The organism is Arthrobacter sp. R4 (assembly GCF_051365025.1).
Classification (GTDB): domain Bacteria; phylum Actinomycetota; class Actinomycetes; order Actinomycetales; family Micrococcaceae; genus Arthrobacter.
Genome location: NZ_JBLWIJ010000031.1, coordinates 112,912 through 153,614 on the forward strand (window position 1 = coordinate 112,912; position 40,703 = coordinate 153,614).

Here is a 40,703-nt window from a genome sequence, read left to right on the forward strand (position 1 = left end):
TACGAGCAACTCGTGATCGGCCGACGGGTCAATGACCAGAACTCCGCGCTCGTCCGGCAGGGCCGCATGGCCGTGTACCCGTCCAGCCATGGACAGGAAGCATGCCAGGTAGCGGCCGCACTGTGCCTCTCCGAGGGCGACTGGATGTTCCCTACCTACCGCGACTCCGTCGCCGTGATGGCCCGTGGAGTTGATCCCGTGCAGACCATGACGCTGTTCCGCGGCGACTGGCACAGCGGCTACAACCCGGCCAAACACAAGGTGGGCATCCAATGCACTCCGCTGACGACGCAGCTACTCCATGCCGTCGGTGTTGCACACGCGGCCAAGCTCCGCGGTGAAGACACTGTAGTCCTGGCGATGTGCGGGGACGGTGCCACCAGCGAAGGTGACTTCCACGAAGCCCTGAATTTCGCCGCCGTCTTCCACCTGCCGGTGGTTTTCTTCGTCCAGAACAACAAGTACGCGATCTCCGTTCCGCTGGCGCACCAGTCCGTCGCACCGTCGCTGGCGCACAAAGCAGTTGGGTACGGCATGGCCGGCGAACGCGTTGACGGCAACGACGTCGTGGCGCTCCTCGCGGTACTGGACCGTGCCGTGAAGCTTGCCCGGGAAGGTTCCGGCCCGCTCCTTGTGGAAGCCCATACCTATCGGATGCAGGCGCATACCAACGCCGACGACGCGACCCGTTACCGCCAGGACAGCGAGGTGGCCGAGTGGATGGCCAAGGACCCCGTCAGCCGGATGAAGACCTACTTGACCGACCGGGGACTCCTGAACGGAGACACAGAGGCGAAAATTGCCGCGAAGGCCGAAGCCGTTGCCACCCAGCTCCGCGAGGGCTTGAGCGAAGAGGTGCCGGTGGACCCACAGGACCTCTTCCGCCACGTCTTCTCCGCCCCCACGCCCCAGCTGAAGGAACAGTCCGCCATGCTCGCCGATGAACTGGCCCGTGAAGCAACGTCAGAGGAGGACGCAAAGTGAGCCCTACAGTTACCACTTCCTCGGAGGCCAACGGCAACGTCAGCGCCGCAACCGCCCGCGCCGCAGCCTCTGCAGCCGCCACGGCCGAGGCCACCGGACCGCAATCCCTCACCATGGCCAAGGCACTTAATACGGCCATGGCCGATGCCATGCACGCCGATCCGTCCGTCTTGGTCTTCGGTGAGGATGTGGGCATGCTCGGCGGGGTCTTCCGCATTACCGACGGCCTCACCAAGACTTTTGGTGAACAGCGCTGCTTTGACACGCCGCTGGCGGAGTCCGGCATCGTTGGAATGGCGGTGGGGATGGCAATGAACGGTATGCGTCCCGTGATCGAAATGCAGTTCGACGCGTTCGCCTACCCGGCGTTCGAGCAGATCGTCAGCCACGTCGCGAAGATGCACAACCGCACCAAGGGCGCCCTGAAGTTGCCACTGGTGATTCGAGTTCCCTACGCCGGCGGCATCGGGGGAGTGGAGCACCACTGCGACTCCTCCGAGTCCTACTATGCCCACACGGCTGGATTGAAAGTGTTCACTCCCGCCACCGTCCCTGATGCCTACCGCATGCTCCGCGAAGCCATCGATTCCAACGATCCCGTCATGTTCATGGAGCCCAAAAAGCTGTACTGGTCCAAGGAAATGGTGGACTTGGACGATCTCCGGGGGCAGCACCTTGCGAACGCGGAAGCCGGCAGAACCTCAGAGGGCCGTGCCGCCGTCGCCCGTCAGGGGACCGAAGCCACACTCATTGCCTACGGCCCTTCGGTCCCCACCGCACTGGCCGCTGCCGCAGCAGCTGCGGAGGAGGGGCGCTCGCTGGAAGTCATTGACGTCCGCACCATCGTCCCGTTCGACGACGAAACAGTGGCCGCGTCCGTCCGCAAGACCGGCCGCGCCGTGGTGATCGCAGAAGCCCATGGTTTCGCGTCCGTTTCCTCTGAAATCGTGGCGCGGGTACAGGAACGCTGCTTCCACTACCTCGCCGCCCCCATCCGCAGGGTCACTGGCTTCGATGTCCCGTACCCGGCGCCGAAGCTGGAGCACTATTACCTGCCCAGCGTGGACCGCATCCTCGACGCAGTCGACGACCTCCAATGGGAGAACTGACTATGAGTGAAACGAAAGTATTCCTGCTACCGGACCTGGGCGAAGGTCTGACCGAAGCCGAACTGGTTAACTGGCTCGTTTCGGTAGGGGACGAAATCCGCGTAGACCAGCCAATCGCCGAGGTGGAGACAGCAAAGTCGATGGTGGAGGTTCCTTCTCCGTACGCGGGGACTGTAACCGCGCTCCACGGGGAACCAGGGCAGACGCTGGATGTCGGTAAACCGCTGATTTCGGTTACGCCCATTGGGAGACCGGATGCGGTGGCTGAGCCGAGTGAGACGAAGGTCTCGGACGCTGGGCCTGTAGAAACAGAGGCCGCCGACACCTATCGCGAGGAGGAGAAAGCTGGATCAGGGAATGTACTGATCGGTTATGGGACCCCCGGCGGGCACGGCGTGGCCCGCCGCACCAGGGCACGGAGGGCTTCAATCACCTCTATGGCTAAGCCCGTCGCTTCCGTGGGGTCCCCTACGGTGATTGAGCCAGCCGGAATCCCCGGCGCGGACCTCTCTGACCTCCGCACGCGCGTCCCAGGCAAACTGGGTGCAGTGATTTCACCCCTGGTTCGGCGCATGGCGCGTGAACATGGCGTCGATTTGGATGAGGTCCGCGGTTCCGGGGACAGCGGCCTGATCATGCGGCGGGACGTTGAAGCTGCCATCAAAGCACCGGAGCGTCAGATTGCTCAGCGAAACGGGAGTCCGGCACCTGAACCTGATGAGTCCCCAAGCGGCGTTGACTCACGGAGCCGTTTGGCCATCGCGTCCCGGACTCCTGTCAGGGGCGTGCGCAAGGCTGTGGCTGCGAATATGACCCGGAGCCGATCGGAGATCCCGGAGGCCACTGTGTGGGTGGACGTTGACGCGACCGCCCTGGTGGAGCTTCGTGCCGGGCTTAAGAAGGGAGGAACACATGCCCCTGGCCTGCTGGCCTTCATTGCCCGCTTCGTCACGGCCGGCCTGAAGAAGTATCCCGAGTTGAACACACGCATCGAAACTGCTCCCGATGGGTCCCAAGAGATTATTGCGTTTGAGGGAATCAATTTGGGCTTTGCAGCGCAGACTGACCGGGGCCTGATGGTGCCGTCAATTCGATCGGCAGAAAAGTTGAGTGCACGTGAACTGGATGCAGAGATCCGACGGCTCACAGACGTGGTTCGCCAAGGGAAAGCCACTCCGAACGAACTTGGCAGCGGCACCTTCACGCTTAACAACTATGGCGTTTTTGGTGTGGACGGGTCCGCAGCAATTATCAACTATCCCGAGGTAGCCATCCTTGGGGTTGGGCGGATCATAGATAAACCGTGGGTTGTCAACGGTGAGTTGGCGGTTCGTAAAGTGACAGAGTTGACGTTGACGTTTGATCACAGGGTCTGTGATGGAGGAACAGCGGGCGGGTTCTTGCGGTTTGTTGCCGATGCGATTGAGAATCCGGCATCCATGGTGGCCAGCATGTAAAGCTCCGAAAGGCTGTCCGCATTTCAAGCATCCAATGATATAGATATGGGGTGAAGATTTCGTTGCCTCGTGGGGAAGGCGATGGTCCGCTGGACTGTCCCCACCAGTTCGTGGGTACGTGTACATCGTGCCAAGGCTTGGACACTCGTAATCTACCCTGCTCGCCAAGGCTATTACCGGCAAATTGGCAGGCTGCATCGGATAAGTCGACTCCTGTCGCGTCGTAATGTGTCCTGAAATTCGGCCTCGGCCAACAAGAGGGTAACGTTTCGCCCATGTGCGGAATCGTTGGATATGTTGGCCTCTCTGATGGCCGTGGGAATGCCGGTCACAACGCCCTGGATGTAGTCCTTGAGGGATTACGCCGGCTGGAGTACCGGGGCTATGACTCCGCGGGTGTGGCGGTTGTTTCTGAAGGGTCCATCGAATCCCGTAAGAAATCCGGAAAGCTGAGCAATCTCCTGGCGGAGTTGCAGGAGCATCCGCTGCCTGAAACGCTGACGGGTATCGGCCACACGCGCTGGGCCACTCATGGCGGCCCGACGGACCAGAATGCCCACCCGCACTTGTCCGACGGTGGCAAGCTGGCCCTGATCCATAACGGCATCATCGAAAACTTCGCCGAGCTCAAGCTGGAGCTGCTGGCTAAGGGCGTCACCTTCGCTTCCGAGACGGACACCGAAGTGGCCGCTGCGCTGTTGGGCGACATCTTCCGCACCCAGGTTGATGGCCTGGTGGCCGACGGCGGCCTGACGAAGGCCATGCAGCTCGCCTGCCAGCGCCTCGAGGGTGCCTTCACGCTCCTTGCTGTCCACGCCGACCAGCCGGACGTTGTGGTTGCCGCCCGCCGCAACTCGCCGCTGGTGGTTGGACTGGGCGACGGCGAGAATTTCCTTGGTTCCGACGTCTCCGGCTTCATCGATTACACCCGCCGCGCGGTGGAGCTGGGCCAGGACCAGATTGTCACCATCACCGCTGACTCGGTGGAGATCACGGACTTCTTTGGTGCCCCGGCCGAGGGCAAGGAATACCACGTTGACTGGGATCCGGAATCGGCGGAAAAGGGCGGTTTCCCGTCCTTTATGGAGAAGGAAATCCATGACCAGCCCGATGCGGTGCTGCAGACCCTTCTGGGCCGCTCCGATGTCAACGGCAAACTGACCCTTGATGAGCTCCGGATTGACCCGGAACTGCTGAAGGACGTCAACAAGATCATTGTGCTGGCCTGCGGCACGTCCGCCTACGCCGGACAGGTGGCCAAGTACGCCATCGAGAACTGGTGCCGGATCCCGACGGAAGTGGAGCTTGCCCACGAGTTCCGCTACCGTGACCCAATCGTGGACGCCAACACCCTTGTCGTGTCGATCTCCCAGTCCGGGGAAACCATGGACACCCTGATGGCCGTCCGTTATGCAAAGGAGCAGGGCGCCAGGACGGTTTCCATCTGCAACACCAACGGTTCTACCATCCCGCGTGAATCCGACGCCGTCCTCTACACCCACGCCGGTCCGGAAATCGCGGTAGCCTCCACGAAGGCGTTCTTGGCGCAGATCACGGCTGCCTACCTGTTGGGCCTGTACCTGGCGCAGCTCCGCGGGAACAAGTTCGAGGGCGAGATCAAGGACATCCTGGTTGACCTGAACAGGATCCCCGCCAAGATTCAACGGATCTTGGACAACGAGAGCCAGATCAAGGAACTCGGCCAGTCCATGGCTGACGCGAAGTCTGTGCTGTTCCTGGGACGCCACGTCGGCTTCCCGGTGGCCATGGAAGGTGCGCTGAAGCTCAAGGAACTCGCGTACATCCATGCCGAAGGCTTCGCTGCAGGTGAGCTTAAGCACGGCCCTATCGCGCTGATCGAGGAAGGCCAGCCCGTTTTCGTGGTGGTCCCGTCCCGGCGCGGACGTGACTCGCTGCACGCCAAGGTGGTTTCCAACATCCAGGAAGTCCGGGCACGCGGAGCCAAGACGATCGTGATCGCCGAAGAGGGCGACGAAGCCGTGAAGGCCTACGCCGAGCATGTCTTCTATATTCCGGAGACGCCCACGCTGCTCGCCCCGCTGCTGGCTACCGTGCCGCTGCAGATATTCGCCCTTGCCCTTGCCGCGGCCAAGGGCTACGACGTGGACCAGCCGCGCAACCTGGCCAAGAGCGTCACCGTAGAATAAGCCGCCACAACGTTCGGTGTGCCTGCCTGACCGCTAGTGATGCGGCCGGGCGGACGAATTCCTACCCTGCGAACTGGGACGTGGGTCAACCACCGCAGCGTAGGCGTGCGGCTGTCCAGAACGAGGGGAAGGTTCCTTCCGATCACACCGCCGGGACCGGGGAGGCTGCCCACCCTCGACGTGTTGGTCCAAAGTCCGAAGTTGGGGCTGCCTGGGGGTTGTCATTCGGCGCAGCAACGGCCAGATGACGTCGGAACCCGCCTGCGTCCCCTGACCGTGTGTTAGAGCCTTACTAGGCCGCGTCCACCATGCTCACGCGGTCGGTCAGGTCCTGCCACAGCTCTGATTCGTCCTCCATGCCGCCGGGGCAGGCCAACGCCAGTTCCATGAGCCCGTCGCTGCTGGTGGTGGCACGCACAGTGGTCAGCGGCGCACGTCCGAGTGCTCAAAGCACTGGACAGTGGCAATCAGCGGTCCGCCGTCGTCGGCCTTCTGATGGAAGGCCACGTGTTTGGTGGACTTGCCGCAAGCGGCGCAAAAAGTCTTGTGCTATTAGTCGTCATGGGGGAGGTGATACGCAGTAACAGGCCAGGCCAGGCCAGGGCTTGGTCTTGTGGTCCGGAAACTACCAGCGCGATCCACGAGCTTCTTCGGCAGCAAGCCGCGCTTGGGACCGCGGGCTGCGGATGCACCCGGAGCTGAACAGCAGGATCGAACCGCCCCCGACGGCTCCCAGAAGATCGTTGCCCTTGAAGGGATCAACCTGGGATTCGCTGCCCAGACTGACCGCGGCCTGATGGTGCCCTCCATCCGGGCGGCGGAGAAGCTGAGCGCCCCGGAACTGAACGCGCAGATCCGCCGGCTCGCCGTCGATAACAGGGGATGCCTGAACTCTCCCGCGATTGAGCGGACATGAGATGAGCCCGAAATCCGCCGCCGAAGGAGGAAACTGGAGGTACTCGCGGCTCGTAGAAGTGGAAAGCTCGACGCCGCCCGCCGTTAGCGCCATCTGGCGCGGGTGCAAGAAGTTATTGTACGAGCAACTGCCAGACCACCCTGGAGGAGGCCAGACAACTGAACATCGCCCTGGAATCTTCCATCGGCATTGCACAGTGGAGTCAGTCGGTCCGCTTGTGTCGGCGCGCGAAGGAGAGGCGCAGCGCGCCCACGAACTCCTTCAGTCTGCCTCCCTGAGCCGCCAGGCTCCAGTCCTGGTCAGCGGAATCGCAGCAACTCCCCGCGGGATCCTAGTCTCCCTGTATGCGGAGTCGGCCAAGGACTGGCCATAGGACAGGACAATTACGAGTTCAGGAGCGTTGGTGAAGGCAAGGGCCCATGTGACTGGACTCAAGTGATCGGCGTTTCCAGCGGCTCTCGGAGCCAATGCCAGGTTGAAAGGTGCTGCCTTCAGTACCGGAATAATGCCAGCAGCAGTCCATTCCCGTTGTGGTTATCGCGAGACAGCGACTTCGCGGGCACGCTCGAGCGCCTGCAGGGTGACTCCGGCGAGGCGCATGCGCCCTATGGTCCGGTAGAGGTCGTGAGCCCACTCAAATTCGGCTGCAGCCTCTCTGTAGCGGGCTTCGTCGAAGAGCCTCCGGCCAATCTGGTGACGGTCGAGCGCTTCTCTGGCGGGGGTGTGCGCCAGGCGCAGGGCCTCTTCGTGCAGTCTGGCCGCTTCATGCCATTGGTAGTTTCGCCGATGGGCCTGCGCGAGTACGAGCAGCGGACGGAACCGGCTCGCGGACGCTGCAAGCAAAGCCTGGCCCTCTTCGATCGCCTTCCGGGTCCGTCCAAGCAACGACAGGATCCACACGCGTTCCAGGGCCGGACAAGCCGGGCCTCCATGGCTTCAGCGTCCAAAACCACTTCACCAGCGTTACAGGATTTGTGGTCCAAACGTCGTCAGCGGTGCTCACCTGCTTTGAATCCCCTCTTCCCTGCTGCCGCGACGACGCATGCCGCCCTGGTGCCACCAGACCGGTTCCAGAGTTTTCCCGTTAGGCCCTCGGTGCTGTATCCATAGTAAACAGGGGAGCGCCCCCGCAGCTTTCTGCGAAGACTTGCGCAGGTCCGCCGCGCCTCGTGAGGGTTTGCCTAGGTTATGCACAGATCAGCTCTAGCAGGCTATCCGCCGTGCTCCCATGGTTAAAACACCCGCCATTACCAGCATTTAGGCGGCGTCTACGGGGAGATTCCATTGGCTAAACATCTGGCGCGGGCTGCTGTGCGGCGCACACAACAACAGCATCGGCTCAATGCCGCCCGGCTGGCTATGAGCGCAGGCACCGCTGCGCTTGCTGTGTTGGCTGTCGGACTCCAGGCCAACGGCTCAGTTACTTCTTCCGGGCACGCGCCGACCCACATGCGGGAGAGCATCACCTCCGGATCTGACTCCGGCTACGTCGCCGTTGCCACCGCGCAGGAGTCCGCTCCAGTGACAAGGGCGGTTTCGGCGTCGGCTGACGCACTGCTGTCCTACAGCCGTTCCGTGGTCCTAACTGGAACGAAGGAAGCGGCCGGGAAACTCAGTCTGGCCTCGGACGAGCGGCGACGCCCCGCCGTCGGAACCCTGATGGCACCGCTGGAAGGACTGGCGCCCAGCTCACAGTACGGGGTTCGAACGAATCCGATCACCGGGGCGGCCGGAGAGTTTCACTGGGGTCTGGACTTCGCCGCAGCCTGCGGAACGCACGTCCACTCGGCCGATGCCGGTGTGGTGCGCGCAGTGGGGTGGCATCAAGGGGGTGGTGGAAACAGGGTGGAACTCGATCACGGCAACGGCCTGATCACCACCTACAACCACCTTGAGGGCATCGCGGTCCGGAAGGGCCAGCCAGTGCAGGCCGGTGACGTTATCGCCAAGGTCGGGACCACCGGTGCGTCAACAGGATGCCACCTGCATTTCGAAACGATCTTGAACGGTAGCCACACCGACCCTGCGAAATGGACGCTGCAGCCGCTGCACCGCTCGGAGAGGACTGGCGGCATAACGATGACTGACTACCGCACGGCGGGCACAACTACGGACGCGCCCGCTTGGGCTGTTTCCGCTGCTCAGATCCATCACCATCAAACCGACGGCGGGCATGAAGCGCCGGAGAGCAAGGCGAAGGTGCCTTCTTCTCCTGTCAGTGCCCCCGTTGCTGCACCGGCGCCTTCCCGTGCCCCTGACCCTTCAACGTCGCCGGTGCCAGCCCCGACGGCCGCACCAGCCCTAGCGCCTGCGCCGGCCTCTTCGCCCACCGCCGCAGCGGGAACCGCGCCTGCTCCGGCCCCCGTCCAGAAAGTCACGCAGGAGCCGGCAAAGGAAGCAGACGTGGAACCAACGGAAGTGCCGCTTGCGACTGAGACTGTTATACCGCCTGCACCCTGATAGTGCTTAGCCTCCGGGAAGTCTACTAACCCGACGCCGGCACGGACATTAGAGGCGCGTTCTGGCTGATGGATTACAGCTGCACGTAGCTGAGCTGGGCGAACTGGCTGTCGTCGTAGCCCCGGACAGGCCGAGGACTGAACTCCTTTCGGGCTCACCCAGGGGACCGCCCAGGTGCGGATGCGATCGGTTTATGTTCATTGGCAGAGTCGCTGGCTGGAAACGAAGCTATGACTGCAAAGGTGCGTGCACTCACCAGCCGAGATCCGTTGCCAGGGCCGCCCAGCGTGAATACCCGAAACGGCAGATGTGCGCGGACGCCCAGCCCCATCTGCGTTGCATACTCGTAGGTGCCTGCGTAGGCCACCTGACGGAACGTCTGGAAGCTCACAACAATCACCGCTGCGTCCCGGTTCACCGGCGTGTAGGTCGGGTTGTAGTTATGGTCGTCGGCCGGTGCCCTGACTCTCACGTCGTGAACGCGCCGCCCCGCAGCGGAAGGGTAAAACCGGACCCGTCCTGCGTCACGGCCCTGACGTAGCGCACCGTGTATCTGGGGGCCTCGCCGTTGACGTCCACCATCAGGCGGTCGAAGCAGTCGTGGCGCCCGGAACGGATATTGGTGATCGGATCCTGTCCGGGGAGATCTGCACCCCCAAGCGTTCCGCGTCCCGGAAACTCCAAGGCCCCGTGGGTAGAATCGAGGCCAAGACGAACGTAACTGCTTGCCGGAGGTATGGAGAAACAATGTCAGAATGGCTCGAAGTCGGCGCGGACAACTATGTGCTGGTCACCGAAGGTTCGCTGCTGAACACCGGCCTGATTGTTGGATCCGAGCGGGCCATGGTGATCGACACCGGCTGCGGCCCGCGGCAGGGAAGTGAGATCCTGGCCGCCGTGCGGGAGAAAACCCAACTGCCGCTCGTCGTGGTCAACACGCACGCCCACTACGACCACTTCTTCGGCAACGCCGTGTTCGCCGAGGACGGTGCCACCGAGTTCTGGGCGCACGAAAACTGCGCCGCTGAAATTGAGGAGCGCGGAGACCTGCAGCGCCGCTTCGTTGGCACGCTGGAACCTGAGATGTCCACAGGCGAAGGCGAGAACGTCGAATTGGTGGTGCCGAACGCCATCGTCAAGGACCAGCCTGTGCTGGTGGACCTCGGCGGGCTGACCGCCACCCTCTTCTACCTGGGCCGCGGACATACCGACGGCGACCTCCTGGTGGGTACGCCCACCACCCTGTACGTGGGGGACCTCGTGGAGCAGGGCGCGCATCCGTCCTTCGAGGATTCCTTCCCGGAGGAATGGGCCGATTCGCTGCGCCACATCTCCGCGCTGCGCCACCGTTACGAATTCCTGATCCCCGGCCACGGCCAGCCCTGCAGCGACCAATTCGTCAAGACGATGGCCAACACCATGACCACGGCCGTCCGCCAGGCTCGCCAGTCAATCCGCGATACCCCCTCTGACGCCACCAAGGCCATCCCCGTCCTCCCGTACGGGCCGGAACAGTCGCGCTGGTTCATCAAGCGCCTGCAGGAGACGAGACCCCAGCACTAGGGCAGCGGCGTCGCCAGGGCCTGGGGGCAGCAGAGGCCACGTCTTCTCAAGTGACCGTCACCCGTCTGTTCTACGAATGCCCGGTTGTTGTGCTTTTCCTATTGATTTGGACGAAACATTGAGTTGGTAGGTTTGCCCTCATGGGGTATGAAGCAGAACGCTATGCGCGAGAGCAGCAAAAAGAGAAACGTCGGAAGCTCATGGGGAATATCGCTTTGGCTGTAGGGATTTCCGCGGCAGCGGCCGTAGTTCTGTGGGTGTTCGTACTCGGCTGAAAATCCCCGGAGTCCTCGCGGCGCCTGTCTATCAATCCGCGGTTTTGACCCCCAGCACTTAGACTGGCTGTTTGTACCAGACAGAAAGTGCCGCAGAACCTTTTGCCGAACGTCCTGGGGGGACAGACATGCCCGATCCGGCGGATAAGAACGCACGCGCCAATGCACAGGATGCAGGGCTGCCGCAGCCACGCCGACGCCGTGACCTCCGTCGCGCCGACGGCGAACTGACGGATGCCCGGACAGGAACCATGCCAGCTGTAACACCCAACCCTTCCAGCCCGGCGGACGCCGGCCAGCCGCCCGCCCGCCGTACCTCCTGGGCCGAGGCCGCAGCCGCGGCCGATGCAGCGAATCCCATCACGCACGTCCCGGCCCCCACACGCCGCCCGGCCAAGGCGCCGGCCACGCCCCAGCCCCAGACCGGCCAGCAGGACGCGCCGGAGTCCCGCGCCGGCACACAGGCGCGTCCCGTCGTCGAACCTTCCCTGCCCCCGGCCCCCGAAGCGGCCCCCGCCTTCCGCCGGGTCCGCCCAACCGCTGCCGACGTCATCGCCGACACTCCCATGCCGGACTTCATCAGCTCCCCGGGGCTGTTCGTCAAGGAGCAGAAGCCCCGCCCGGTGGGCGGATTTCGCGGCGCCATCTACTCCCTGACCGGCGGAGCCTGGAACATGGGCCCGGGCCCGAAGCAGCGTCAGGAAGACGAACTGGGCCGGCGCATCTCCCGCCAGCTGCAGGGTAGCTACAACACCGCCATCCTCAGCCTGAAGGGCGGTATCGGCAAGACCTCCACCACCGTCGGCGTTGGCCTGACCCTCGCCGAATTCCGTGGCGACGCGCCTTGCGCCATCGACGCCAACCCAGACTCCGGCGACCTCGTGGAACGCGCGCTGGGGGAGGGCATCTACCAGCAGGCCAGCCCCCGCACCATCACCGACCTGCTCCGGAACATTGACACAGTCGACTCCCTGACTGCCCTGGCCCGGTACATGCACCACGCCGGCCGGCTGCACCTGATCGCCGGTGAGCAGGACCCGGAGGTCTCGGACTCGCTCACAGCCGCCGAGTACCTGCAGATCCGCAAGCTCATCTCCAGTTACTACTCCGTGGCACTGACCGATTGCGGCACGGGGGTCACGCACAACGCCATGAGCGGAATCCTGCAGTCAGCGGATAACCTGGTCATCGCCGCCGGCTACGCGGTGAGCGGCGCCAAACGCGCCCGGAGCACCCTGCACTGGCTGGCCAGCCACGGCTACGAGGACCTTGCCCGGAACGCCATTGTGGTGATCACGGACAAGGACGAGGTCTCGTCCCGCGTGGACAAGGACGCCATCGAGGAACACCTCTCCGGCATCTGCCGCCAGCTGATCGCCGTGCCCCACGATCGCGGTGTGGCCGACGGCGACCTGGTCACCTTGGATGTGCTGAAGCCTGAGACCCGCCGTGCCTATAAGGAAATCGCCGCGGCGATCGTGGATGGGTACCAGTAGGCGGTTTGGTAGGCCGCTGACGCGGATTGATACTTGGGCTAGGTAGCGTCCACCATGGCCACCCTGTCGGTCAGATCCTGCCACAGGCCCAATTCGGTGGGCAGGTTGCTTGGACATGCCATGGCCAGTTCCATGAGTCCGTTGCTGCTGTCCGTTGCCCGCACGGCCATCCTGTGGATGACATCCGCGTCGCGGTCGTCCTTGTAGCGGAGTGCCACCTCCTGCATCTGGATCTTCCTGCTGCCATCGCGGAAAGCCACGTAGTTGAAGGTTTCGTCCACGACCTCGACTGGCTTGCCTACGGCCTGTTTGACAGCCTCGATTTCAGACACCATGGCCGCAGCGGTCGCCGCCTCGTCACCGACCTGCCCTGTAGCTGGCAAGGCCCCCTGATAGACAGTGAATGTGCACTGGAGCCGGGAGCTTTTATACTTCACCATCCCCTCTTTGACGTGTTCCGTGCTCCAGCCCTGCGGTTCCTTGACTGACCAAACAGGCGCGCTGGTGAAGTCGGTTTCATAATCGAGGTACACCCACGTATCCGCAAGCTCCGGGGCGGTCGGCTCGGATAATTTTTCCAGTGCCGTCGTTTCGCTGGCGCCGGGGTCGGGCAAGGCCTCCGGATCCTTGCTGCCGCCGGAAAGTCCGTTGAACACCAACAGGCCGGCGACGGCGGCGACCGCCACGACGCCCGCGCCACCCGCTATCCAGCCCCACAGTGGTATGCCGGTTATGCGGTTTGCCTGCGGAGTCAGCGACGCCTGACCGTCTTGCTGGCCCGGCTCCCCGTTCGGCTGCTGCGACCACCCGGGCTGCTGGTCGTTGCTCACTGGATCCCCCAATAGTTGACGCGAAAAAGTGCAGACACCATCATGTCCCATCCGCAGAGCAGCCGCGATGGGGACCACGGCCCATTAAAGTATCAGCGTCGGGTCGGCTACCGAATTTTGACCAAGTACGCAACCCTCCACTAATGGTCGGTGATTACAGCATTGTCCGTTTGTCGATTTTCGGGTATCCGGAACCTACTGCCGAGAACTTCCAATTGGCTGAACGTCCGGATTATCCAGGTCTGACCGCGCCTCGAGCAGCAGCTCAGGACCCGCAGCCATCAGTGCCGTAACAATGCCGCGGAGGATCTGCGCGGTTTCGGCTGCTTCCTCGAACCTTTCGCAGCGGATCAGGAACTCGATATGCCGGCAACAGGACTCTGCTTCCACTGCGCCGGTCATGGCCGAGGTGATTTTCAGGCTGAGGGTTGCGTCCATGGCGCGCTTGGCATCACGTTCGGCGAGGGTGTCGAGGATCCGGGTGATCCGCCCTGGCAGCATGGACAGGAAGTCTCCGAGGAAGTTCAACGCGGCAGTGGGGTTCTCAATGTCCTCGGCCAGGTGCCGTATCCGCTTGCGTTCCAGCCGGGCCGGGCCGCACTCAGGCAAGGAGATCCGCCAGGATGGTGGAAGCCCCGGCGCCGCGGCGGGGGGTGCCTCGGCGCCGGGACGGAATGTCCGCGGCGGCGGTCTCGGCCGCCGCGGAAGTTTCAGTTGGTGCGCTCATATCTCCTGCCCTGCGAAGCGTCCGGAAGTAGGTCAGGAGGTCTGCTTGGCGGTGCTGGCTTCATAACACCGCCAAGCGCTTGAGACCGTCGGTAATTCCCCCGACGAAAGCCCCTTGCACCACGGGCCGACCCCAGTCTTACCCCGTTGATACAGCGCTTCGGGCCTCACGAAAACTACTGTGCCTGGCCGGGATCAAGGAGCGCTGCAGGTAACGGTCAAGAATCACGAAAGAGTTCCCCAAGACCAGAAATTTCCGTCAGGTGTCCCCGTTCGGCGGCCGGGGGCCGCGGGATGCGACATCCGCGCCCTTGGTGATTGACGCCGTGGGGCTCGCCTATAGGGTGGGCCCGCCGCTATGCGGCCAATGACTTGATTAAAGTGCCCTCGTCTTGGGTAGGTTGGAACTATGCCGGATTTCCGCACCGGCGCTGGGCGGGTGCGGCGAGTTAGGCGGCACAGGGGGAACTATGAGCGATTTGGGCGTAGCCGTAGTTATTGAAGATGACACCGACATGCGGAACCTCCTTGAGGGGGTGCTTGTTCAATCGGGTTTTCACGTCCACGTTGCCAGCAGCGGGCGCGAGGGTGTGGAGCTCGTCCGCGACAAGGCGCCGGAGGTTGTCACCCTGGATGTGGGGTTACCGGACATCGACGGCTTCGAGGTTCTGCGGCGCATACGTGGATTCAGTGACACCTACGTGGTGATGCTGACCGGCCGGACCGAGGAGCCCGATCTGCTGACGGCGCTTCACTCCGGAGCGGATGACTACATCACCAAACCCTTCAGGCCGCGGGAGATGAGGGCGAGGATCTTGGCGATGCTGCGAAGGCCCCGCCAACAGCCCACCGGCGGATTGCCACCGGCACCCCGGCCGGAGCCAGCTTCGCCTGAAGTTCCACGCCAAGACACTGTCCTTCGGCACAACGGGTTGGCCCTCGACTATCGGATGCGGACCGTCGCAGTGAGTGGTGTGGGGCTGGAGCTGACACGAAGCGAATTCGACCTTCTGCACGAGTTGCTTCGCGGCGGCGGGGCGGTCCTTTCGAGGACTCAGCTGGTGTGGACCCTCCGCGGCGAATACTCGGGCGGAGGCACCTATGTAAGCGAAGCCGACGAACGCGCTGTAGAGGTCCACATCGGCAATCTCCGCCGTAAGCTCAGGGACGATCCGGTACGTCCACGCTGGCTGCAGACTGTCCGCGGTGTGGGCTACTGCTTGGCCAAGGAGAGCCAAAAACGATCCGATTGACGACGCACGGCGGCGCAGGAGCTGGGCGCCGCAGGCCTATTCGTCGACTCCCGCGTATCGGAAGCGAAGCTCTCCCACAGTTGCACGGCAGGTTTCTGCCACCGAGGCCATGACCCGTTCCCTGTCATGAAGGACGCCAGCCCGGATGGCGGCTTCCAGTGTCTCCGCGAGCCGTGCCAAGCGCAGGCCGCCTACCATCGCGGATGAAACTTTCAGGCTGATTGCCGCATCAAGAGCCGCTGCCCTGTCCTGATATCCCACTGCGGCAGAGAGTCGATCAAGGCGCTGCTCCCACATCGAGGCGTAATCCACAGCGAAATTGCGGGCGAGGCCAGTGTGGGCGAGCTCTGCCTCAAGATCATCCAGGACTTTGCCATCCAACACCGGCAGTTCCAGCCCGTCGAGGCCCAGCACCGTCCCCGAACGAACCTGTGCGCCTGCGTGGCTTCGGCGTGAGCCGTTGGGGCGGGGAAAGAAGCTCGACATCTGTTAAGGCTAGGCTACTGAACCATCGAAAAGGGCTTTCTTTGCTGATCTTGCGCAAACCTAAAGACATCCTTGAGCGGAGGCACGCGAAGCCCCTACGGGCAGGAGATGTCGCCTTCTGCCAGTGCCACTCTCGTGGCAACGATGCCGTTCTGGACTACGGGCCCGGCTTGCCACGTGCCGTAGTTTGCGGTGACCGTGACGGCGTACGTGTACGAATAGACGAGGTTCGCCAGGCCGCCCGGGGCTGTGATCGTCTCAGACGTCACGTTGGGCAGGTAGGTAGTTGACTTCTGGGTGCTTCCGTTCCGGGCGACGGTGACGTCGTAGCTGGTGACCCCGGACCGTTGAGGGGTCCAGGTGACCACAACCGAGGGCTGATTGGGTACTTCCGCACAGTGAATCGTCGGGGAGGGCAACGTCTCCGCCTTCACCTGCATGGTCAGGGTGGAGCGCTGGTTCCACAGCGCCAGGGCGTAGCCCCCTCCCGTACCCATCAGTACCGTCAGGCAGAACCCAAGAACGACGGCGAAGTGCGGCTTCCCGCGCAATGTGGTTCCTGGTGCGGCTGCACCGCGTCGCGTGGCCGCGGATGCCACAGGATCAGCCTTCGTCATTGCGCACCGCCTTGTTGCGCTTCATGAAAGCCATAATGCCACTTCCTGTCCCAAGGGCCGCCAGCGCGGCTGCAATCCATGGGAAGGGATCCGGCGTGCCCGTATCGGCGAGCCAACCGTAGGGAGCTGATTCATGTGGATGGGAGGAGCCGGGTAACCCTTCGATGAGGATTCCACTAGAGGACGATGCACATGCCCCCCGGCGTGTAGAACCGTCCTGGTCCTCGAGCAGGAAACGGAAAGCGAGCTCGGTACTCTTCAGGCGTGTGCCATTGGGGGCGTCCTTGTCCAGGTCCAGGTCCACGGTGAGCCTGACGCTTTCGCCGGCAGCAACAGCCCAGCCCACCGCGAGGTCGGAACAGGAACCAGGGCCTGACAAGGGAGCGCGGGCGGTGGATCCCAAGCTTGACTCGATCCGGAGTCCCAGATTCGTAGCCATTTCGGCATCGGATTCCATGACGAGCGCGGCCACAGAGAGGAAGGCACTGTCGCTGGCGGTGTTACGCACCCAGATGTCCGCGGATGAAGCGGACCCGGGAACGTAACCGGTGATAGGGCCCAAAACCGGTCCGGAGATCGACCGTCCGTAGTTCACACCATCGGAACTGAGCTGCAGATTCGACTCGATGGCCTGGGCCGCGGCCGGTGCGGCGAAAAACACCGGAGCCAAGGCGGCGCCGCTCAAGGCATACGCGCCGAACCGTAACAAGTCTCCGGTCATGGCCTGCGTGCCGGCACCGGGGCCGCGTCCATCTCATCCACGGCCGGATGGCTCGCAGAAGGGCTGCGTTTTCTGCTGGCGGCCCAGCCGCGGAAGATTGTGATCACTCCGTATCCCACTAGTCCGATGGCGATGTAACGCAGCACGTCATCGCGGCCGCTCTGGGCCGCGGCAGTAGCGAGGAAGCCAACATAGGGGACGGCGTAGGACAGTTTGCCCCTGACCTGCACTTCAAGCACGGGTTTGTGGTCCTCAAGGGAGTTGTTGTCGCCTTTGGTGATGAAGGTCCGTTCGCCTTTCTGCGTTGAGCTGACGGCAACGATGCGGTGCGTGATCACCTCAGGACGGCCGGATTCCATCTGGTACGTGATGACATCACCCACCCGCAGCGAGTCGAAAGGGGCCGGCCTGACTACCAGAAATGTTCCCGGTGAGTAGGCAGGCGCCATAGAGCTGGTGAGCACGGTGTAGGTGTAGGAACCGCTCACCCGGGGAACGACGATGAGGACCAACGCGGCAAGAACCGCCAACGACAGCCCAACCAGCCCAAGTGCCTCAGTGGAGCGCGTGAGCCAGGGGCGGCTGTTTATCCCCGGGTTCCTGTGCCTGGCCATCGGACTCCTAGAGAATCTGTTCAACGAACAACGGAACGGAAACGGACGCAGACTGGCCCTGGAGTGTAGATGGAGCCTGCGGTGCAAGTTGGATGCGGAAACAGATCACAGCGGAGGTACCCTTCGGGATCTGCACTCCGGGAAAGCCACCCTGGTAATCGCCGGATGGAACCGAGGCACACTGTGCCAGATCCGTTGCCGTGGCTGCCTGAACTGACAGGTAGCCGGAGATGCCAGTACCTGGTCCTGCGTCCGTGATGATCGCCGGGTCCGGGAGCGTAGCCAAGACGGTGAACGCGGATCCGGCCGCCGTGGCATTTCCTACCGACACTCCCGCATAAACGGGGACGCCGGGGAAAAGCTGGCCCAGTGGCGCTGCGGAGCTCGTGAGCGCAATCGTCGCCGGGGTGCCATCTGCCAGGACCATGTCATGCGTTCCGGAGCTATTCGACCCCGTCAGGGTGACGAGGAAGTCTGCGGACCGGACCGTTCCGGCGCCGGCTGGCACCAACTTGTTCCACAACGCATACGAGCCTCCCACGGTCGCGAGGCCCAGGATCACCCCGGCGGCTACGAGTCCGGTGACCTTTGCTGTCCGTACTAGCCCCATCCGTGCCGTCCTTCCGTGTTATCCCCGCGCCTGTGCCCGCGGAGTCTGAGAACTCCGCGGGCGCTGGCCTCACTGTGGCGGCCGTGTGACCTCTTACGGCTCCACCGGATCTGCCGGAGCGATCTGCACGAGCTTGAACGCCACAGCGCTGAAGTCGTACGTCGCATCGACGCTGTCCCGGCCGTCCGTCGCGGGCAGGAAATCGAACGTTACGGAAGCAACCGCATCAGTGACGTCGTCATTCGCCGAAAGCGGGTTCTCTACGGGCTCGCCGTCCTTTGTCAGGGCAACGGCGGACGTGGTGAACGTGCCGTTGTCGAAATCGGTGTTGACTCCACCTGCGTTCTCAATCGACAACGTAGCTGAGATGTTGTCACCGTCGAGGGTGATGTCCACGTTCTGGGTGTAAGTGAGCGTGTCACCGGGAACAATCCGGTACTCGTTGATGTCTGGGATGGTGACGGGACCATTTACGCCCGCGACCGTCCACACACCAGCCTCGGCAACGAGGTTGAGATCACCTGATGCCACCGTCCCGGCTTGGGCGTTCTGCTCGACATTCCATACGGCCAGAGTGCCGCCGCCACCGATCAGAAGCATTACGCCTGCAGCGGTGACGATGGCGCCTTTAGTCATTTTTTTCAAAATTCTTTTCCCCTCAAAAGCAACGGAATTTCCGGATAGACAAAATGATCCGGCCTGTTCCACAGGTTTCCCGGCGGTATTCGCGAAGGCTATCCATAGGAAAACCCAAGGAAAATGTGGTCAATCCTGCGTGGGATTCCAGGTGGGCGGCCGATGCCGGCTGTTGTCATTGGACCTCAGTAACGGTCGCAGCGGCGTTCCCGGTTGTAGTCTTCTCACAGGTTTGGGCCGCGCAATCTTGGGGTACCCCAAGATGAAGCGTTCAGATCGTTACGTGCCATGGCATTGGAGAGGGGACTGATGGCTGAAGAGCACGATGACGACCTGGTCATGCAGTCGCTGTTGCTGGACGAGATCGGGCAGTCGGTCATCGGCATGGACACCGCGTGGCGCGTTACGTACTGGAACAGGGCTTCAGAGCGGCTTTACGGCGTCAGTGCTTCCGAAGTGCTGGGTGTGCGGATCGCGGATGTGGGTATCGTCGGCGGCGATGACGCGCAGAGGCAAAGTGCTGGCCGTGAGATCACGCGAAGGCTTGCCAGCGGTGGCGACTGGGCGGGGGAGCTCTGGATGCGCCACCGGTCCGGGACGGAATTCCCGGTTCATGCGACGGTCAGTCCTATCCGCGGAAGGCACACAGTACCGGTGGCGGTGGTGGCGATTTCCAAGGACATCACGGACAGGAAGCACAGTGAGGCCATTCTGCGCAGATTCTCTGCGATGGTGGAATCCTCGGGAGACGCGATCATCAGTGCCGACGTGACAGGGACGATCACCAGTTGGAACGCAGGGGCGGCCAGGATGTTCGGTTGGAGCGAGCGGGAAGCGGTCGGGCAGAACTATCGACTTCTGACCGCCAGTGAGGCATCGGGCTTCGATGCCGAGGTTGCGGCCAGCATTGGTAGTGGGAAGTTTGTCACTGGACTCGAGGCACGGTGGGCGTGCAAGGACGGTTCGCTGATTGACGTCGAGTTGACCGTATCGCCTGTTTACGGCCCTGACGGTGACCAAGTGGGTGCGTCCGCCATTGCGCGTGACATCACGGAGATCCAGCGGCTGAGGGCGGCCGCTGCGGTGGAACGGGAGAAGCTCCTGGCGGCGCAGGAGATGGCTCACGTTGGAAGCGTGGAGCACACACTGGAGACGGGTGAAACCTGGCATTCGGAGGAATTCTCCCGGATCTTTGGTCTGGATGCCGGGCAGGAAGCTTCCCGGAAGCTGATGCTCGAGCTAACCCACCCGGATGACCGGGACCTGGTCCGGCAGGTATGGAAGAACCTGGATGAGGGCCTTGAGTTCGCTGATTTTGAGTACCGGATTGTCAGGGCCGATGGTCAGCAACGCTGGCTGCATTCGCGGATCCGGAGCGTGGACAACGAGGGCGGAAAGCCTTCCCGGTTCCTCGACACAGTCCTGGACATCACCGAACGAAAGAACGCCGAGCAGATCCTGGAGTGGCGGGCCCGCCACGATGCCCTGACCGGCTTGCCCAACAGGTACGTGATCACGGAGGTCCTTCAGGACCTGCTGGACCGGGATTCCCGCGCCGTGGTGATGTTCGTTGACGTCGACCGGTTCAAATTGGTCAACGACGGCATAGGCCATGGAGCCGGCGACACCATCCTGATGCTGCTGGGCGAGCGGCTGAAGACCTTTGTCCGCAGCGGTGACACTGTGGGCCGTTTCGGCGGGGATGAATTCATCATTGTGTGCGAGAACCTGATGCTGCGCGGAGCCAGGACGCTGGCCGAACGCATCAGGCAATCCACCCGGCGCCCCTTTGAAGTGGACGGACGGAAGATCTACCTCAACGTCAGTGTCGGCATTGCTTTGGCTGGACCCGACGATACAGCTGAGTCGATGCTCCGGGGCGCGGATACCGCCATGTATCGGGCAAAATCAGCCGGCGGGGACTCCTCCGCCGTGTACGACGTTCGGATGACCGGAAGGGCTGCGGGGCGGCTGGATCTGGAATCCGACCTGCGGCTTGCCCTGAAACGAGGAGAATTCTCCCTGGATTACCAGCCCATCGTCGAATTGGGCACCGAGGCGACGGTCGGTTTTGAAGCGTTGCTGCGTTGGCACCACCGCGAACACGGCCTGATAACGCCAGACACGTTCATTCCCATCGCCGAAGAGACCGGCCTGATCGTTCCCATCGGCACGTGGGTGCTCCAGGAAGCCCTCCGGCAGGTTCAGGGCTGGCGCGGGCTGCTGACCGGGGCCAAGGGAATTTCAGCCGCAGTAAATATTTCCGGTCGCCAATTCGTGGCCGCGGACTTCCCGGAAATCGTGGAGGCAGCCATCGAAACCGCCGGAATAGACCCAGATGCCGTCCACCTGGAAATCACGGAGACCGTCCTGATGGATCAGCCTGACCTGCCCAAAGAGACGCTGAAGCGACTACATGCCCTGGGTGTCGGGCTCTCGATCGATGACTTCGGCACGGGGTACTCGTCCTTGAGTTACCTTAAATGGCTCTCAGCCCGGACCCTGAAAATCGACCGTACCTTTGTCGAAGAACTGGGAAGGGGCCCACACGGGGCGACCATCATCGAACTCGTACTTGGGATGGCGGACACCCTCCATTTGGACGTAATAGCTGAGGGCGTCGAAACCGTGGACCAGCTCACCGAACTTCGCCGCCTTGGCGTTCGCTACGCCCAAGGATTCCTCTGGAGCCAACCCCTGGCTCCGGACCGCATCCCCGCCTGGTTGGAAAACCGCTCCGGCCAGGCCCCGCACCAAGAGCCGGCGTCTCGGGCACTATAAGCGAAAAATGCCCTTGACCGCATCAAATTTAGGGTTAACGTAGTTAACATGAAAGTGGCCGACGACGAGGCCCGCCGTCCTTATCGGATGGATACAAGGGCACGCGCTGCCGCCGCCACGGGTGAGGCAATTCTCGACGCCGTGACGGAACTCTTTTGGGAGCACCCATCGGACCAGATCCGGCTGGAGCAAGTGGCGGCGCGCTCGGGCGTGACAGTGCAGACCGTGATCCGCCGCTTCGGCAACAAGGACAAGCTCTTCGCCGCGGCAGCCGAACGCCAGTCGGGGCAGGTCATGGCGGCCCGGTCACACGTAGTGCCCGGCGATGTCCACGGGGCGGTGGCCAACCTGGTGGAGCATTACGAGCTGATGGGTGAGCGCGTGCTGCGGATGCTTGCCGAAGAAGGGCGCCTGCCGGCGCTCAAAGTGCTGGCCGACGGCGGCCGGCGGTTGCACCGGGGATGGTGCGAAAGTGTGTTTGCACCGTTCTTGGCGGGCCAACATGCGGCGGTCCGCAGGCGGCGGCTTGCCCAGCTGGTGGCCATCTGCGACGTCTACACCTGGAAGCTGCTGCGCCGCGACAGCGGGCTCAGCAGACAACAAACCGAGCGGGCGCTCGTGGAGATGCTCGTTCCCTTCACCAAGGATGTGCCCTGATGTCCACGATACTTGCCTACACGTCGCCCGCCCGCGGACACCTGTTTCCCCTGACACCACTGCTGCTTGATCTGCGGGACCGCGGCCACCAGGTGCACGTCCGCACCCTGGGCAGCGAAACGGATCTGATGCGGAGCCTCGGACTGGCGGCTGAGGCCATCGACCCCCGCATCGAAGCCCTGGCCATGAACGATTACGCGGCCCGCGGCCCGAAGCGCGCTTTGGCGGCCGCTGCGGAGGTGTTCGCCGCCCGCGGCGGCTATGATGCCCCGGACTTGTCGGCCGCGATCGCCGAAGTGCGGCCCCATGCCTGCATTGTTGACATCAACAGCTGGGGAGCCGGCTTCGCCGCTGAAGCCTGGGGCGGGCCGTGGGCATCGTTCTCGCCCTACACGCCTGCCCTTGATTCACCTGGTACCCCGCCGTTCGGCCCGGGACTGCCCCCGATGCGCGGCTTCCTGGGAAAGGCCCGGGACGCGCTGGCCCGCAAGGCAGTGCTGGGGGCTGTGGAGCAGGCGATGCTGCCCAAGCTCAATGCGTTGCGCACGGACCTGGGGCTTCCGCCCGTGGCGTCGGCCGACGAATTTCTCCGGAAAGCCCCGCTGATGCTGGTGGCCACTGCCCGGCCATTCGAATATGCAGCCACCGACTGGGGCCCGGATGTCCTCATGACGGGGGCCTCCATCTGGGATCCGCCGGTGGACGGGGCAGCCTGGCTCAGTGCCATCGAACGGCCCATCGTCCTGGTCACCACGTCCTCCGAGTTCCAGGACGATGGCATCCTGGTCCGCACTGCACTGGAGGCGTTCCGGGATGAGCCGGTGCACGTCGTCGCCACTATTCCGGCGGGAATCCCCGACGGGCTGCAGGTCCCGGCAAATGCCACCGTCAAGGAGTTCGTTCCCCACAGTGCGGTGCTGGGACGGGCAGCGGTGGCGGTGACCCACGGCGGAATGGGCTCCACCCAGAAGGCACTGGCCAATGGCGTGCCGGTGTGCGTTGTCCCGTTCGGCCGTGACCAGCTGGAGGTGGCCCGTCGGGTGGAAGTGAGCAGGGCTGGCACGCGACTGCCCGCCCGCCGGCTCTCGGCGGCACGGCTCAAGAGAGCCGTGAAGGCCGCAATGGCTATGAAGGAAGGGGCCAACCGCGTTGCGGCCGGGTACAAGGCCGCCGGGGGAGCGCCCGCCGCCGCTGATGCCGTCGAAGCCCGCTTGCTCAGCCTTCCACAGCATCGGCGGGAAACCTGACGGCGTGCAGCTGCCCTTCATCCTTGGCGGGGTCATGCTGTTGCTGATTGCCGGGAGGGGCCTGCTTGGCGGTGCCACCGTAATGGCACCGCCAAGGGCTCGAGACCCGTCGGGTTTCCCCGACGAAAGGCCCTCGCACTATGGGTGGCTGACCCAGTTTCGCAACCCATGGCCTCAGCGCGCGGAGCCTTATGCCAACTACTGTGCATGGCCTGGATCAAGGACTGCCGCAGGAAAACTCAAGAATCCATCAAGATTCCCGGGACTCCAGCCACTCGTCAAAGCTCTGGCGTCCGACGGCGGCACCCGCCGCCGGGAGCAGGGCACCGCTGCGCATGGCTTTCCACAGGACCCCGGGGGCGCTGACCTCCAGGACCAGTCTTTTCTTCCCGCTCTTGCGGAGATACTTGTCCACCATGTCCCGGAGCCGCTCGGGCCTGGGTCCGCCCAGGTCCGGGAGGAACCCCTGTGGGCCCGCCTCCGCGGCGTCCACCAGTGCCTCGGCCACCTCGGCCGCGGCGATGGGCTGGGTCTTGAACCTGGGCACCAGGACCGTGGGTCCGAGTGACGCCCGGTCCAACACCTGCTCCACGAATTCGTGGAACTGGGTAGCGCGCAGGATGGTCCAGGGCAGGTCGCCGTGGCGGACGGCTTCTTCCTGTGCCTGCTTCCCCGCATAGAGTCCGGCAGGCGCCTTATCCACGCCCACGATGGAGAGCACAACATGGTGCTGGACGCCTGCGGCCTTGCCATACTGCTGCAGGCTTTCGGTGGTGGCCATGAAGAAGTCCACCGACTTCTTGGTATGCATGGACCGGAGGCCGGACACATCGATCACCGTGCCCACGCCTTTCAAGGCTGAGCCCACGCCCTCGGCTTTGACCAGGTCCACACCCTCGCGCCGGCTCAGGCTCCTGACCTGATGACCGCGTTCCTTAGCGATGCGGACCACTTGGCGGCCAACAATTCCGGTTCCCCCAGCAACGGCAATCTCCATGCCTTATTCTATGGCGCACCGCTCAAGACGAACTCAAGAGCCGCTCAAAAGGAAGCGCTGTGACCCTGCTCCAGTGGTTGCCGGGTTTGTGACCGTGCGGAGCCGGGGTGTCCCGGTGGCACCGGCCACCGTCAGCCTCACCGAAACGTCCACAACCGGTAGCGGAACAGCCATGATTCCCTGGCGGCCGGAAAGCTCCAGCAGGCCAGCGTCAATGATGACCCGCAGCCCGGATCCCTCATCGGCAGGGAAGAACACATCAGTGAAATCAGCGTTCCCTGGCACCGTCACCTCGATGCCGTCCCCGTCGTGGCGGAGGGTGGCCAGGGACCCCTGTGGGGTGGCCAGGCTGATGACTGTCCCGGCGGTGACGGAGCACTCAAGGTCCGCGCCGCCGTCGAGCATTGCCTCAAAAACATCAGGGCCGGCCAGCTCCAGGTGGCCGGGCCCGGAGTACCCGGCGAGGTCGGCATGCGGGGCAGCCACCAGGGTGTCGCCGTCGAGTGTCAGTGTGTGCGGAATGCTCAGGGCGCTGGCCCACTGCCCCTCCGGGCTGATGACGCCCCTGACCCAGAAAATCAGCGACGGCGCGCCGTCCTTGTCCCGGAAGAACGAGGGGGCGTAGTAGCTCTTGCCGTAGCTGAGCTGCCCCCAGGAACGTGCGCTGAATCTGCCGTCGGAGTAGCTGCCCACTCCGTACGCCACGTAGTGCAGCACATCGTCCTCCCAGATGGAGGTCACCAGTACGTGGGAACCGCCGATCTCGAACAGCTGCGGGCATTCCCACATGGTGCCGGTCCACACCGGTTCCGTTTCAGTGCCGGAGCGCTGCGCGGCAATACCGTCCAGGGTCCACTGCGACAAGTCCGGGGAACTGTACGAAACCGCCGCGGCAGTGCCGCCCTCCAGCCCGGCCCCGACGAACATTCGCCACTGTCCGCCGTCGCGGAAGACGAACGGATCCCGGTAGGCCACGACGCCAAGGTCCGGTGCAGTCATCAGTTTCGGGCCCTTGGTCCATGAGTTCCAGGAAGCGTCATCGGGGGTGGCGGTCCGGACGGTGCCGATGCCGAGGTCCGGTTCGGTGACCGAGGTGTAGAACATGGTGGCGGCACCATCGGGGCCGGTGGCGATGGAACCTGACCAGACGCCGTCGTCCCCTTCACCCGGCGCGACTGCGACGCCCTGCTCCGTCCAGGCGATCATGTCCGGGGAGGTGGCATGCCCCCAGTGGCAGTTGGACGCCCACGTGGTGCTGCCGGGGACGTATTGGTAGAAGAGGTGGTACTGGCCATCCTTCCAGGTGACGCCGAGAGGATCATTGATCCATCCTTCGGTGGCGGTGAAGTGGAAAGCCGGGCGGAGTTCCTGCGCGTTCATGCTGATCCTTTGATTTAGCTGGAGTGGGTTAATTCACCGGGACGCTGTTGGCGGCCAGGAACCGCTGCCGGACCTCCCGGGGCTGCTCCGCGTTGGCCTTCTCCCACTGGTCGATTTCTGCCCGGCGGGCATTCCGGACTGCGTCCCGCGTTTCAGTGAACTGCTTCATCCGTTCGGCGGAGGCATCGCGTGCGGCCTGCTGGGCCGGGCTCAGTTCCGGCAGCGGGCGCTCTTCCACCTGGTCGCGGGGCCGCAGCGGCAGGCGCTCCTCGACGGCGTCGATATCCAGCACGGGGGAGGGGAGGCTCTGGTACCAGTAGGCAGTGGAGGACCAGTCATCGGAGAGGTGGTTGGCGTGTCCGTGTTCGAACGTGACCTTGATGCGCTTCTGGAACCTGATGGGATCGGTCATGTGGAAGCGGTAGCTGTGGTGGAAGCCAGGCACGTTTTCCTCGTGGACCATGGTGCCGTTCATTAGGAACGCGTTGTGCTGCATGCCCCAGGCATGGCCGAAGTAGTCTTCCATGCCGGTGCCGTGCAGGCTGGGCGGCCAGGTGTCGTCGTCGATGAAGATCATGTCATCGCCCTCGCCCCACCAGGAGCCCTGGAAGTGGCGCACAGCCAGGTTGCAACCCACGTAGTGGCCCTGGCCCTCAGTCTCCAGGACCACGTAGTTGTCCTCGCCGGACAGGTTGGGGATGGCCACCTCGATGCTGTTGGTCTGCAGGTCCGGGCCCCAGCCTGCATTGGGCTTCTGCCGGCGCCAGTGGGCATGGAAGTACGCGGTGTCCTCCGGCAGGGGCTCGGTGTAGAGCTCGTAGTCGATGTAGAAGTACTGCAGGTAGGGGATATCGTTCTGGTTTTCGACCGTGATGCGGGCCCGGGAGTTGAAGGGCATCTCGAAGTAGCTGTTGAACGCCGCGCTGCCGCCGAAGGTGTTCAGTTCCCCCTCTTTGGCCGAAACGGAGAGCGGCAGAGAATCATAGGAGCCGGACAGCGAATTCAGCAGGCCGAAGAAATCACCCAGGGGCGCGATCACGCTGGGGGTCTCCTGGTCGTCCCAGTACATCCTGATCACGATCTTGCGGTAGTAGTCCGGGTCCACCACTTCCCAGCTGACGCCCAAGGCATTGTGGATTTCCAGCATCGGCACGCCCACCAGCTCCGGGGAGATCTGGCCAGGGCCGGGCTGGATGCGGCAGGACTGGGTCATCCAGATGTGCGTGATGGAGCCGGGGCCCTCGATGTCTGCCAGGACGCGTTCCTCGCCGGGCATAACAATCCAGTTGTCGCGGTTCCGGCCGGTCTGGTCCCAGCTGGAGGCGCGGGCCGTGCGGGCTGTGGAGAGCTTGGTCAGGCTGGAGAGCAGGCCTGAGCGGGGCGATGTAGCCATGGTGGTTTGTACCTTTCGGGAAGTTGGTTAGCCCTTGACGGCTGATTGGGTGAGGCTGGCGATGATCCACCGCTGGGCCACCAGGAAGACGATGAGTGCCGGTGCGATGGCGATGGTGGTGGCTGCCATGACCTGGGCCACGTTGCCGGCGCCGTACGGGCCCAGCATCAGAACCAGGCCCAGCGGGAGGGTGGCGGTGTCCGTGCTGTTGAGGAAGATCGACGGGGCAAAGTAGGCGTTCCAGCTGCCCAGGAACGTGATCACGCCCAGGGTGCTGACCGCGTTCTTGGCCAGCGGCAGGGCGATCAGCCGGTAGGTCTGCCAGGCCGTGGCCCCGTCCATCCGGGCGGCGTCGATGATCTCCTGCGGCAAGCCGAGGAAGAACTGCCGCAGCAGGAAGACTCCCAGGGCTCCGGTGATGCCGGGCAGGATCAGGCTAAGCGGGTTGTCCAGCAGGCCGAACGTTCGCATCAGGAGGAACAGGGGAATGATGGTCACCTGCGCCGGCACCATCAGCGAGGACAGCAGGCCAACAAAGATGGAGTTGCGGCCGGGGAAGTTCAGCTTGGCGAACGCGTAGCCGGCCATGGGGGCGGTGATGATCATGCCGATGCTGACGGCGATGGCGATGACCGCGCTGTTGAACATGTTCCTCAGGATCGGCACGGGTCCGCTGACCGCCGCCGCGTAGTTGGACCAGTCCCATTCGGTGGGAAGCCACTGTGGCGGCAGGTCGTACGCCTGGCTGGCATCCCGGAGCGAGGTGGTGAACATCCACAGGAACGGTGCGATCATCCCAATGGCGCCCAGGACCAGCAGCACCACCGAAATAGTCTTGCCGACGCCGGGGCGGGGCCGCCGCCGTCGTACGTCTTTTGTGGAGCCTCGGCTTCCGGCACCTGGCCGGGACCAGAGGGCTGTGGCGTTACTCATTGTTCACCCATGACTTCCGGAGGCGGAACTGCACCATGGTCACCAGCATGATGATGACGAACAGTGTGACCGCGATGGCTGAGGCGTAGCCCATATCGAACTTATTGAAGGCAACTTCGGCGATGTACATCACCACGCTGCGGCTGGCATCGCCCGGGCCGCCCCTGGTGAGGACGATGATCGATTCGTAGATCTGGAACGCACCGATGATGGTGATGGTGATGTTGAAGAACGTGGCCTGGCTGATCATTGGCAGCGTGATCCGGCGGAAGACCTGCCACTCGTTGGCCCCGTCCATCCGGGCGGCCTCCACCATGTCCTTGGGGACTTCCTGAAGGGCTGCCACGAAGATCAGCATGGCGAACCCCACGTTCCGCCAGGTATCCACGATGATCACCGAGACTTTGGAGAACTCGGAGCTGTTGAGCCAGTCGATCCGCTCCCCGCCCATGGCCGTGAGGTAGTAGTTCAGGATGCCGGTGTCCTTCTGGAACAGTGCCTGCCAGATGATGGACACGTACACCAGCGCCACCAGGTACGGAAAGAAGTACGCGGAGCGGAACACATAGGTCAGGGCGCGGGGGAGGCGTTGGTTGATCAGCACGGCGAACAGGAGCGCGAACCCGTTGATCAGTACGACGGCGGCGCAGACGTAGAGGACAGTGTTGCCGTACGTCGTGGCCAGCCGCTCGTCCCGGAACATGCGGGCGTAGTTGTCCAGCCCCACAAACTTGGGGGCAGTGAGGATGTTGTACTTCGTCAGGCTCAGGTACAGGGCGGCAACCAGCGGGCCAAGGATGAAAACCAGGAAGCCGATGACCGTGGGGGCGGTGAAGAGGTAGCCGGTGAGGGCTTCCCGACGCCGGGCGGCGCTTTGGTGCCCGGGGCGCCCCCCGCGCCCGGTAGCGGGCGCGGGCGGCAGCGCGGTTTTGGGGGCAGTCAAGGTCACTGCTGCAACGCCTCCTCAACATCCTTCTGGGCCTTCTCCAGCGAAGAGCCGATGTCCTGGCCGGACATGATCTCGTCCATGGCCCGCATGAATGCCGGATCCAGCACGTTGTAGACGCCCGGGGCGGCTACCGGCTTGGCGTAGGACAGGGAGTTGTAGAACTCTTCAGCGTGCTCGGGGGAGGCCAGGAATTCCGGCGAGGAAGCTGCGGTCTTCGTGGACGGAACGGCGGCACCGGCGTCGGCCCACTTCTTCTGCGTCTGCTGGTCGGTCAACATCTTGATGAACTCCCAGGACAGCTCCTGGTTCTTGGAGGCCTTGGAGACGGCGAACGCTCCGGCGCCGAAAACGGTGGACTTGGTGGTCCCCTTCGGCCAGGGCAGGATGTCGTAGTCTTCGAAGCCGGCATTTTCGAAGCCGCCGGTGACGAAGTGTCCGGCACCGGTCATGGCTGCCTTGCCAGCGGGGAACAGCTGGTAGGGGTCCGATCCCTTCGGTTGCGGTGATACTCCATGCTTGGTGACCAGGTCGCGGACCCAGCCCACGGTCTCCTCGACCTTCCCGTCCGTGAGCTGGGCCTTCTCCAGGTCATCGCTCATCATCGACGTGCCGTTGGAGTACAGCCACGGTGTGATGCCGAAGGAGTAGTAAGGCATGGCGAACCCGTAGACCTTGTCCGCGCCGTCGCCAGTGGTCAGCTTCTTGGAGATTTCCAGGAACTCGTCCCAGGTCCAGTCGTCGCTGGGCCGCTCGATGCCGGCTGCCTCGAACATCTTGGTGTTGTAGAAGATGACCATCGTGTTGAACGTGTTCGGCATCAGGTAGGTGGAGCCGTCCTTGCTGAATCCCGCCAGCAGCTTCGGATCGATGTCTTCGCGCAGGGACTTGGCTTCGGGGTCGTTCTCCAGGAAGCCGTCCAGGGGCGTGAACAGCTCGTTGGCCAGGCCCAGTTCCACACCCTCGGTGGCGATATTGATGACGTCCGGAGCCTGCCCGGCGGCGGCCTGGGTGACCAACTTGTTGACGTACTCGGTCCACGTGGTGATGGGGGTGAAGTTGTTGTTCACCGTGACGTTCGGGTACTTCTCCTTGAAGCGTTCGGCCACGCCGTCGTACACGGCCTTGTCGCCGGGGTCGCCCCAGTTGGAGACGGAGATGGTGGCGGTGATGTCCTTGGCCGGGGCTGTGTAGGGCCCGTCTGCCGCCGGTGCTGCGGTTTCCGTGGCGCTCCCGCAGGCGGTGAGTGCCAGAAGTGCTACGGCTGCCACCGTGGCGAGGGACGTGCGGACTGTTTTTCTCATGTGATGCTCCTTTGCATGGTGCGACCGGGAGAAGGTGCGCTGGTGGGATGCGAAACGCGGATTGAACGTGTGTTTATGGGGGTGTGGTGCGGTCATTCTGTGGAGCGGCGGAATTCGATCTGGGAGTCGAGCCGAAGGACCTTGGCCGGAGCGTCGGGGGTTTCGAGGCGCCGCAGGAGCAGGCTCACGGCGCTTTCGCCCAGTTGGAAAGCCGGTTGGCGGACGGTGGTGATCTGGGGTTGGAACAGGTCCGAGTAGGTGAAGCCGTCGAACGTGGCGAAGGCCATGCTTCCCGGCACGCGCAACCCTTCATGCTGCACAGCCCGCAGCGCACCCGCCGCCAGCAGCGTGCTGCAGGCGAGGATCGCCGTCGGGCGTTCCCCGTTCCGGGAGGAATTGCGGAGCAGCGCCTGCACAGCGTCAAAGGTGGCCGCGGCCGTCACCGTGCCTTCGCACAACAGCGCCGCCGGCACCTGGAGGCCCCGCTCCCGCATGGCGGCACGGAAGCCGTCATAGCGCTCGCGGAGCGAGGAAACCCGCAGGTCACCGGAAACCAGCATGATCCGTTCGTGCCCGCGGGTGGTGAGGTGATCAACCAGGGCTGCCATGGCGGCCTGGTTGTTGACGCCCACCTGGTCCACGTCCAGGTCCGCCAGGCGGTCAAGGAGGACCAGGGGCTTCTTCTCCTCCCGGATCCGCTCAAGCAGCACGGAGCTTGAGCCGGCTGCCCGCGCGAGGATCAGGCCATCCACGCGGCGGTCCAGAAGGGCCTCCACGGCTGCGCGTTCCCGGGCGGGATCTTCCGCCGAGTTGGCCAGCAGCAGGGACAGGCCGTGTTGTGCCGCGGCTTCCTCCACCCCGTGCACCATGTCCGCGAAGGCCGGTTCCCCGGCATCCGAGACCACCAGGCCGATGGAGTCGGTCCTGGCGCGGCGCATGGAGCGGGCGAGGACGTCCCGCCGGTAGCCAGTGGCCTTCACAGCGCTCATGACGCGTTCCTTGGTCTCCGGTTCGACGTGCCTGGTGTCGTTGAGGACGTGCGACACAGTGGACGTCGAAACGCCTGCAAGTGATGCGACATCGACGATGGTTGCCACTGCGACTCCTTCTAGCGAAACGATTGCGCGAACGTTTCGATAGTAGAGACAAACGTTTCGATGTGCAATGGGTCACAGGAAAGATTCTTTTGGCACCCTGCGGTTGCCCTATCACTCCTGGTCGCCAAAACCCGCGAATGACAGCCATAAATGGCAGGGCAACCGGGGTGGGCGCGGCCGGTGTAACCTACAGGCAGACCAACCAGCCTGAGGGGGCAGCGCATGGACAATCACCGGCCTTACCGCGTGACGCGGACGTGGAAACTGATCATCGCCTTCGCAGCCGTCGTGGGCGTTGGCACCTGGGTGGCCTTGGGCTTTCTCTGGGCGGCGCTATTCGTCGTTCAGCCAGGCAGCCTTCAAGTGCTGGACACAGCCCCAGCCGATCAGGACGTGCCGGCCGGAGACTACGCTTCCCTCACGGACGCGCGGATGGAAGGTGCCCGTTTCCTGGGCACCTACAGCAACAGCAACTACTTCGCGGCTCCAAGCACTTACGACGAGAACAGCTTTTGCCTCATCACTGAACCGGTCGCAGACGACGGCGTGTGGGAAGCAACCTGCAACAGGCTGATCGATGGCAGGGGCGTGCTGACCAGTATTTCCGACACCGAAGGCAGATGGGCAATCCTTGTTCCTGACCAATTCGACCACGGAGAGCTGGAAGCTGAAGGGTGGGTCTCGGTACACCGGAACCTGCTGGTCCAGCCGATGATGCGTCCAGCCGAAGAGACGCCCTAAGAGGCCGGAGCTGTGCCCGAGGGCGCTGCTCCTGTGGAAGCGCGGTACTCAATGATGGGTGCCAGGCGGACAATCGAGGGTTCCGCGGACTTGTCCGCGATCCTCTTGGTCAGCAGTTCGGCGGCCGTGGCACCCACCTGGAAGGCCGGTTGCCGGACGGTGGTGAGCTGCGGCTCGAACAGGTCAGCGTAGGCGAAGCCGTCGAACGTCGCGAAGGCGATGTCCTCAGGCATCCGCAGGCCCCGCTTCTGGATCTGGCGGAGCGCTGCGGCGGCCAGGACGGTGCTGCAGGCGATAACGGCCGACGGCGGTTTGGCACCTGACAGCGCTGCTGCAATCCCGGCGTCGGTTTCTTCAGGTTCGCCGGCGATGACTGTCAGCCGATCCGCTTCCTGTATTCCCGCCGTCGTCATGGCTTCCCGGAAAGCCTCGTGCCGTTCGCGCAGGGTGGCAACCCTGGTGTCCCCGGCAATGAGGAGGATGCGCTCATGGCCCTGCGATACGAGGTGTTCAACCAGTTCCATGATCGGCGCGCGGTTCTCGACTCCAACCTGGTCAAAGGGGTCAGCGGACAGCCGGTCCATCAACACCAGCGGGGTGTCCTGGTTGGTGAACTCCGCCAGGGCCTCCGAGCCGGAACCAGCCGCGCGGGCAAGGATCAGGCCGTCCACCCGGCGCTCGAGGAGTGCTTGGACTGCCCGGGCCTCGCGTTGTGGGTCTTCGGCGGAATTGGCCAGGAGCAAGGTGATGCCCTGGCTGGCGGCCGTTTGTTCCACGCCCCGGATCATTTCGGCGAAAGCCGGTTCCCCGCCGTCGGAAACAATGAGGCCTATGCTGTCCGTTCTTGAGCGGCGCATGGCGCGGGCCAGGGCGTCCTGCCGGTAGGAGGTTTCTTCGATGGCTTTCAGGACGCGCTGGCGTGTCTCATCGTTCACATGCCTGGTCCCGTTGAGGACGTGGGAAACGGTGGAAATGGACACGCCTGCAAGCTTGGCCACTTTTACCATCGTCGTCATCGGCGCCGCCCTCGGGGAATCGGTTACGCGAACGTTTCGCATAACCTCCGCCAGTTTACAGACGGGCGCCGTGCGGAGAGGGCAAGGCCCCGTCCTTCCACCCCAACTAGGTAGCAGCAGATGTCGTTCTGAACGCTCAAAACGACATCTGCTGCTACTTAGATTTGGGCGGCCACTCCAGGAAGGACGGGGCTGTGCTGGTGCGCGGCGGAACGCGGAACTACCTGGCTTCGAACAACATCGTCAGCAACGTACCGGCCCGGGTAGTGCTTGACGCTAGCACCGCCAAAACCAAGATGATCTACTCCGCCGAAGACTCACAAATCCAGTCGTTCACTACTGACTACATCAAAGTTCCCACTCCGTAGACCGGAAAGATTCTGGTTCACAGGGACAGGCCCGGCATTCCGCAGTGGCGGTGTGCCGGGCCTGTCGTCATTCTTGAATCCTGGAACGCCTCAGGCAGCGAGCAGTTGGCTCCTGTGGGGGGCCGCGGGCCTGGGAGGCAGGACGCTGAGTGTGCAGTGGGACTGGTGTGGATCAATTTTTGCCGGTAAGTGGTGCGTTTTGGAGCACGCCTCCAGCTGCTTCAGGGCCTCTGGATCCACATGGGCAGCCCGCATGTCGAGCTCCAGGTCGAGGCCTTCCTTCAGTGCGTTGGCGCGTTTCACCACGACATAGAGGGCCTGGACGTTGCGGACGGTGACGTGGCCCTTCGCCAAGACCTGGGCCTTGGCGTGGTCGAGGTCAACCCGGACAAGAACGTTGAGCTTTTCGGTCAAGATGTACTGCCTTCCCCTTGAGGCTGCGACGCTGCAACCATTACCCTGGGCTCCTGCGACGCTGCAGTCGAACCCCGGGTGGCTGCGCCGTTGCAGCCTCGTCAAGCGTAGGCAATGCCTGTGACGTAGGCAACACTTTGCCGAAGTTGTTACAAAGATGCCTCCAGCTTGGTGTCCAGGCCGCCGGCCAGTTCGGGCGCGGCCGCCATGGACCAGCGCTGGCTTTCCGGCTCGAAGCTGACCACCACGGAAGCCACGGCGATCCGGGCTCCGTCGATGGCGAGCAACAGGGCGTCCTCCAAATGCCGCGCATACTCAAGCCGCTCAGACAGTGTGCCCTGAAGGTCACTGTCATCGATGAGGACGTGGCCCTTGCCATGCACGATGACCTTCAGCGAAAATCCCTGCTCCTCGTGCAGTGAACCGCGGGTTGATGCTATTTCAGTGACACTTTCCGCGCGAACCAGGCTGTTGCTGATGGTGCGGAGCCATACGTCCCCCATGAAACCCTCCCTATTGGTTGCGGAGAACGGGTAGCAGCGTCCCCCCAAGGCAAACGGTAGTCCTCAAAGAGCCTCTTGTGACCCCCTAAATGTGCTTTGAATTACATTGCCGGGCCGGCGGAGCGGCTATCCGGCCCGGGTCATAGGATAAATCTGATGACTTCGCCCGATGATCCCCAGCCCTTCAGCCTCCGCAGCATCGCCGTTGCCGCTTTTGGGCCCACCCTGCTGTTCGGGATCGGCACCGGCGCGGTCATGCCGATCGTCGCGCTGTCTGCCCGTGACCTGGGTGCGTCGGTGGCAGTTGCCGCGCTGATTGTGACCCTGATCGGGCTCGGATCCTGGTTCTTCAACCTGCCCGCGTCCCTGGTGACGCTGAAGTTCGGCGAACGCTGGTCCATCGTTGGTGCCGCGGCTGCCGCGGCACTGGCCCTCGCCGCCGCCGCGCTGGCCCCCCAGCTTCCTGAAGGCATCTGGCTGCTGGCGGCGGCAATGGTAGTAGTGGGCATGTCCTCCAGCGTGTTCGGGTTGGCCCGGCAGAAATACCTGACCGAAGCCGTTCCGCTCAACTACAGGGCGCGGGCGCTGTCCACCTTGGGCGGGGTGAACCGCATCGGCGTGTTCATCGGACCCTTCGCCGGTGCCGCCGTCATCCAGTTCGCCGGCCTCAGCGGCGCGTACTGGGTGGGCGTAGTGGCCATGCTGGGCGCCGCCCTGCTGTCCATCACCATCCCCGACCTGGAGGTTGCCGCACCCAAGCCGGGTGCCGACGTCGGGCCCCAGCCGACGCTGCGCAGTGTTGCCGTGTCCCACGCGGGGATCTTCCTCAGCCTGGGCACAGGCATCCTGCTCCTCAGTGCACTGCGGTCCTCCCGGCAGGTGGTCATCCCGCTCTGGGCCGACCATCTGGGCATGGACGCCACCCAGGCCTCCCTGATCTACGGCATCTCCGGCGCCATCGACATGCTGGTGTTCTATCCCGCCGGCAAACTCATGGACCGCCGCGGCAGGCAATGGGTGGCCATCCCGTCCACCGCGATCATGGGAACGGCCCTGCTGCTGATACCCCTCACGGGCGGATTCACCGGCCTGCTGCTGGCCGGGATGCTCATCGGATTCGGCAACGGCATCAGCTCCGGCCTGGTGATGACCCTCGGCGCCGACTTCTCGCCGGACCGCGGCCGCGGTCAGTTCCTGGGCCTGTGGCGGTTCATGGCCGACGCCGGCTCCACCGGCGGGCCGCTGCTCCTCTCCGGGGTGACGGCGCTCGCGACGCTGGGCGCTGGGGTCTCAGCCACCGGCGTCCTGGGCTTCGCAGCGGCGGCCGTGTTCGCCGTCGTGATTCCCCGCCTCAAGCACCGCCGGAACTATTGAACACGGCAGCGCACCCAAAGCGGCTATCCTCAACAGATGGGTGACGACGCCGGTGTCAGCGGACCGCTGCAGAAGGCCCTGTGGTGGGCCGAGGACTACGCCTACGCCGCAGGGTGGCAAATCCGCGGGATAGTCTCGCGCATCCAGCCGGGATCTTTCCACCAAGGACACCTCAGTCCCGTGGTGATCATCCCGGGCGTTTACGAAAACTGGCAGTTTATGCTGCCTGTCATCCACGCCATCCACGACGCCGGGCATCCCGTCCATGTGGTGACCATGCTGCAGCGGAACAAACTGGAGGTGCCCGTGGCCGCGCGGCTGGTGGCGCAGCACCTCGAAGAAGCCGGCCTGACAGACGCGTCCATCGTGGCCCATAGCAAGGGCGGCCTGATCGGCAAATACGTCATGCTGTCCCTGGACCCCCAGCAGCGAGTCCGGCGCATGGTCACCGTGTGCACGCCGTTCTCCGGGTCGCGCTACGCGCGCTACATGCTGCTCCGCAGCCTTCGGATCTTCTCCCCCCAGAACGCACTGACCCAACAGATGGCGCGCGAGGAAGCCGTCAACAGCCGGATCAGCTCCATCTACGGCATGTTCGATCCGCACATCCCCGAGGGCAGCGTCCTGCCCGGGGCCACGAACATCCAGCTCCCCAGCGCCGGGCATTTCCGGATCCTGGGCGAGCCCGAGACGTCGCGGATCATTGTGGAGCAACTGAGGGCGCCCATTACCTGAAGAGGGTGGTGGGACCGGCGGCGCTGGGGGAGGACAGCCCGGTCTCAGAGGCAATCCCACCGCCGGCCCCCGTATGAACCCGGCGGAGACGCCGCCGGGAAGACGTGGGCATGACCGGTGCGGAAGACCGGTGCCGACACCGCTGCGTTGTAGTGTCGGCCCGACCTTCCGTACCAGCCAGCATCATTCAAGCCGAATTGCCCTGGCCGGGCACGAGTAGCCGGTACTCGACTTTTGGTTGCCGGGGTACCCGCCTTAGGGCGTTCTGTTCCGCGGCGGGGATCGAACTAATCTTCTCGCGGACTTCCCGTAGAGTGGCTGATAACAAGCATGCTTACTATCACCGATTGGAACGCGCAATGCTGCTGATTTTTGGACTCAAGACCGTCCTTCGTGCACTGCCTGGCAGGTCAGCCACCTGCCGGAACTGCGGACGCTTTTGCCAGCACTACCTCGATGAGGAGGCTCGGAAGTTCACCCTGTTCTTCATTCCGGTCTTCACTACCTCCAAGGCCTACCGCATCACCTGCTCGAATTGCGGCATGGTTTCGAGCATCAGTTCGCGGGAGAAGAAGGCGCTGGTGGGGTAGGGAGCAGGCTGAGTCGCCCGAGCGAACGTCCTAGCATTGCAGATATTTAATGAAGGGCGGACCGGTCCATACGTTCGTCGAACCGGGAACCCTGTACTGGCCCGCGATTTCCACCCGCCACGAACCTGTGAAGAGCATTGCCGAGGAGAACTTCCGCTGCGCAGGCTTGCTCAGGTCGCCGGTATGGACAGGAGTCGTGCTGGAGCCGCTGTAAATTTTCAGCTCGTGGTAGTTGGCGTTGAGCACACGGTCGTAGCGAGTCACCGCTATGGTTGACAGGACGAGGGCGCACTCAATCGTCACCGTCGTTTGATGAGCGGCCGGGGCGGGGAGGGTCGCAGCGCTGAATGGCGTTGCCACGTGGTTCATACCCGAGAAAGCGGCGAATGCGGAGCCTGGGGCAAGCGTCACGCCCAAGGTCAGGGCCGTCACCACCCCCATGGCCCTTGCGACGGTACCCGTTGCCGGCCTACTCACTGGCGGAGGGTTCCGGGTTCTTGCGCCAGATCGATCCCAACAACCCGATCACCAGGACGGCGGGCGCCCCGTACATGAGCGTGTTGAGGACAAGTGGCTGGCGCAGGTTCCGGATGGCTTGGCCCACGTAGGGCACGGTGAGGACATGTTGGTCGACGGTTGCCCCTTGGAGGGTTGCGGTCCAGGGGTCTGCGCCCCTGTTGGCGTCCCCCTTGGTGCGTACCGCCATCGAACCGTCCGCATTGGTAAGGACCTCCGCGACCCTGTGGGTCTCCACCCGGTGGTCCTCAACGGGAATGTGGTACGTGATGATGTCTCCCACGCGGATCTCGCTGATGGGCGTGGGGACAGTGACCACCACGTCCCCGGGGTTGATCAGCGGGGACATGGAGCCGGTGAGCATGGTGGACGTCTGGTAGCCGAAAACCCGGGGCCCCAAGGCCAAAAACAGGAACGCGGCAATGGCGACGGCGACCATCACAGTGCTCAGGATGTTGATGGTCCTGCTCGCGATGGCTTTGGCCCTGGAGGCCCCGACGCCCCGATGGGGGGTTTGGGGGCGCCGGGACGAGTGAGGAGCTGCTGCCGTGCCGTTTGCCCAGGCAAGGTCGGTTACTGTGCTCATCGCTATGCAGCCCCTAGGTTGGATTGCGTGATTCGTGGAAAGTTGCCTGACGGTGCCGCGTTCACAGCACCGTCAGGTGGCCGTGCTACTTGACGGTGCCGGTGCGCTGCGTGGCGTTGAACGTGAAGTCGACGGTGCTGCTGGCGCCCTGGAAGGAGTTGCCAGCAGTAGTGGGCAGCGTAGTGGTGATCTTCAAGTGGTCGGCCGAGGCTGGGGTGAGGGAGGAAAGGCCGCTCAGGGCCTTGTCCGCGCCGATGACTGAACCGCTGGCAAGGACAGCCGTCTCCGTTCCGGAGCAGGTGTCAACGGCGTTTGCCACGGCGGTCCAGGCAACGCTGCACGCTGCGATGGTGAGCTGCAGGCCGTTGGTTGCGTCGGTGGTCAGGAGCGAGGGAGTCGCGGTGCTGACGGTGAGCTTGACGGCATTGAGGTTGGAGTCGCCGGTGTTGCTCAGCGTGGCGAACTTTTCCACCGAGTCGCCGGGCAGGAGGTTCGTGACGGGCACGCTCAGTGTGCCCGGATCGGTGAGGTCGATGACCACCGTGCCGGCCGTGACGGCCTGGTCCACAGTGGTGGTGCTGCCGGTAAATGCACCGTATGTTCCCATGCCTGCAACGGCGGCTGCAGTGCCCACCAGGGCGACCGAAGCGAGAATCTTGCCTGACGTGGTTTTGATGCTGAGACCCATGAGTATTTTCCTATTCGTGAAGAGGGCCCACCCCCAAGCGGGCCGGCCGCCCCCCAGTGGGCCAGCCGTTCTGCCTCGCCCTTCCGGGCTGGCAAGAACCACTCTTCAGGTACTCGATCAAAGAACACCGGGGTAATTCCTCAAGCTTCAGTCAAGAAATACTTGTGCCGCTTGTGCTTTCCACGCTTTCGCGGCGGGCTTGCAGGAGCAGCCGATGGTGTGGGTTCCCACATCAGTGCAAAGCGGAGCGGCTTTGTCCTGTTTGACGGTGCTATACATGAGCCATGCGCGTTACAGTGCCCGCCGGGGAAGACCGGGACTCAGTGGATTGCCCCCATCAGTTCGTTGGCCGCTGCGATGAGTGCTCCGGACGGATGGGGCGTGTCGAAGCGGACTTTAGGAGGGACGAGGGCGTGGAAGCCTAGCCAGCACGTCCAAGTCCAGGTCCCGCATAGGTGACCGTCAGCGCTCCGGTGAGTCCCGCCGTCGTGCGGCATACGCGAACAGCGACGTCGTGGCCACGGTCGCCAGATACCCGGCGATCACAATGAGCGCGATGCCCGCCCAGAAGTAATTCGTTGTGCTGGATTCCTGTGCCGGACCGGGCGCGATCCTCGCCAGCGAGTACACGGCCACGGCAGCCGATACCAGGCCGATCAGCACCGGCAGCGCCAGCCAGATCTTGGCTGAACCCACGTGCCTGCCGAAGCCATCCCACACATTCCAGGACCCGTCGTGGCGCACGATCAGCCAGCCGGCCGGGATCATGAACGCCCCCACCAGCAGGAACGCGGCCACTACGTCGGCAGGCCGGTGCCACTGGTTGATCAGCGTGGATACGCCTGACGCGATCGCAAACGTTCCGCCCACGAAACCGGCCATCGGGCGCCAGCGCGGGGAAGCCATCAGGAACACTGCAGCGGCCGCGGACGCCGCCAGCGTGGTGTGCCCGGACGGCAGCGAATTCAGCTCCAGCGTCACCACGCCCTTATCCGGGCGGGCCGGCAGCACGTCCTTGAGCACCTGGGTGGCAACGTTCGCGCCGATACACGCGGCAATGGCGATCCCCGCGGCCGTCCAGCGGCGCCGGATCACCGTGACAAACAGGACCACGACGGCGGCCATCAGCAGGGAGATGGTGGGGAGCCAATCGAGGAACTCGGTGGCTGCCTTGCCGGCAGGGCCGTGGATGTCAACGGCTTCAACCAGGGCAGACTCATCGATGAACTGGCCCGTGGTGGTCTGGACGAAGTAGTAGTACGTGGCGATCAGTCCCACGATGCAGGCCAACGTGGCGAAAGCGAACATAAAGCCGGAGCCCGGGGCGGGGCGCAGCTGGGTCCGGGCCTGGGCCTGTCGTGAAAAGGTCATCAGTTAAGGGTGTCACAGAAATCTGGGAGCCCGCTTCACCCAACTAGGTGTATTACCCACGGAGGTTGGTGACGCGGCTGGCGGGTGGCTGACCCTTGAGTGCGGTGTGGCCTCGGTGGACTCTTCTATGTCTGTCAAGCCGCAT

The 40,703-nt window shown here is 63.7% G+C and carries 41 protein-coding genes and 2 pseudogenes (1 of these 43 running past the window's edge); 17 read left to right on the top strand and 26 right to left on the bottom strand.

The features are described 5' to 3' along the window. The 4 genes from pdhA to glmS all read left to right on the top strand — a co-directional run. On the top strand, window positions 1-984 hold the 3' portion of the coding sequence (gene pdhA / locus ACLKOZ_RS18250) for a pyruvate dehydrogenase (acetyl-transferring) E1 component subunit alpha (RefSeq protein WP_436477150.1). Its footprint begins 234 nt before the window's first position; only the last 984 of its 1,218 coding nucleotides appear in the window; its start codon lies off the left edge, out of view; its stop codon occupies window positions 982-984. Then, entirely contained in the window at window positions 981-2,093 is a 1,113-nt protein-coding gene (locus tag ACLKOZ_RS18255; RefSeq protein WP_436477152.1) for an alpha-ketoacid dehydrogenase subunit beta, read from the top strand. Before pdhA ends, ACLKOZ_RS18255 begins: the two co-directional genes overlap by 4 nt. Window positions 2,094-2,095: 2 nt before the next feature. Further along, on the top strand, window positions 2,096-3,550 hold the full coding sequence (locus ACLKOZ_RS18260; protein WP_436477154.1) for a dihydrolipoamide acetyltransferase family protein: 1,455 nt from the start codon (window positions 2,096-2,098) through the stop codon (window positions 3,548-3,550). A gap of 275 nt (window positions 3,551-3,825) precedes the next feature. Further along, complete coding sequence (gene glmS, locus ACLKOZ_RS18265) at window positions 3,826-5,718, top strand: glutamine--fructose-6-phosphate transaminase (isomerizing) (protein WP_436477156.1); 1,893 nt, start codon at window positions 3,826-3,828, stop codon at window positions 5,716-5,718. Between the two features lie 292 nt (window positions 5,719-6,010). Here glmS and ACLKOZ_RS18270 read toward each other — a convergent pair whose 3' ends face one another. Further along, on the bottom strand, window positions 6,011-6,136 hold the full coding sequence (locus ACLKOZ_RS18270; RefSeq protein WP_436477157.1) for a hypothetical protein: 126 nt from the start codon (window positions 6,134-6,136) through the stop codon (window positions 6,011-6,013). A 259-nt stretch (window positions 6,137-6,395) separates the two neighbouring features. Between ACLKOZ_RS18270 and ACLKOZ_RS18275 the strand changes: the two are divergent. Next, a pseudogene (locus tag ACLKOZ_RS18275) lies at window positions 6,396-6,583 on the top strand (2-oxo acid dehydrogenase subunit E2); the annotation flags it as partial. Between the two features lie 585 nt (window positions 6,584-7,168). On the opposite strand, the gene ACLKOZ_RS18280 reads toward ACLKOZ_RS18275, so the two are convergent. Further along, window positions 7,169-7,519, bottom strand: a complete 351-nt coding sequence (locus ACLKOZ_RS18280) for a hypothetical protein (protein ID WP_436477159.1) — start codon at window positions 7,517-7,519, stop codon at window positions 7,169-7,171. Between the two features lie 399 nt (window positions 7,520-7,918). Between ACLKOZ_RS18280 and ACLKOZ_RS18285 the strand changes: the two genes are divergently transcribed. Then, window positions 7,919-9,094, top strand: a complete 1,176-nt coding sequence (locus ACLKOZ_RS18285; RefSeq protein ID WP_436477160.1) for a M23 family metallopeptidase — start codon at window positions 7,919-7,921, stop codon at window positions 9,092-9,094. Window positions 9,095-9,248: 154 nt separating this feature from the next. Here the strand turns inward: ACLKOZ_RS18285 and ACLKOZ_RS18290 are convergent. Next, window positions 9,249-9,676 (bottom strand): annotated as a pseudogene (locus ACLKOZ_RS18290) (AMIN-like domain-containing (lipo)protein). Between the two features lie 165 nt (window positions 9,677-9,841). Here ACLKOZ_RS18290 and ACLKOZ_RS18295 point away from each other — a divergent pair. Together ACLKOZ_RS18295 and ACLKOZ_RS18300 are read left to right on the top strand one after the other, a co-directional pair. Continuing rightward, window positions 9,842-10,657 (top strand): MBL fold metallo-hydrolase, encoded by an 816-nt coding sequence (locus ACLKOZ_RS18295; RefSeq protein WP_436477162.1) that lies wholly within the window; start codon window positions 9,842-9,844, stop codon window positions 10,655-10,657. Between the two features lie 403 nt (window positions 10,658-11,060). Further along, entirely contained in the window at window positions 11,061-12,428 is a 1,368-nt protein-coding gene (locus ACLKOZ_RS18300) for a MinD/ParA family ATP-binding protein (protein WP_436477228.1), read from the top strand. Between the two features lie 38 nt (window positions 12,429-12,466). Here the strand turns inward: ACLKOZ_RS18300 and ACLKOZ_RS18305 are convergent, their stop codons facing one another. The 3 genes from ACLKOZ_RS18305 to ACLKOZ_RS18315 all read right to left on the bottom strand — a co-directional run bounded on the left by ACLKOZ_RS18305 (window position 12,467) and on the right by ACLKOZ_RS18315 (window position 13,985). Continuing rightward, entirely contained in the window at window positions 12,467-13,258 is a 792-nt protein-coding gene (locus tag ACLKOZ_RS18305) for a hypothetical protein (protein WP_436477164.1), read from the bottom strand. 195 nt (window positions 13,259-13,453) lie between these two features. Further along, window positions 13,454-13,867 (bottom strand): Hpt domain-containing protein, encoded by a 414-nt coding sequence (locus tag ACLKOZ_RS18310; RefSeq protein ID WP_436477166.1) that lies wholly within the window; start codon window positions 13,865-13,867, stop codon window positions 13,454-13,456. After that, a complete protein-coding gene (locus tag ACLKOZ_RS18315) occupies window positions 13,860-13,985 on the bottom strand; it encodes a hypothetical protein (RefSeq protein ID WP_436477168.1) in 126 nt (41 codons plus the stop codon). The genes ACLKOZ_RS18310 and ACLKOZ_RS18315 overlap by 8 nt, the downstream gene beginning before the upstream one ends. A gap of 469 nt (window positions 13,986-14,454) precedes the next feature. On the opposite strand from ACLKOZ_RS18315, the gene ACLKOZ_RS18320 reads away from it, so the two are divergent. Then, window positions 14,455-15,237, top strand: coding sequence for a response regulator transcription factor (locus tag ACLKOZ_RS18320; protein WP_376043597.1), 783 nt, complete (start codon window positions 14,455-14,457; stop codon window positions 15,235-15,237). A 36-nt stretch (window positions 15,238-15,273) separates the two neighbouring features. On the opposite strand, the gene ACLKOZ_RS18325 is transcribed toward ACLKOZ_RS18320, so the two are convergent. The 6 genes from ACLKOZ_RS18325 to ACLKOZ_RS18350 all read right to left on the bottom strand — a co-directional run bounded on the left by ACLKOZ_RS18325 (window position 15,274) and on the right by ACLKOZ_RS18350 (window position 18,921). Then, window positions 15,274-15,723 (bottom strand): Hpt domain-containing protein, encoded by a 450-nt coding sequence (locus ACLKOZ_RS18325; protein WP_436477170.1) that lies wholly within the window; start codon window positions 15,721-15,723, stop codon window positions 15,274-15,276. Window positions 15,724-15,818: 95 nt separating this feature from the next. After that, complete coding sequence (locus ACLKOZ_RS18330; RefSeq protein ID WP_436477172.1) at window positions 15,819-16,340, bottom strand: hypothetical protein; 522 nt, start codon at window positions 16,338-16,340, stop codon at window positions 15,819-15,821. Then, window positions 16,327-17,061, bottom strand: coding sequence for a hypothetical protein (locus tag ACLKOZ_RS18335; protein WP_436477174.1), 735 nt, complete (start codon window positions 17,059-17,061; stop codon window positions 16,327-16,329). The genes ACLKOZ_RS18330 and ACLKOZ_RS18335 overlap by 14 nt, the downstream gene beginning before the upstream one ends. Then, entirely contained in the window at window positions 17,058-17,675 is a 618-nt protein-coding gene (locus tag ACLKOZ_RS18340; RefSeq protein WP_436477177.1) for a signal peptidase I, read from the bottom strand. The genes ACLKOZ_RS18335 and ACLKOZ_RS18340 overlap by 4 nt, the downstream gene beginning before the upstream one ends. 7 nt (window positions 17,676-17,682) lie before the next feature. Beyond that, a complete protein-coding gene (locus ACLKOZ_RS18345) occupies window positions 17,683-18,285 on the bottom strand; it encodes a hypothetical protein (protein ID WP_436477179.1) in 603 nt (200 codons plus the stop codon). 93 nt (window positions 18,286-18,378) lie between these two features. Next, on the bottom strand, window positions 18,379-18,921 hold the full coding sequence (locus ACLKOZ_RS18350) for an alternate-type signal peptide domain-containing protein (RefSeq protein WP_436477181.1): 543 nt from the start codon (window positions 18,919-18,921) through the stop codon (window positions 18,379-18,381). A gap of 309 nt (window positions 18,922-19,230) precedes the next feature. Between ACLKOZ_RS18350 and ACLKOZ_RS18355 the strand changes: the two genes are divergently transcribed. From ACLKOZ_RS18355 to ACLKOZ_RS18365, 3 genes are read left to right on the top strand one after another with little or no spacing between them, the layout of a single operon-like run. Then, a complete protein-coding gene (locus ACLKOZ_RS18355) occupies window positions 19,231-21,702 on the top strand; it encodes a sensor domain-containing protein (RefSeq protein ID WP_436477182.1) in 2,472 nt (823 codons plus the stop codon). A gap of 48 nt (window positions 21,703-21,750) precedes the next feature. Then, window positions 21,751-22,359, top strand: a complete 609-nt coding sequence (locus tag ACLKOZ_RS18360; RefSeq protein ID WP_337351714.1) for a TetR/AcrR family transcriptional regulator — start codon at window positions 21,751-21,753, stop codon at window positions 22,357-22,359. Continuing rightward, window positions 22,359-23,606 (top strand): glycosyltransferase, encoded by a 1,248-nt coding sequence (locus tag ACLKOZ_RS18365; protein WP_337351715.1) that lies wholly within the window; start codon window positions 22,359-22,361, stop codon window positions 23,604-23,606. Before ACLKOZ_RS18360 ends, ACLKOZ_RS18365 begins: the two co-directional genes overlap by 1 nt. 250 nt (window positions 23,607-23,856) lie before the next feature. Here the strand turns inward: ACLKOZ_RS18365 and ACLKOZ_RS18370 are convergent, their stop codons facing one another. The 7 genes from ACLKOZ_RS18370 to ACLKOZ_RS18400 form a co-directional block, all read right to left on the bottom strand. Next, window positions 23,857-24,603 (bottom strand): SDR family oxidoreductase, encoded by a 747-nt coding sequence (locus tag ACLKOZ_RS18370; RefSeq protein ID WP_436477184.1) that lies wholly within the window; start codon window positions 24,601-24,603, stop codon window positions 23,857-23,859. 33 nt (window positions 24,604-24,636) lie between these two features. Then, complete coding sequence (locus ACLKOZ_RS18375) at window positions 24,637-25,983, bottom strand: glycoside hydrolase family 32 protein (RefSeq protein WP_436477186.1); 1,347 nt, start codon at window positions 25,981-25,983, stop codon at window positions 24,637-24,639. A 28-nt stretch (window positions 25,984-26,011) separates the two neighbouring features. After that, window positions 26,012-27,376, bottom strand: coding sequence for a glycoside hydrolase family 172 protein (locus ACLKOZ_RS18380; RefSeq protein ID WP_436477188.1), 1,365 nt, complete (start codon window positions 27,374-27,376; stop codon window positions 26,012-26,014). Between the two features lie 27 nt (window positions 27,377-27,403). Beyond that, the gene (locus ACLKOZ_RS18385; RefSeq protein WP_337351718.1) at window positions 27,404-28,309 is read right to left on the bottom strand and encodes a carbohydrate ABC transporter permease; all 906 of its coding nucleotides are present in this window, start codon (window positions 28,307-28,309) and stop codon (window positions 27,404-27,406) included. Further along, window positions 28,302-29,258 (bottom strand): carbohydrate ABC transporter permease, encoded by a 957-nt coding sequence (locus ACLKOZ_RS18390; RefSeq protein WP_436477191.1) that lies wholly within the window; start codon window positions 29,256-29,258, stop codon window positions 28,302-28,304. Before ACLKOZ_RS18390 ends, ACLKOZ_RS18385 begins: the two co-directional genes overlap by 8 nt. Then, window positions 29,255-30,559: an ABC transporter substrate-binding protein gene (locus tag ACLKOZ_RS18395; protein ID WP_436477193.1), complete on the bottom strand. Its 1,305-nt coding sequence runs from the start codon at window positions 30,557-30,559 to the stop codon at window positions 29,255-29,257. Before ACLKOZ_RS18395 ends, ACLKOZ_RS18390 begins: the two co-directional genes overlap by 4 nt. 92 nt (window positions 30,560-30,651) lie before the next feature. Further along, window positions 30,652-31,656: a LacI family DNA-binding transcriptional regulator gene (locus ACLKOZ_RS18400; protein ID WP_436477195.1), complete on the bottom strand. Its 1,005-nt coding sequence runs from the start codon at window positions 31,654-31,656 to the stop codon at window positions 30,652-30,654. Between the two features lie 222 nt (window positions 31,657-31,878). Here ACLKOZ_RS18400 and ACLKOZ_RS18405 point away from each other — a divergent pair, with 222 nt between their 5' ends. Beyond that, entirely contained in the window at window positions 31,879-32,397 is a 519-nt protein-coding gene (locus tag ACLKOZ_RS18405; RefSeq protein ID WP_436477197.1) for a hypothetical protein, read from the top strand. On the opposite strand, the gene ACLKOZ_RS18410 is transcribed toward ACLKOZ_RS18405, so the two are convergent. Continuing rightward, window positions 32,394-33,413 (bottom strand): LacI family DNA-binding transcriptional regulator, encoded by a 1,020-nt coding sequence (locus ACLKOZ_RS18410; RefSeq protein ID WP_436477199.1) that lies wholly within the window; start codon window positions 33,411-33,413, stop codon window positions 32,394-32,396. The genes ACLKOZ_RS18405 and ACLKOZ_RS18410 overlap by 4 nt on opposite strands. A gap of 194 nt (window positions 33,414-33,607) precedes the next feature. Between ACLKOZ_RS18410 and ACLKOZ_RS18415 the strand changes: the two genes are divergently transcribed. Further along, entirely contained in the window at window positions 33,608-33,781 is a 174-nt protein-coding gene (locus tag ACLKOZ_RS18415) for a hypothetical protein (protein ID WP_436477201.1), read from the top strand. A gap of 90 nt (window positions 33,782-33,871) precedes the next feature. Here ACLKOZ_RS18415 and ACLKOZ_RS18420 read toward each other — a convergent pair whose 3' ends face one another. Both ACLKOZ_RS18420 and ACLKOZ_RS18425 read right to left on the bottom strand, forming a co-directional pair. Then, window positions 33,872-34,195, bottom strand: coding sequence for a hypothetical protein (locus tag ACLKOZ_RS18420; RefSeq protein ID WP_337346209.1), 324 nt, complete (start codon window positions 34,193-34,195; stop codon window positions 33,872-33,874). A 149-nt stretch (window positions 34,196-34,344) separates the two neighbouring features. Continuing rightward, entirely contained in the window at window positions 34,345-34,698 is a 354-nt protein-coding gene (locus tag ACLKOZ_RS18425) for a hypothetical protein (RefSeq protein WP_337346210.1), read from the bottom strand. Window positions 34,699-34,854: 156 nt separating this feature from the next. On the opposite strand from ACLKOZ_RS18425, the gene ACLKOZ_RS18430 reads away from it, so the two are divergent. From ACLKOZ_RS18430 to ACLKOZ_RS18440, 3 genes are all read left to right on the top strand, one after another. Continuing rightward, window positions 34,855-36,072 (top strand): MFS transporter, encoded by a 1,218-nt coding sequence (locus tag ACLKOZ_RS18430; RefSeq protein WP_436477204.1) that lies wholly within the window; start codon window positions 34,855-34,857, stop codon window positions 36,070-36,072. A 36-nt stretch (window positions 36,073-36,108) separates the two neighbouring features. Further along, the gene (locus ACLKOZ_RS18435; protein ID WP_436477206.1) at window positions 36,109-36,807 is read left to right on the top strand and encodes an esterase/lipase family protein; all 699 of its coding nucleotides are present in this window, start codon (window positions 36,109-36,111) and stop codon (window positions 36,805-36,807) included. 347 nt (window positions 36,808-37,154) lie between these two features. Next, window positions 37,155-37,397 (top strand): zinc-ribbon domain-containing protein, encoded by a 243-nt coding sequence (locus ACLKOZ_RS18440; RefSeq protein WP_436477208.1) that lies wholly within the window; start codon window positions 37,155-37,157, stop codon window positions 37,395-37,397. Between the two features lie 30 nt (window positions 37,398-37,427). Here the strand turns inward: ACLKOZ_RS18440 and ACLKOZ_RS18445 are convergent, their stop codons facing one another. The 4 genes from ACLKOZ_RS18445 to ACLKOZ_RS18460 form a co-directional block, all read right to left on the bottom strand. Further along, window positions 37,428-37,874 carry a SipW-dependent-type signal peptide-containing protein gene (locus tag ACLKOZ_RS18445; RefSeq protein WP_436477209.1) on the bottom strand — a complete coding sequence of 149 codons (447 nt, stop codon included), beginning with the start codon at window positions 37,872-37,874 and terminating at the stop codon, window positions 37,428-37,430. Then, the gene (locus tag ACLKOZ_RS18450; protein WP_436477211.1) at window positions 37,867-38,499 is read right to left on the bottom strand and encodes a signal peptidase I; all 633 of its coding nucleotides are present in this window, start codon (window positions 38,497-38,499) and stop codon (window positions 37,867-37,869) included. The genes ACLKOZ_RS18445 and ACLKOZ_RS18450 overlap by 8 nt, the downstream gene beginning before the upstream one ends. 85 nt (window positions 38,500-38,584) lie before the next feature. Next, window positions 38,585-39,187 (bottom strand): TasA family protein, encoded by a 603-nt coding sequence (locus ACLKOZ_RS18455; RefSeq protein ID WP_436477213.1) that lies wholly within the window; start codon window positions 39,185-39,187, stop codon window positions 38,585-38,587. A 462-nt stretch (window positions 39,188-39,649) separates the two neighbouring features. Then, window positions 39,650-40,558: a phosphatase PAP2 family protein gene (locus ACLKOZ_RS18460; RefSeq protein WP_337346217.1), complete on the bottom strand. Its 909-nt coding sequence runs from the start codon at window positions 40,556-40,558 to the stop codon at window positions 39,650-39,652. Window positions 40,559-40,703 lie beyond the last annotated feature (145 nt).

Excerpts from the sequence above, each read along its gene's own strand:
- ACLKOZ_RS18365 (WP_337351715.1), top strand. The coding sequence starts at position 22,359 with ATGTCCACGATACTTGCCTACACGTCGCCCGCCCGCGGACACCTGTTT.
- ACLKOZ_RS18330 (WP_436477172.1), bottom strand. The coding sequence starts at position 16,340 with ATGACGAAGGCTGATCCTGTGGCATCCGCGGCCACGCGACGCGGTGCA.
- ACLKOZ_RS18360 (WP_337351714.1), top strand. The coding sequence starts at position 21,751 with ATGAAAGTGGCCGACGACGAGGCCCGCCGTCCTTATCGGATGGATACA.
- ACLKOZ_RS18410 (WP_436477199.1), bottom strand. The coding sequence starts at position 33,413 with ATGACGACGATGGTAAAAGTGGCCAAGCTTGCAGGCGTGTCCATTTCC.
- ACLKOZ_RS18405 (WP_436477197.1), top strand. The coding sequence starts at position 31,879 with ATGGACAATCACCGGCCTTACCGCGTGACGCGGACGTGGAAACTGATC.
- ACLKOZ_RS18260 (WP_436477154.1), top strand. The coding sequence starts at position 2,096 with ATGAGTGAAACGAAAGTATTCCTGCTACCGGACCTGGGCGAAGGTCTG.
- ACLKOZ_RS18350 (WP_436477181.1), bottom strand. The coding sequence starts at position 18,921 with ATGACTAAAGGCGCCATCGTCACCGCTGCAGGCGTAATGCTTCTGATC.
- ACLKOZ_RS18430 (WP_436477204.1), top strand. The coding sequence starts at position 34,855 with ATGACTTCGCCCGATGATCCCCAGCCCTTCAGCCTCCGCAGCATCGCC.
- ACLKOZ_RS18315 (WP_436477168.1), bottom strand. The coding sequence starts at position 13,985 with ATGAGCGCACCAACTGAAACTTCCGCGGCGGCCGAGACCGCCGCCGCG.
- ACLKOZ_RS18370 (WP_436477184.1), bottom strand. The coding sequence starts at position 24,603 with ATGGAGATTGCCGTTGCTGGGGGAACCGGAATTGTTGGCCGCCAAGTG.
- ACLKOZ_RS18340 (WP_436477177.1), bottom strand. The coding sequence starts at position 17,675 with ATGGCCAGGCACAGGAACCCGGGGATAAACAGCCGCCCCTGGCTCACG.
- ACLKOZ_RS18345 (WP_436477179.1), bottom strand. The coding sequence starts at position 18,285 with ATGGGGCTAGTACGGACAGCAAAGGTCACCGGACTCGTAGCCGCCGGG.
- ACLKOZ_RS18300 (WP_436477228.1), top strand. The coding sequence starts at position 11,061 with ATGCCCGATCCGGCGGATAAGAACGCACGCGCCAATGCACAGGATGCA.
- ACLKOZ_RS18295 (WP_436477162.1), top strand. The coding sequence starts at position 9,842 with ATGTCAGAATGGCTCGAAGTCGGCGCGGACAACTATGTGCTGGTCACC.
- glmS (WP_436477156.1), top strand. The coding sequence starts at position 3,826 with ATGTGCGGAATCGTTGGATATGTTGGCCTCTCTGATGGCCGTGGGAAT.
- ACLKOZ_RS18320 (WP_376043597.1), top strand. The coding sequence starts at position 14,455 with ATGAGCGATTTGGGCGTAGCCGTAGTTATTGAAGATGACACCGACATG.
- ACLKOZ_RS18380 (WP_436477188.1), bottom strand. The coding sequence starts at position 27,376 with ATGGCTACATCGCCCCGCTCAGGCCTGCTCTCCAGCCTGACCAAGCTC.
- ACLKOZ_RS18375 (WP_436477186.1), bottom strand. The coding sequence starts at position 25,983 with ATGAACGCGCAGGAACTCCGCCCGGCTTTCCACTTCACCGCCACCGAA.
- ACLKOZ_RS18460 (WP_337346217.1), bottom strand. The coding sequence starts at position 40,558 with ATGACCTTTTCACGACAGGCCCAGGCCCGGACCCAGCTGCGCCCCGCC.
- ACLKOZ_RS18435 (WP_436477206.1), top strand. The coding sequence starts at position 36,109 with ATGGGTGACGACGCCGGTGTCAGCGGACCGCTGCAGAAGGCCCTGTGG.
- ACLKOZ_RS18325 (WP_436477170.1), bottom strand. The coding sequence starts at position 15,723 with ATGTCGAGCTTCTTTCCCCGCCCCAACGGCTCACGCCGAAGCCACGCA.
- ACLKOZ_RS18385 (WP_337351718.1), bottom strand. The coding sequence starts at position 28,309 with ATGAGTAACGCCACAGCCCTCTGGTCCCGGCCAGGTGCCGGAAGCCGA.
- ACLKOZ_RS18335 (WP_436477174.1), bottom strand. The coding sequence starts at position 17,061 with ATGACCGGAGACTTGTTACGGTTCGGCGCGTATGCCTTGAGCGGCGCC.
- ACLKOZ_RS18355 (WP_436477182.1), top strand. The coding sequence starts at position 19,231 with ATGGCTGAAGAGCACGATGACGACCTGGTCATGCAGTCGCTGTTGCTG.
- ACLKOZ_RS18455 (WP_436477213.1), bottom strand. The coding sequence starts at position 39,187 with ATGGGTCTCAGCATCAAAACCACGTCAGGCAAGATTCTCGCTTCGGTC.
- ACLKOZ_RS18425 (WP_337346210.1), bottom strand. The coding sequence starts at position 34,698 with ATGGGGGACGTATGGCTCCGCACCATCAGCAACAGCCTGGTTCGCGCG.
- ACLKOZ_RS18395 (WP_436477193.1), bottom strand. The coding sequence starts at position 30,559 with ATGAGAAAAACAGTCCGCACGTCCCTCGCCACGGTGGCAGCCGTAGCA.
- ACLKOZ_RS18450 (WP_436477211.1), bottom strand. The coding sequence starts at position 38,499 with ATGAGCACAGTAACCGACCTTGCCTGGGCAAACGGCACGGCAGCAGCT.